The organism is Streptomyces sp. NPDC004134 (genome assembly GCF_042874195.1).
GTDB lineage: Bacteria > Actinomycetota > Actinomycetes > Streptomycetales > Streptomycetaceae > Streptomyces.
This window is the reverse complement of sequence record NZ_JBIAMS010000040.1, coordinates 1-44,729: the sequence shown is the minus strand read 5'-3', so window position 1 is coordinate 44,729 and position 44,729 is coordinate 1. Positions and strand designations below refer to the sequence as shown.

At 73.2% G+C, this 44,729-nt stretch carries 39 protein-coding genes; 26 read left to right on the top strand and 13 right to left on the bottom strand.

The features are described from left to right. Window positions 1–89: 89 nt before the first annotated feature. Window positions 90–1,841: an NAD+ synthase gene (locus ACFYVJ_RS33505; protein ID WP_388899856.1), complete on the bottom strand. Its 1,752-nt coding sequence runs from the start codon at window positions 1,839–1,841 to the stop codon at window positions 90–92. A gap of 182 nt (window positions 1,842–2,023) precedes the next feature. On the opposite strand from ACFYVJ_RS33505, the gene ACFYVJ_RS33500 reads away from it, so the two are divergent. From ACFYVJ_RS33500 to ACFYVJ_RS33490, 3 genes are all read left to right on the top strand, one after another. Further along, complete coding sequence (locus ACFYVJ_RS33500; protein ID WP_388899853.1) at window positions 2,024–3,181, top strand: alkaline phosphatase PhoX; 1,158 nt, start codon at window positions 2,024–2,026, stop codon at window positions 3,179–3,181. Window positions 3,182–3,383: 202 nt separating this feature from the next. Beyond that, a complete protein-coding gene (locus ACFYVJ_RS33495) occupies window positions 3,384–3,992 on the top strand; it encodes a hypothetical protein (RefSeq protein WP_388899850.1) in 609 nt (202 codons plus the stop codon). Window positions 3,993–4,055: 63 nt separating this feature from the next. Beyond that, window positions 4,056–5,423, top strand: coding sequence for an MFS transporter (locus ACFYVJ_RS33490; protein ID WP_388899847.1), 1,368 nt, complete (start codon window positions 4,056–4,058; stop codon window positions 5,421–5,423). 63 nt (window positions 5,424–5,486) lie between these two features. Here ACFYVJ_RS33490 and ACFYVJ_RS33485 read toward each other — a convergent pair whose 3' ends face one another. Continuing rightward, window positions 5,487–5,720, bottom strand: coding sequence for a hypothetical protein (locus ACFYVJ_RS33485; RefSeq protein WP_388899844.1), 234 nt, complete (start codon window positions 5,718–5,720; stop codon window positions 5,487–5,489). 79 nt (window positions 5,721–5,799) lie between these two features. Between ACFYVJ_RS33485 and map the strand changes: the two genes are divergently transcribed. The 3 genes from map (at window position 5,800) to ACFYVJ_RS33470 (ending at window position 8,487) form a co-directional block, all read left to right on the top strand. Next, on the top strand, window positions 5,800–6,660 hold the full coding sequence (map, locus tag ACFYVJ_RS33480; protein ID WP_388899841.1) for a type I methionyl aminopeptidase: 861 nt from the start codon (window positions 5,800–5,802) through the stop codon (window positions 6,658–6,660). A gap of 118 nt (window positions 6,661–6,778) precedes the next feature. After that, window positions 6,779–7,435, top strand: coding sequence for a heme oxygenase (biliverdin-producing) (locus tag ACFYVJ_RS33475; protein WP_388899838.1), 657 nt, complete (start codon window positions 6,779–6,781; stop codon window positions 7,433–7,435). A gap of 59 nt (window positions 7,436–7,494) precedes the next feature. Then, the gene (locus tag ACFYVJ_RS33470; RefSeq protein ID WP_388899835.1) at window positions 7,495–8,487 is read left to right on the top strand and encodes an aldo/keto reductase; all 993 of its coding nucleotides are present in this window, start codon (window positions 7,495–7,497) and stop codon (window positions 8,485–8,487) included. Window positions 8,488–8,511: 24 nt separating this feature from the next. Here ACFYVJ_RS33470 and ACFYVJ_RS33465 read toward each other — a convergent pair whose 3' ends face one another. Then, window positions 8,512–9,540, bottom strand: a complete 1,029-nt coding sequence (locus ACFYVJ_RS33465; RefSeq protein ID WP_388899832.1) for a LacI family DNA-binding transcriptional regulator — start codon at window positions 9,538–9,540, stop codon at window positions 8,512–8,514. Between the two features lie 149 nt (window positions 9,541–9,689). Here ACFYVJ_RS33465 and ACFYVJ_RS33460 point away from each other — a divergent pair, with 149 nt between their 5' ends. From ACFYVJ_RS33460 to ACFYVJ_RS33440, 5 genes are all read left to right on the top strand, one after another. Further along, window positions 9,690–11,093: an extracellular solute-binding protein gene (locus tag ACFYVJ_RS33460; protein ID WP_388899829.1), complete on the top strand. Its 1,404-nt coding sequence runs from the start codon at window positions 9,690–9,692 to the stop codon at window positions 11,091–11,093. 39 nt (window positions 11,094–11,132) lie between these two features. After that, on the top strand, window positions 11,133–12,065 hold the full coding sequence (locus tag ACFYVJ_RS33455; protein ID WP_388899826.1) for a carbohydrate ABC transporter permease: 933 nt from the start codon (window positions 11,133–11,135) through the stop codon (window positions 12,063–12,065). Window positions 12,066–12,068: 3 nt separating this feature from the next. After that, window positions 12,069–12,974 carry a carbohydrate ABC transporter permease gene (locus tag ACFYVJ_RS33450; protein ID WP_388899824.1) on the top strand — a complete coding sequence of 302 codons (906 nt, stop codon included), beginning with the start codon at window positions 12,069–12,071 and terminating at the stop codon, window positions 12,972–12,974. 51 nt (window positions 12,975–13,025) lie between these two features. After that, window positions 13,026–14,567: an alpha-N-arabinofuranosidase gene (locus ACFYVJ_RS33445; protein ID WP_388899821.1), complete on the top strand. Its 1,542-nt coding sequence runs from the start codon at window positions 13,026–13,028 to the stop codon at window positions 14,565–14,567. A gap of 275 nt (window positions 14,568–14,842) precedes the next feature. After that, complete coding sequence (locus ACFYVJ_RS33440) at window positions 14,843–16,309, top strand: sugar transferase (protein ID WP_388899865.1); 1,467 nt, start codon at window positions 14,843–14,845, stop codon at window positions 16,307–16,309. Window positions 16,310–16,533: 224 nt separating this feature from the next. On the opposite strand, the gene ACFYVJ_RS33435 is transcribed toward ACFYVJ_RS33440, so the two are convergent. Continuing rightward, on the bottom strand, window positions 16,534–17,523 hold the full coding sequence (locus ACFYVJ_RS33435) for a GDP-L-fucose synthase family protein (RefSeq protein ID WP_388899818.1): 990 nt from the start codon (window positions 17,521–17,523) through the stop codon (window positions 16,534–16,536). 45 nt (window positions 17,524–17,568) lie between these two features. Between ACFYVJ_RS33435 and gmd the strand changes: the two genes are divergently transcribed. The 4 genes from gmd (at window position 17,569) to ACFYVJ_RS33415 (ending at window position 22,080) form a co-directional block, all read left to right on the top strand. After that, a complete protein-coding gene (gmd, locus tag ACFYVJ_RS33430) occupies window positions 17,569–18,582 on the top strand; it encodes a GDP-mannose 4,6-dehydratase (RefSeq protein ID WP_388899816.1) in 1,014 nt (337 codons plus the stop codon). Window positions 18,583–18,646: 64 nt separating this feature from the next. Next, the gene (locus ACFYVJ_RS33425; RefSeq protein ID WP_388899813.1) at window positions 18,647–20,770 is read left to right on the top strand and encodes a DNRLRE domain-containing protein; all 2,124 of its coding nucleotides are present in this window, start codon (window positions 18,647–18,649) and stop codon (window positions 20,768–20,770) included. Beyond that, on the top strand, window positions 20,770–21,231 hold the full coding sequence (locus tag ACFYVJ_RS33420) for a hypothetical protein (RefSeq protein ID WP_388899810.1): 462 nt from the start codon (window positions 20,770–20,772) through the stop codon (window positions 21,229–21,231). Before ACFYVJ_RS33425 ends, ACFYVJ_RS33420 begins: the two co-directional genes overlap by 1 nt. A gap of 9 nt (window positions 21,232–21,240) precedes the next feature. Further along, on the top strand, window positions 21,241–22,080 hold the full coding sequence (locus ACFYVJ_RS33415) for a glycosyltransferase family 2 protein (protein ID WP_388899807.1): 840 nt from the start codon (window positions 21,241–21,243) through the stop codon (window positions 22,078–22,080). A 57-nt stretch (window positions 22,081–22,137) separates the two neighbouring features. Here the strand turns inward: ACFYVJ_RS33415 and ACFYVJ_RS33410 are convergent, their stop codons facing one another. After that, entirely contained in the window at window positions 22,138–23,280 is a 1,143-nt protein-coding gene (locus ACFYVJ_RS33410) for a glycosyltransferase (RefSeq protein WP_388899804.1), read from the bottom strand. A gap of 140 nt (window positions 23,281–23,420) precedes the next feature. On the opposite strand from ACFYVJ_RS33410, the gene ACFYVJ_RS33405 reads away from it, so the two are divergent. Both ACFYVJ_RS33405 and ACFYVJ_RS33400 read left to right on the top strand, forming a co-directional pair. After that, window positions 23,421–25,094, top strand: a complete 1,674-nt coding sequence (locus ACFYVJ_RS33405) for a hypothetical protein (protein ID WP_388899801.1) — start codon at window positions 23,421–23,423, stop codon at window positions 25,092–25,094. 257 nt (window positions 25,095–25,351) lie between these two features. Continuing rightward, on the top strand, window positions 25,352–26,332 hold the full coding sequence (locus ACFYVJ_RS33400) for a small ribosomal subunit Rsm22 family protein (protein WP_388899862.1): 981 nt from the start codon (window positions 25,352–25,354) through the stop codon (window positions 26,330–26,332). Between the two features lie 4 nt (window positions 26,333–26,336). On the opposite strand, the gene ddaH is transcribed toward ACFYVJ_RS33400, so the two are convergent. After that, window positions 26,337–27,152, bottom strand: a complete 816-nt coding sequence (gene ddaH / locus ACFYVJ_RS33395; protein ID WP_101424848.1) for a dimethylargininase — start codon at window positions 27,150–27,152, stop codon at window positions 26,337–26,339. Window positions 27,153–27,611: 459 nt separating this feature from the next. Between ddaH and ACFYVJ_RS33390 the strand changes: the two genes are divergently transcribed. After that, window positions 27,612–28,355: a bifunctional DNA primase/polymerase gene (locus ACFYVJ_RS33390; RefSeq protein WP_388899798.1), complete on the top strand. Its 744-nt coding sequence runs from the start codon at window positions 27,612–27,614 to the stop codon at window positions 28,353–28,355. A 132-nt stretch (window positions 28,356–28,487) separates the two neighbouring features. Here the strand turns inward: ACFYVJ_RS33390 and ACFYVJ_RS33385 are convergent, their stop codons facing one another. Further along, window positions 28,488–29,474: a hypothetical protein gene (locus ACFYVJ_RS33385; RefSeq protein ID WP_388899795.1), complete on the bottom strand. Its 987-nt coding sequence runs from the start codon at window positions 29,472–29,474 to the stop codon at window positions 28,488–28,490. A gap of 188 nt (window positions 29,475–29,662) precedes the next feature. Between ACFYVJ_RS33385 and ACFYVJ_RS33380 the strand changes: the two genes are divergently transcribed. Next, the gene (locus ACFYVJ_RS33380; protein ID WP_388899792.1) at window positions 29,663–30,379 is read left to right on the top strand and encodes a CDP-alcohol phosphatidyltransferase family protein; all 717 of its coding nucleotides are present in this window, start codon (window positions 29,663–29,665) and stop codon (window positions 30,377–30,379) included. Here the strand turns inward: ACFYVJ_RS33380 and ACFYVJ_RS33375 are convergent. Beyond that, window positions 30,339–30,821 (bottom strand): adenylyltransferase/cytidyltransferase family protein, encoded by a 483-nt coding sequence (locus tag ACFYVJ_RS33375; protein WP_388899789.1) that lies wholly within the window; start codon window positions 30,819–30,821, stop codon window positions 30,339–30,341. The genes ACFYVJ_RS33380 and ACFYVJ_RS33375 overlap by 41 nt on opposite strands. Before the next feature lie 122 nt (window positions 30,822–30,943). Between ACFYVJ_RS33375 and ACFYVJ_RS33370 the strand changes: the two genes are divergently transcribed. From ACFYVJ_RS33370 to ACFYVJ_RS33360, 3 genes are read left to right on the top strand one after another with little or no spacing between them, the layout of a single operon-like run. Then, complete coding sequence (locus ACFYVJ_RS33370) at window positions 30,944–32,320, top strand: glycosyltransferase family 4 protein (RefSeq protein ID WP_388899786.1); 1,377 nt, start codon at window positions 30,944–30,946, stop codon at window positions 32,318–32,320. 47 nt (window positions 32,321–32,367) lie between these two features. Beyond that, a complete protein-coding gene (locus ACFYVJ_RS33365; protein ID WP_388899859.1) occupies window positions 32,368–34,023 on the top strand; it encodes a lipopolysaccharide biosynthesis protein in 1,656 nt (551 codons plus the stop codon). Beyond that, a complete protein-coding gene (locus tag ACFYVJ_RS33360) occupies window positions 34,024–35,553 on the top strand; it encodes a hypothetical protein (RefSeq protein ID WP_388899783.1) in 1,530 nt (509 codons plus the stop codon). Here the strand turns inward: ACFYVJ_RS33360 and ACFYVJ_RS33355 are convergent. Beyond that, window positions 35,474–37,096 carry an alkaline phosphatase D family protein gene (locus tag ACFYVJ_RS33355; protein ID WP_388899780.1) on the bottom strand — a complete coding sequence of 541 codons (1,623 nt, stop codon included), beginning with the start codon at window positions 37,094–37,096 and terminating at the stop codon, window positions 35,474–35,476. The two genes, ACFYVJ_RS33360 and ACFYVJ_RS33355, sit on opposite strands and share 80 nt — an antisense overlap. Before the next feature lie 130 nt (window positions 37,097–37,226). On the opposite strand from ACFYVJ_RS33355, the gene ACFYVJ_RS33350 reads away from it, so the two are divergent. The 3 genes from ACFYVJ_RS33350 (at window position 37,227) to ligD (ACFYVJ_RS33340) (ending at window position 39,720) form a co-directional block, all read left to right on the top strand. After that, on the top strand, window positions 37,227–38,234 hold the full coding sequence (locus ACFYVJ_RS33350; RefSeq protein ID WP_388899777.1) for a DUF4429 domain-containing protein: 1,008 nt from the start codon (window positions 37,227–37,229) through the stop codon (window positions 38,232–38,234). A 100-nt stretch (window positions 38,235–38,334) separates the two neighbouring features. Next, window positions 38,335–38,691, top strand: coding sequence for a group 1 truncated hemoglobin (locus tag ACFYVJ_RS33345; RefSeq protein WP_101424839.1), 357 nt, complete (start codon window positions 38,335–38,337; stop codon window positions 38,689–38,691). A 27-nt stretch (window positions 38,692–38,718) separates the two neighbouring features. Next, complete coding sequence (gene ligD, locus ACFYVJ_RS33340; protein WP_388899774.1) at window positions 38,719–39,720, top strand: non-homologous end-joining DNA ligase; 1,002 nt, start codon at window positions 38,719–38,721, stop codon at window positions 39,718–39,720. Window positions 39,721–39,900: 180 nt separating this feature from the next. Here ligD (ACFYVJ_RS33340) and ACFYVJ_RS33335 read toward each other — a convergent pair whose 3' ends face one another. Together ACFYVJ_RS33335 and ligD (ACFYVJ_RS33330) are read right to left on the bottom strand one after the other, a co-directional pair. Next, window positions 39,901–40,104, bottom strand: a complete 204-nt coding sequence (locus ACFYVJ_RS33335) for a hypothetical protein (RefSeq protein WP_388899771.1) — start codon at window positions 40,102–40,104, stop codon at window positions 39,901–39,903. Window positions 40,105–40,167: 63 nt separating this feature from the next. Next, the gene (ligD, locus tag ACFYVJ_RS33330) at window positions 40,168–41,091 is read right to left on the bottom strand and encodes a non-homologous end-joining DNA ligase (RefSeq protein ID WP_388899768.1); all 924 of its coding nucleotides are present in this window, start codon (window positions 41,089–41,091) and stop codon (window positions 40,168–40,170) included. Window positions 41,092–41,122: 31 nt separating this feature from the next. Here ligD (ACFYVJ_RS33330) and ACFYVJ_RS33325 point away from each other — a divergent pair, with 31 nt between their 5' ends. After that, window positions 41,123–42,139 carry a Ku protein gene (locus ACFYVJ_RS33325; protein ID WP_388899765.1) on the top strand — a complete coding sequence of 339 codons (1,017 nt, stop codon included), beginning with the start codon at window positions 41,123–41,125 and terminating at the stop codon, window positions 42,137–42,139. A 134-nt stretch (window positions 42,140–42,273) separates the two neighbouring features. Here the strand turns inward: ACFYVJ_RS33325 and ACFYVJ_RS33320 are convergent, their stop codons facing one another. Together ACFYVJ_RS33320 and ACFYVJ_RS33315 are read right to left on the bottom strand one after the other, a co-directional pair. Then, on the bottom strand, window positions 42,274–43,002 hold the full coding sequence (locus ACFYVJ_RS33320) for a DUF2382 domain-containing protein (RefSeq protein WP_388899762.1): 729 nt from the start codon (window positions 43,000–43,002) through the stop codon (window positions 42,274–42,276). Window positions 43,003–43,140: 138 nt separating this feature from the next. Then, window positions 43,141–43,347, bottom strand: coding sequence for a hypothetical protein (locus ACFYVJ_RS33315; protein WP_388899759.1), 207 nt, complete (start codon window positions 43,345–43,347; stop codon window positions 43,141–43,143). Between the last annotated feature and the right edge of the window lie 1,382 nt (window positions 43,348–44,729).

Sequence of the window (44,729 nt, the reverse complement as noted above, 5' to 3'; positions counted from 1 at the left end):
CGCGGTGAAGACTCGACACCTCCACCACACCGGAGGTCTTCGCCATGATCAATACCCACGACCGTTAACAACGCTCGTGATCAATACACCTAGGCCCGCTCCCGCCAGCGGTTGGTGATCGGCAGTCGGCGGTCCTTGCCGAAGCCCTTCGGGGAGATCTTCGTGCCCGGCGGGTACTGCCGGCGCTTGTACTCCGCCGTGTCGACCATCCGCAGCACCCGCTCCACCAGCTCCGGGTCGTACCCGCGGGCGACGATCTGCGCGCTGCCGTGGTCGCGGTCGACGTACAGCTCCAGGATCGCGTCGAGCACGTCGTAGTCGGGCAGGGAGTCGGTGTCGAGCTGGTCGGGGCGGAGTTCGGCGCTGGGCGGCTTGGAGATGGAGTTCTCCGGGATCGGCGGGATCTCGTTGCGGTCGGCGGCGGCCGCGTTGCGCCACTTCGCGAGCCGGAAGACGACCGACTTGTAGACGTCCTTGATCGGGCCGTACGCGCCGACCGAGTCGCCGTAGAGCGTCGAGTAGCCCACGGCCAGCTCGCTCTTGTTGCCCGGGGCCAGGACGAGCGGGCCCTCCTGGTTGGAGACGGCCATCAGCAGCGTGCCGCGCAGCCGGGACTGCAGGTTCTCCTCGGCCAGCCCGCTCAGCCCCAGGGACTCCATGTAGGCGTCGAACATCGGGCCGATGGGGACGCTGCGCAGGTGCAGCCCGGTGCGGCGGGCGAGTTCGGCGGCGTCGTCGCGGGAGTGCTGGGAGGAGTAGCGCGACGGCATGGAGATCCCGTACACCTGGTCCGGCCCGAGCGCGTCGCAGGCGACGGCGGCGACGAGGGAGGAGTCGATGCCGCCGGAGAGGCCGACGAGGACGGAGCCGAACCCGTTCTTCTCGACGTACGCGCGCAGCCCGGTGACCAGCGCCGTGTACATCTCCTCCTCGTCGGTGAGGCGGTCCGCGACGACCCCCGCGTACCGGTGGGGGTACGGCGCGACGGGCTCCGCCGACAGCGTCGCGTGCTCGATGCGCAGCCCGTCGTCGGCGATCCCGGCCGGCGGCTGCGCCGCGGCGGCGGGCAGGTCGAGGTCGACCAGCAGGCACTCCTCGGTGAACTGGGCGGCGCGCGCGACGACCTCGCCGCGCGCGTCGACGACGATCGAGTCGCCGTCGTAGACGAGCTCGTCCTGGCCGCCGGTCATCGCGACGTACGCCGTCGTGCAGCCCGCCTCCTGGGCCCGCTTGCGGACCAGGTCCAGACGGGTGTCGACCTTGTTCAGCTCGTACGGCGAGGCGTTGACGGTGACGAGGAGGCCGGCGCCGGCGATCCGGGCGGAGGGCACCCGGCCGCCGTCCTGCCACAGGTCCTCGCAGATGGCCAGCGCGACGTCCACGCCGGCGACGCGCACGACGGGCATGGTGTCACCGGGGACGAAGTAGCGGAACTCGTCGAAGACGCCGTAGTTGGGCAGGTGGTGCTTGGCGAAGGTGAGGACGACCTCGCCCCGGTGCAGCACGGCGGCCGCGTCCTTGGGCGAGCCCGCCGGCTGCCCGTAGCGGTGGCGCTCGTCGCTGCGGTCGAGGTAGCCGACGAGCACGGGCGTCTCGCCCAGGCCCTCGGCGGCCAGCCGCCCGGCGAGCGCGCGCAGCGCGGCGCAGGACGCCTCCACGAAGGAGGAGCGCAGGGCCAGGTCCTCGACCGGATAGCCGGTGAGCACCATCTCGGGGAAGGCCACGAAGTGCGCGCCGCGGTCGGCCGCGTGCCGGGTCCAGCGGACGACGGCGTCGGAGTTGCCGGCGAGGTCGCCGACGGTGGCGTCGATCTGATTCAGCGCGAGGCGAAGTTGAGGCACGGACCCATTTTATCGTCTGTCTGACGCGATGCCGCGCCGGGAACCGGGCGGCCTGCGTCACAGAATGTTCGCCCAGATTTGTGACCCGGACCAGTTCACCGCTCCCGGCGGGGTGGGCATCGTGACGCGGGCACCCCTTCGCCCGTACGCAGCCACCGACCCCCGGACCGGGAGGACCCCCCATGGAGCGCCGCTCGTTTCTCCGCGCAGTGACCGCAGGTACCGGCGCCGTCGCCGTCACCGGCGGACTCTGGCACGCCGCCGCGACCCCGGCGGCGGCCGCCGCGGCGGACAGCCCGTACGGCCCGCTGCTGGCCCCCGACGCCAACGGGCTGGCGCTGCCGCAGGGCTTCACGGGCCGCGTCGTCGCCCGCTCCACCCGCGCGGTCGGCGGCATCACGTGGCACGGCGCGCCGGACGGCGGCGCGTGCTTCGCCGACGGCGACGGCTGGATCTACGTCTCCAACTCCGAACTCCCGCTGATCGGCGGCGTCTCCGCGCTCCGCTTCGGCCCGGACGGCACGGTGACGGCGGCGCGCCGCATCCTGGACGGCACGAACCTCAACTGCGCGGGCGGGGCGACGCCGTGGAACACGTGGCTGTCGTGCGAGGAGACGTACCGCGGCAAGGTGTACGAGACGGACCCGTACGGCAACCGCTCCGCGTCCTCGTACGGCGCGATGGGCCGCTTCAAGCACGAGGCGGCGGCGTGCGACACGGACCGCCGGGTCGTCTACCTCACGGAGGACGAGGACGACGGCTGCTTCTACCGCTTCACGCCGGCGTCCTGGGGAGCGTGGGGCGCGCTGTCGTCGGGCCGTCTCGACGTGCTGTGCGACGCGGGCGGCGGGGCGGTGGCGTGGCGCGAGGTCCCGGACCCGGACGCGCCGTGGCCCTGGGAGCAGACCCGGGCACAGGTCGACGAGGCGCTGCACTTCGACGGCGGCGAGGGCTGCTACTACTCGCCGCAGGCGGGCGTCTGCTACTTCACCACGAAGGGCGACAACCGCGTCTGGGCATACGACGCGGGCGCGAACGCCCTCGCGGTGGTCTACGACGCGGACGAGCCGCTGGGCACCGTCGACAACATCACGGGCCGCGCGGGCGGCGACCTGTACGTCGCGGAGGACGGCGGCAACATGGAGATCAACATCATCACCCCCGTGGGCACGGTGGCCCCGGTGGTCCGCATCGACGGCCACCCGGAGTCGGAGATCACGGGCCCGGCGTTCTCGCCGGACGGGTCACGGCTGTACTTCTCGTCCCAGCGGGGCGAAAGCGGCTTCGTAGCCGGCACGGACGGCGTGACGTACGAGGTCAGGGGCCCCTTCCGGGCGTAACCGCTGCGGGGTGCGAAACCGGAGGGTCGCCGCGCGGGCGGCGCGGGCTCGGTGGGTGCGGGCCCCGTGAAGGGGCTGGGGCGCAGCCGCCGGCACCCCTTCTCCCCCGCCCGCCGCGCCGGGGCGGGGCGGGGCCGACCCGAAACGGTGACGGGCCGGGGTTTCGCTGCGGCGGCGGGGTGGCTGGGGCAGCATCCCCGGCATGGATGCCGTGCGTGTGGCGCTCTTGCGGGAAGTGCTGGCCGGGACCGAGTGGCCCGGGGCCGCGCGGCGGTTCGCCGGGGTGCTGCGGGGCGCCGTCGAGGCGCAGGGCGGCGGGCTGCTGCTCGTAGGGACCGCCGCGTACGAGCCGTGGCACCTCGCCGCCCACCTCGACGACGAAGCCGCCTGGTCCGGACTTCCCGCCCTCTCCCCCACCCTCGTACGCCACCGGGTGCCCGCCGCCGGCCCCGCGCACCTCGGCGTCGGGCTCGGCCGGCTGGAGGCCGCCGGCCGCGGCGAGACCCTGCTCGTCGTCGCCCCCGACGAGCCCGGCGACGCGCTGCTGGAGCGCGTCGGCGACGCCCGCCGCGCCGGCGCGGCCGTCCTCGCGCTCGACGGCGGCTCCACCGAACTGCCCGGCCTCGCCCACGAACTGCTCACCGTCCCCGGCGACAGCGGCGACATCGACCTCGAAACCGTCCAGCACCTCGTCAGCGCCGCCGCCGGCGAGAACGGCGCCCCGCCCGCCGCCTCCGCCCGCTCCGGCTTCCGCGACCGCCTCGCCCGGCTCGCCGAAGTGCTCTCCTCCCCGCCCCCGCCGCGCTGGTAGTCCGGCCGGCCCCGCCGTAATTCCCTTGCGGCCCACCCTCCGCCCACTCGACCATGGCCCCTCGTGGCCGACGAATCCCGCGCCTACCGCGACCTCCTCCCCGACCTCGCCCCCTGGCACGCCTCCCGCGACTTCCGCCTCATGTGGGTCGCGGGCCTCATCACCGCCTTCGGCAGCTTCCTCACCTTCGTGGCCCTCCCGGTGCAGGTGAAGGAGCTGACCGGCTCCGCCCTCGCGGTCGGCGCCATCGGCACGGTCGAGTTGGTCCCGCTCATCGTCTTCGGCCTCTACGGCGGCGCCCTCGCCGACGCCATGGACAAACGGAAGCTGATCATCTACAGCGAGGCGGGGCTCGGCCTCGTCTCCGCCGTCCTGCTCGTCAACAGCCTGCTGCCCGAGCCGATGCTCTGGCCCCTGTACGTCGTCGCCGCGCTCACCAGCGCGCTGACCGGCATCCAGCGCCCCGCGCTGGACTCGATCGTCCCGCGCATCGTGCCGCACGAGCACCTGCCCGCCGCCGCCGCGCTCAACTCCCTGCGCTGGCAGCTCGGCGGCATCGCGGGCCCCGCGCTCGCCGGGTTCATCGTCGCGTACGCCGGGCTGCCCTGGGCGTACGCGCTCGACGCCGGGACGTTCGCCGTCTCCGTCGGGCTCGCGCTGATGCTCGCCCCCTCCCCGGCCGCCCGCGAGGCGGTGGCGCCGAGCCTGCACGCCATCGCGGAGGGCGCGCGCTACGCCTGGAACCGCAAGGAGCTGCTCGGCACCTACGCCATCGACCTGGCGGCGATGTTCTTCGCCTTCCCGCTCGCGCTGTTCCCGTTCCTCGCCGACGACCTGGACGCGCCGTGGGCGCTGGGGCTGATGTACGCGGCGCTGCCCGCGGGTTCGCTGCTGGTGAGCCTCACCAGCGGGTGGACCCGGCGGGTGCACAGGCACGGCCGCGCGGTGATGCTGTCCGCGGCCGGCTGGGGGCTGGCGATCACGGCGGCGGGGATGATGCCCAGCGCCTGGGCGGTGCTGTTGCTGCTCACCGTGGCGGGTGCGTTCGACATGGTCAGCGGCGTGTTCCGGGCGGCGATGTGGAACCAGACGATCCCCGACGAGCTACGCGGCCGGCTCGCCGGCATCGAGCTGCTGTCGTACTCGGTCGGCCCGGTGGCCGGGCAGTTCCGCTCCGGCGGGGTGGCGGCGCTGACGAGCGTACGGACGTCGATCTGGTCGGGCGGGGTGGTGTGCGCCGGGGCGGTGGTGCTGCTGGCGGCGTGCCTGCCGAAGCTGATGACGTACGACGCCCGCACCAACGAGCACGCGGTACGGGAACGGGACCGCCGCGCCGCCGCGGCGGCGGAGAGGGAGAAGACGGAGAAGACGGAGAAGGCGGGGAAGGGCGGCGGCCCGGACGGCGTACCGGCCCCCGGCCCGGCGACGTGACGCGGCGGACCGGGGAGGACCGCGGCGACGGGCGACCGCCGCGCAGCCGCCGCCCCTACGCCCTCAGCGGCCCGACCCGCCCTCGCGGTTCCCCTCGTCGCTCCAGCGGCTGTCCTCGTCCCACTCCTCGTTGCGCGCCTCCGCCGTCTCGATCGCCCGCGCCGCCTCCTCGGGCGTCGCGTACGGCCCGAGCCGGTTCAGGGCCCGGCACTGCGGGCCCTCCTCGACCTTCTTGTGCTCCAGGCAGTAGTACCACTCGCCCGGTTTGCCCGCCGTCTTCTTCTTGAACAGCGCCATCTCGCTCCTCACCTGGGCCGTGCCTGCGCGGTCTGCCGCCGCCCATCGTGCCCGATCCCCCGCCGATAGACTCGGATCCATGTCTGGCCAGTCGTCGCTGCTCGCGCCCGGTACGCTCTCCCCGCCCCGCGCCGTTCCCGCCGCCATCCCCCGCCCCGAGTACGTCGGGAGGAAGGGGCCCGCGCCCTACACGGGCCCCGAGGTCCAGGACGCGGAGACCGTCGAGCGGATGCGCACCGCCGGGCGGATCGCCGCGCGGGCGATGGCCGCCGCCGCGGAGCACATCGCGCCCGGGGTGACGACGGACGAGCTGGACCGGGTGGCGCACGACTACCTGTGCGACCACGGCGCGTACCCCTCCACCCTCGGCTACCGGGGCTTTCCCAAGTCGCTGTGCACCTCGGTCAACGAGGTGATCTGCCACGGCATTCCGGACTCCACGGTGCTGCACGGCGGCGACATCGTGAACCTCGACGTCACCGCGTTCATCGGCGGCGTGCACGGCGACAACAACGCCACGTACCTCGTCGGCGACGTCGACGAGACCTCCCGGCTGCTGGTCGAGCGCACCCGCGAGTCGCTGAACCGGGCCATCAAGGCGGTCCGCCCGGGCCGGCAGGTCAACGTCATCGGCCGGGTCATCGAGTCGTACGCCAAGCGCTTCGGCTACGGCGTCGTGCGCGACTTCACCGGCCACGGCGTCAACACCGCCTTCCACTCCGGCCTGATCATCCCGCACTTCGACGACCCGCGCGCCACCACCGTCATGCGGCCCGGGATGACGTTCACGATCGAGCCGATGCTGACCCTCGGGACGCACGAGTACGACATGTGGGACGACGGCTGGACCGTGGTGACCAAGGACCGCAGGCGCACGGCGCAGTTCGAGCACACGCTGGTGGTGACGGAGTCGGGCGCGGAGGTGCTGACGTTGCCGTGAGCATGCCCGGAGGGCTCCCGGGTGATACCGACACGGCGTCGGGAACCTATTGACTTAGGTAAGCCTAACCAAAGAGAATCGTCACGCCCACCGCCCCGCCGTGCCCCGGAGGCCCGCCTTGGCCGCGACGCCGTTCTCCACCCTGCTGCGCACCGAATCCCACGACCAGCACACCGAGGCCGAGCAGTCGGCCTTCATGAGCGAACTGCTGGGTGGCGCGCTGGGCATCGGGGCCTATCGCCGGTACACCGAGCAGCTCTGGTTCGTCTACCGCGCGCTGGAGCGCCACTGGGGCGCACTCGCCGCCGACCCGGTCGCCGGCCCCTTCGTCCAGCCGGAACTGGCCCGGGTGCCCGAGCTGGAGCGCGACCTCGACTTCCTCCACGGCGGCCCCGGCTGGCGCCCCGCCGCCGCGCCGCTGGCGGCGACGGAGGCGTACGCGGCCCGGATCGAGGAGTGCGCCCGCGACTGGCCGGCGGGCTACGTCGCCCACCACTACACCCGCTATCTCGGCGACCTCTCCGGCGGCCAGATCATCCGCGGCACGGCGGAGAAGACATGGGGCTTCGAGCGCAAGGGCGACGGCGTCCGCTTCTACGTCTTCGAGGGCGTGTCCAACCCGGCCGCGTACAAGCGCGGTTACCGCCGCCTGCTGGACGAGCTGCCGGTGGACGACCTGGAGAAGCAGCGGGTGGTCGAGGAGTGCCGCCGCGCGTTCACCCTCAACACGGACCTCTTCCGCGCCCTGGAGCCGGCGGACCCGCTGACCGCCTGACCCGGCCGGGGGCAATCGGCCGCGGCCGGCCCCTTGCGCTGGAGTGCACTTAAGGGTGCATGGTCGTGACCATGGACAAGCGCACCCTGGGACGTACGGGCATCGAGGTCAGCGCGCTCGGCTTCGGCTGCTGGGCGATCGGCGGCGAGTGGTGGGACGCCGGGGGCGATCCCCTGGGCTGGGGCAAGGTGGACGACGACGAGTCGGTACGGGCCGTGCACCGCGCGCTCGACGGCGGCGTCACCTTCTTCGACACCGCCGACGTCTACGGCACGGGACACAGCGAAACCGTGCTCGGCCGCGCGCTCGCGGGCCGCCGCGACGAGGTCGTCATCGCCACGAAGTGGGGCAACGTCTTCGACGCCGACCGCCGGACGCTGCTCTCCCGCGACCTGTCCCCCGGCTACGCGCGCCGGGCGCTGACCGACTCGCTGCGCCGGCTGGGCACCGACCGCGTCGACCTGTACCAACTGCACATCGGCGACGCCGGCTTCGAGGCGGCGGCGGAGCTGCGCGAGGCGTGCGAGGACTTCGTCCGCGAGGGGCTGATCCGGGCGTACGCCTGGAGCACCGACGACCCCGCGCGGGCCGCGGCCTTCGCCGAGGGCCCGCACTGCGCGGCCGTGCAGCACCGGCTCAACGTGCTGGAGGACGCCCCGGAGATGCTGGCGCTGTGCGCGGAGCACGACCTGGCCAGCGTCAACCGCAGCCCGCTGGCGATGGGGCTGCTCTCCGGCGCGTACGACGCGGGCTCGCGGGTCGGCGCCGGCGACATCCGGGCGACGCCGCCGGCGTGGCTGACGTACTTCGGCGCGGACGGGCGGGTGGCGCCGGGCTGGCTGCCGCGGATCGAGGCGATCCGCGAGATCCTCACCTCGGGCGGGCGCACCGTCGCGCAGGGCGCGCTGGCCTGGATCTGGGCCCGCAGCCCGCACACGGTCCCGATCCCCGGGTTCCGCACCGAGGCGCAGGCGGCGCAGAACGCGGGCGCCCTGGCCGCGGGCCCGCTGACGGCGGGGCAACTGGCGGAGATCGGCGGGCTGCTGACGTAGCGGACCGGAGGCGCGGCGGCGGCGCTACGGGCCGTCCTGCGGCAGGGCGCTGGACTCGCGCAGCGCCAGCTCGTAGGGCGCCAGCAGCGTCGTCGGCGGGGCCTCCGCCGGGCCCTCGATCCGCCCCAGCAGCGCCTTCACCGCCAGCCTGGCCAGCTCCTGCTTGTCGGGCGCGACGCTGGTCAGCGACGGCACCATGTACCGCGCCTCCTGGATGTCGTCGAAGCCGACCACCGCGAGGTCGGCCGGGATCGCCAGGCCCTCGTCGTGCGCGACGCGCATCGCGCCCGACGCCATCATGTCGGTGAAGCAGAACACCGCGTCCGGCGGCTGCCGCAGCGCCAGCAACTCCCGCATCGCCGCCGCCCCGGCCGCGCGGGTGTACGACCCCACGGCGGGCGCCAGCGCCTGGTCGTAGGCGAGGTCCACCTCGGCCAGCGCCTCGCGGTGGCCCTGCATGCGCTGCAGGGCGGTGGCCGTCGTGCGCTCGCCGTGCTGCCAGCCGATGACGCCGATGCGGCGGCGGCCGAGGCCGACGAGGTGCCGGGTGGCGTCGCGGGCGGCGGCGACGTTGTCGATGAGCACGTGGTCGGCGGGGACTTCGTAGTCGCGCTCGCCGAGCAGCACGAGCGGGACGCGGCGCTCGCGGGCGGCCAGCGCCGCCTGGTCCAGGCCGAGGGGGCTGAGGAGCACGCCGTCGATGAGCGGGTCGCCGAGGCCGCAGGCCAGCCGCAGCTCCTCCGCCGGGTCGCCGCCGGTGACCTCGATGAGGACGGTCTGCCCGCTCTCCTTGGCGGCGGCGATCACGCAGGTGGCCAGCTCCGCGAAGTAGGGCGCGACGAGTTCGGGTACGGCCAGCGCGATGACGCCGCTGCGGCCGGTGCGCAGGTGGCGGGCGGAGGCGTGCGGGCGGTAGCCGAGTTCGTCGATGGCGCGCAGGACGCGCTCGCGGGTCGGCTCGGCGACGCGCGCGGCGCCGCGGACCACGTTCGAGACGGTCTTGATCGAGACACCGGCGCGCTCTGCGACGTCCTTGAGGCGGGCCCCGGGCACGGCTTCCTCCCGATTCCTCCGAGGTTCTGGTGCGCACACCTTACGCCTTCTGCGCGGGCTGTTGACGTGGTGCGCACGGCGATATACAACGTTCCACCAAGAGCGCATTACAACGTTGTACAAGTTCGCCGCGGAAAGGGACATCCGCCATGCTCCGACGCCTCGACTCCCCCGGCCGCCCGGCCCCCGGCCCCGCCCGCGGCACACCGGCAGCCCCGTACGCACCCTCCCGCCGCGCCCTGCTGCGCGGCGGCGCGGGACTCGCCGCCGGCGCCGCCGCCACCGCGGCACTCACCGGCTGCGGCACGACCATCGCCCAGGGCTTCACCGGCGGCGAACCCCCCGCGGACCGGCTGAACTTCTGGAACCCCTTCACCGGCGGTGACGGCGAACGCATGGTCGCCATGCAGGAGCTGTACGAGAAGGACCATCCCGAAAGCACCCTGCGGGCCACCACCTTCGTGTGGGGCAACCCGTACTACACCAAGCTCAGCCTCGCCACCATCGGCAAGCGCCCCCCGCACGTCGCCATCGCGCACCTGTCGAAGCTGCCGGTGCTCGCCCAGGCCGGGCTGCTCAGCGAGCTGCCCGCCGACGCGCTCGCCAAGCAGGGCATGACGCCGGAGAAGTTCGACGCCAAGCCCTGGCGGAAGTCCCACGTCGACGACCGCCTCTACGGCATCCCGATCGACACCCACCCCTTCGCGCTGTACTTCCGCACCGACATCGCCGAGAAGGCCGGCCTGCTCGACGGCGGCGAACTGGCCGACATCGACGGCCCGGACAAGTTCGCCGACGCGCTGCGCGCGGCGAAGGAGGTCACCGGCGTCTGGGGCGGCTCGGTCGCCTCGATCAAGGACACCGCCACCCAGTTCCGCATGTTCCTCTCCTTCTACAGCCAGCTCGGCGGCCGGCCCCTGGTCGGCGACGGCGGCGCGACCGTGACGGCCGACCTCGACGCCGCCGAGGAGGCGCTCGCGTACATCCAGCGCCTCGGCAAGGAGAAGCTGATCCCCACCGGCGCCAACGGGCAGGCCGCGATCACCCTGCTCACCAACGGCGAGGCCGGGTTCCTGATGGACGGCGTGTGGCAGATCGTCGCCGTCCTCGGGTCGGGGGTGAAGTTCGACATGCGGCCGCTGCCGCGGATCTTCGACGACGCCCCGTACGCCTGCTTCGCCGACAGCCACGCCCTGGTGCTGCCCCGGCAGCCGAAGCAGGACGACGACCGCCTCGACCTGTCGCTGGAGTTCACCGCCTCGCTGCTGGAGAACAGCGAGCTGTGGGCCGAGGGCGGGCACGTCCCCGCCTGGCTTCCGACGCAGCGCTCGGCCGCGTACCGGAAGCTGACGCCCCAGTCCCACTACACCGCCGCCGCCGAGGGTGCCGTCTACGACCCCGTCGCCTGGTACGGCGGCGCCGGCAGCAACCTGCAGAACCGGGTGGGCGACGCGGTCAGCGCCGCGCTCGCCGGCCGGTCGACCCCGCGTGCCGCCGCGGACCGGGTCCGCGCCGTGCTGCACAAGCTCGCGGACGTCGAATCCCCGATCTGACCCCCGCCGCCCCCAGCCCCTCGAACGAAAGGCATCCCCGTGGCGAGCACAGTCGGCACCGGCGCCCTCACCCCCGACAGGTCACGCACCCGCGAGGCCCGCGGCCGGCTCGCGGGCCCGGCCCTGGTCGCGCCGTTCGCGCTCTTTTACATCGTTTTCCTCCTCGGCCCGCTCATCTACACCTTCGTGGCGGGCTTCTTCAACGGCAGCCTGCTGCGCGACGGCTTCGGCAGTTGGGTCGGCTTCTCCAACTACGCGGACGTCCTCAACGACTCCGAGTTCTGGCGCACGCTGAAGCACACCCTGTGGTTCACCGTGCTCACCACCATCCCGCTGGTGCTGCTGGCGCTGGGTCTCGCGATCCTCGCCGACCGGTTCGTACGCGGCCGGTGGTTCATCCGCTTCGCGTTCTTCGCGCCGTACGTCATCCCGTCCGCGTCGGTCTCGCTGATCTTCATGTGGGGCGTGCTCGCCGACCAGACCGGCCTGGCCCAGGACTGGCTGAAGGCCCTCGGCGTCAGCTCGCCGCCGTCCTGGCTCGGTGATCCGAACTGGGCGATGTGGTCGATGGCCGGCGTCACCGTCTGGTGGACCATCGGCTTCAACTTCGTGCTCTACCTCGCCGGTCTGCAGGAGATCCCCCGCGACGTGCACGAGGCCGCCGCCATGGACGGCGCCGGGCCCTGGCAGCGGATCCGGCACGTGGTCATCCCCATGCTGGGGCGGACGACGACGCTCGTCACCGTGCTCCAGATCGTCGCCTCGCTGAAGGTCTTCGACCAGATCTACATGATGACCGCCGGCGGCCCCGACGGCTCCACCCGGCCCACGCTGCAGTACATCGTCGACACCGGCTTCACCGACGGCCGCACCGGCTACGCCTCGGTCGTCTCCCTCTTCCTCTTCCTCGTCATCCTGCTGATCTCCCTGGTCTGGTTCTTCCTCGTCCGCCGGGCAGAGAAGGAGAGCTGAGCCATGGCCCACACCAAAGAAGGCCCCGCCGCCACCGCCGCCGCGCCCGCCCGCGCGGAAGCAGCCGACCCCGCGCCCAGCCGCGGCTACGACGCCGAGAAGCTCTTCAACCGCGTCGCGCTCGGCGTCCTCGTCGCCTTCGCGCTGCTGTGGCTGGTGCCGCTGCTGTTCGCCACGGCGATATCCATCCGGCCCGCGGACGAGATAGCCACGGACCCGGCGTCCTGGTTCACCTCGAACCCCACCCTCGCCGCGTACACGGACCTCTTCGACAAGGGCAAGCTGCCCTACTGGTACGCCAACAGCTTCATCGTCTCGCTGCTGACCACGGTGCTCACCGTCGTCACCGCCTCCCTCGCCGCCTTCGGCCTCTCCCAGGTGCGCTTCCGCTTCCGCCGCGGGGTGTTCCTGCTGCTGCTCGCCGGGATCATGATCCCGATGCAGGTGCTGATGATCCCGCAGTTCCTGGCGCTCCAGGAGGTGGGCCTGCTCAACACGTACTGGGGCGTGGTCCTGCCGCAGGTGCCGAACGTCGTCGCCGTCTTCGTCTTCAAGCAGTTCTTCGACGGCATCCCCAGAGAGCTGATCGAGGCCGCGCGCGCCGACGGCGCCGGCTGGCTGCGCACGTACTGGCAGATCGTGATGCCCGTCTCGCGGCCCGCCGTGTCGGCCGTGACGATCTTCGTCTTCGTGGCCGTGTGGAACAACTTCCTGTGGCCGCTGCTGGTCGTCACCGACCCGGAGATGATGACGCTGCCGGTCGGGCTCAACTCCGTACAGGACGCCTTCGGCATCCCGTACGCGCAGCTCATGGCCTCCGCCGTGCTGGGCGCCATCCCGCTGCTCGTCGTCTTCGCGCTCTTCCAGCGCCGCATCGTCGAGGGCATCGCCGGTACGGGCCTGAAGTAGGCCCGTACGCCCCCGAGAACCACCGTCAACGCCCCCGGAGAAAGGCACCGCATGCCGCACACCGCCAGGTTCACCGTCGACCCCGAGTTCGTCATCGGCGAGGTGGACCCGCGCCTGTACGGAACGTTCGTCGAGCACATGGGCCGCTGCGTCTACACCGGGATCTACGAGCCCGGCCACCCCACCGCCGACGCCGCCGGCTTCCGCGGCGACGTCGCCGCGCTGGTCCGCGAGCTGGGCACCGGCCTGGTCCGCTATCCCGGCGGCAACTTCGTCTCCGGCTACCACTGGGAGGACGGCGTGGGACCGGTCGCCGAGCGGCCGCGCCGGCTCGACCTCGCCTGGCGGTCGGTGGAGACCAACGAGGTCGGCACGAACGAGTTCCTGACCTGGGCCAAGGGGCTCGGTCTCGAGCCGATGATGGCCGTCAACCTGGGCACCCGCGGCATCGACGCCGCCCGCGCCCTCGTCGAGTACTGCAACCACCCCGGCGGCACCGCCTGGTCGGACCTGCGGATCAAGCACGGCGCCACCGAGCCGCACGGGGTGCGGCTGTGGTGCCTGGGCAACGAGATGGACGGCCCGTGGCAGACGGGCCACAAGTCGGCGCGCGAGTACGGCCGGCTGGCTGCCGAGGCCGGCAAGGCCATGCACCAGGTCGACCCGTCGATCGAGCTGGTCGCCTGCGGCAGCTCCAACGCGCAGATGGCGACCTTCGGCACCTGGGAGCGCGAGGTGCTGGAGGAGACCTACGACGAGGTCGACTATCTGTCGCTGCACGCGTACTACGAGGAGCTGGACGGCGACCGCGCGAGCTTCCTCGCCTCCGGCGCGCACATGGACCAGTACATCTCCGACGTCGTGTCCACCGCCGACCACGTCCGTGCCGTACGCCGGGCGGACAAGCGGATCCGGCTCTCCTTCGACGAGTGGAACGTCTGGTACGCGGCCCGCTTCCCCGGCGAGCGGAACCTGGCCACCGCCGAGACGCCGCGGCTCATCGAGGACACGTACTCGGTGACCGACGCGGCCGTCGTGGGCTCCCTGCTCATCACCCTGCTCCGGCACGCCGACCGGGTCGCCGTGGCCTGCCTGGCGCAGCTCGTCAACGTCATCGCGCCGATCCGCAGCGAGCCCGGCGGGCCCGCCTGGCGGCAGACCGTCTTCCATCCGTTCGCGCAGGCCGCGCGGTTCGCGCGGGGCAGGGTGCTGCGCACCGAGGCGGACCGTACGGGCTCGCGGATCGAGACCCCGCGGCACGGCGACGTCCCCGCGCTCGACCACGTGGTCACGTACGACGAGGAGAGCGGCGACCTGACGATCCTGGCCGTCAACCGGGCCCAGGACGAGCCGCTGCGGCTGTCCGTCGCACTGCGCGGGTTCGGCGCGGCAGGCGGCGCGGACGGGTACACGGTCCTCGAACACCTGGTCCTGGCCGACGACGACCCGGACGCGGCGAACACCGAGACGGATCCGGGGCGGGTCCTCCCGCGGTCCGTCGGCACCGCTCGGATCAGCGCAGACGGCGAGCTTGAGGCCGAACTGCCGTGCGTATCCTGGAACGTGCTCCGGCTGCGGAAGCGGGGCGGGTGACCGGATGCCGTAGGCAATCGAAACTGCCGTAAAACTCCGTACATCCCTCGGCCCCTCTCGGGAGTCGTACGTCGTGAGCCGCACGGAGCAAGCCGCGGCACGGCGCCGACCTGGTGTGAAGCTCGCTACACCTAGGCCGTTTTTGCACGAACCATGGGCGTTCTTCGCAAATCTGGCTTAAAGTTCCGTGAGCGAAAGGTGCGCGTCGACCAGGGGAGGATCGCGTGCGCCTCATCAGTCGCGATGTGCCAGGGGGGAACATGCGGCGTATCGGAGTGGCCGATACCGAGATCATGACGGCGGAGCCGAGACGCGGGACCCGCGTCCGCTCCGCCGCAGCAAAGCCGGCGTGGTATTTGCCGGCTGCCCTCGTCACCGACGCGGCGGGGATCGCGATCCCCGTCGTGCTCGTCTTCCTCACCACCCGGCAGCCCTATCCGGCGCTCTGCGCCGCGCTGGCCGCCGGGGGCTGGCTCGCCGTCCGGGCCGCGCGGCACCGCTACTCCGCGCGGCAGCTCGGCGAGTCGGGCGCGGTGGTGCCGCTGCTGCAGGACTGGCTCCTGCTGTTCGGCGTGCTCGCCGTCGTCCGCGCGTTCACCGCCGACAGCGCCGCGGAACCGCAGCCGGCGCTGCTCGCGCTGCTGCCGGCGCTGGTGCTGACCGTCGTCACCGCCAAGCTGCTGCACCACCATCTCGTCGCGTCCCGGCGGGAGGGCCAGGCGGTGCGGCGCGTGCTGGTGGTCGCCGAGCCGGCCACCGCCGACCACGTCGTCGGCCAGTTGGCGGCGCGTACCGACCACGAGTACGTGGTCGTCGGCGTCGTCCCGGTCGGCGAGGCGCCGCTGTCCTGCGGCGCCCCGGAGGCCGCCCGGCTGGGCCGGGTCCCCTCGGACCGGGCGGGCTGGGACGCCCAGGCGGTGCTGGCCGCCGCCCGGGAGCACGGCGCCGACGTGGTCCTCGCCGCCCCGGGACCGCTGCTGCCGGCGGCCCGGCTGCGGCAGTTGGCCTGGGCGCTGCACGACGCGGGGCTGCCGCTGGCCGTGCTGCCGGGCATAGCGGAGGTCGCCGAGCGGCGGCTGCGGCTGTCGGTGGTCGCGGGCCTGACGCTGCTGCACATCGCGCCGCCGCTGCGGCGGGGTGCGCAGTCGACGCTGAAGGCGGCGAGCGACCGGGCGGCCGCGGCGCTCGGCATCGCGCTGCTGTCGCCGGTGTTCGCGGTGATCGCGGCGGCGGTGAAGTTCACCTCGTCGGGGCCGGTGTTCCACAAGCAGACCCGCCTCGGGCGGGGCGGGGCGCCGTTCACGATGTGGAAGTTCCGCAGCATGGTCGAGGACGCGGAACAGCAGAAGGCCGCGCTGTCGGTGGTCAACGACCACGACGGCAGCCCGATCTTCAAGATCCGCCGCGACCCGCGGGTCACGAGGGTCGGCGAGGTGCTGCGCCGCAGCTCGCTGGACGAACTGCCGCAGTTGTTCAACGTGCTGCGCGGGGAGATGTCCCTGGTGGGCCCGCGCCCGCCGCTGCCGGAGGAGGTCGCCCGCTACAGCGACACCGAGCTGCGCCGGCTGGCGGTGAAGCCGGGGATGACGGGCCTGTGGCAGGTCAGCGGCCGCTCGGACCTCACCTGGGACGAGACGGTCGCGCTCGACCTGCACTACGTGGAGAACTGGTCCTTCGCCCACGACATGGACGTGATGGCCCGCACGTTGCGCGCGGTCGTCGACGGCCGGGGGGCGTATTGAGCCGCGGGACACCACTCTGTGTGCGTCGCACGGCCGTTGAGGCGGCGCGGCCGGCCGTCCGGGTCGCGGTGGCACCGCGACCCGGACGGCCGCCGCGGGCCGCCCGGTTCATGCAGGCGTCCGCGCCGCCGCCCGCGCGCGGCGAAGCCGCGGCGGCGGGCGGGGTGCCCGAGGGGCGCAGCCCCTCGGAGCACCGTCGCGGGGTCGCTGAGGGGTACAGCCCCTCAGGGCTTGCGCCAGTCCTCGTACACCGCCGCGATGCCCTCCCGCAGGCCGATCTCCGGGCGCCAGCCCAGCTCCGTGATGCGGGAGACGTCCAGCAGCTTGCGCGGGGTGCCGTCCGGGCGGCTCGTGTCGAAGGTGATGCGGCCCCGGTAGCCCACGACGTCCCGTACGGTCTCGGCCAGTTCGCGGATCGTCAGGTCCTCGCCGCAGCCGACGTTCACGGGACCGTCCGCGTCGTAGCCGCGCAGCAGCGTGAGGCACGCCGCCGCCAGATCGTCCACGTGCAGGAACTCCCTCCGGGGCGTTCCCGTGCCCCAGAGCACGACCTCCTCCGCGCCCGTCTCCCGCGCCTCGTGGAAGCGGCGGATGAGCGCCGGCAGGACGTGGCTCGTCTCCAGGTCGAAGTTGTCGCCCGGGCCGTACAGGTTCGTCGGCATCGCCGAGATGTACGCCGCGCCGTACTGCGCGCGGTACGCCTGCACCTGCTCGATCCCGGCGATCTTCGCCAGCGCGTACGCCTGGTTCGTCGGCTCCAGCGGCCCGGTCAGCAGCGAGTCCTCGCGGATCGGCTGGTCGGCCAGCTTGGGGTAGATGCACGACGAGCCGAGGAACAGCAGCCGCCGTACGGACGCCGCGTGGCTGCCGGCGATGACGCTCAACTGGATGCGCAGGTTGTCCTCCAGGAACTGCACCGGGAAGCGGCTGTTGGCCATGATCCCGCCGACCTTGGCCGCCGCCAGCACCACCGCGTCCGGCCGGACGGCCGCCAGCCAGGCCGCCGTCCGCTCCGCGTCGCGCAGGTCCAGCTCGGCGCGGGTACGGGTGACCACGTCGTAGCCGTCGGCGGTCAGCCGGCGGGCGACGGCCGAGCCGACCAGACCGCGGTGGCCCGCGACGAAGACGCGCGCGCCGGGCGGGAGGAAGCTCCGGGCGGCGGGCGGGACTCCGTCAGCGCCGGCGGGCGGGGACAGTTCGTTCGATGGCGTCATAAGTAGGGATTCTGCCATCCGGCGGAATGATCAGAGGATGGAACCATGGGCAAGACGGCCCTCATCACCGGCGTCACCGGCCAGGACGGCTCGTACCTCGCCGAACTGCTGCTCGCCAAGGGCTACACGGTGCACGGCCTCGTGCGGCGCTCGTCGTCGTTCAACACCGAGCGCATCGACCACATCTACGAGGAGCCGCAGGAGCCGGGACGCCGCCTGGTGCTGCACCACGCGGACCTCTCGGACGGCGTCGCGCTGGTGAACCTGCTGCGCGACCTCGCGCCCGACGAGGTCTACAACCTCGGCGCCCAGTCGCACGTCCGGGTCTCCTTCGACGCCCCGCTCTACACCGCGGACGTCACCGGCCTCGGCTCCATGCGGCTGCTGGAGGCGGTGCGCGCCGCGGGCATCGACACCCGGCTCTACCAGGCGTCGTCCTCGGAGATGTTCGGCTCCGCCCCGCCGCCGCAGAACGAGCGGACCCCCTTCCACCCGCGCAGCCCGTACGGCTGCGCCAAGGTCTTCGGCTACTGGTCGACGGTGAACTACCGGGAGGCGTACGACCTCTTCGCGGTCAACGGCATCCTCTTCAACCACGAGTCGCCGCGCCGCGGTGAGACCTTCGTCACCCGGAAGATCACCCGCGCCGTGGCGCGGATCAGGGCGGGCCTCCAGCACCGCCTCTACATGGGCAACCTCGACGCGATACGCGACTGGGGCTACGCCCCGGAGTACGTCGAGGCGATGTGGCTGATGCTCCAGCGCGACGTGCCGGACGACTACGTGGTCGCCACCGGCGAGGCCGGCAGCGTCCGCCAGTTCCTGGAGGCCGCGTTCCGTACCGCGGACCTCGACTGGACGGAGTACGTGCGCTTCGACCCCAAGTACGAGCGCCCCAGCGAGGTCGACGCGCTCATTGGAGACGCCTCGAAGGCAGGCGACCTGCTCGGCTGGAAGCCGCAGGTCAAGTGGCCGGAGCTGGCACGGATCATGGTGGAGGCGGACATCGAGGCGCTCGACGCCGAACTCACCGGCGCCACCGTCAGGATCGACAGGTAAAACGGATATTCTCTCCCCGGACTCGCGACGCGCGGCCGCAGGGGACGACGGCCCAGGGGGGCACATGCACAAGCACAGAAGGACGCGGAAGTGGGGGGCGCTCGGCGTCGCCCTCGCGGTGGTGACCGGCACGCTCGTGACGGTCGGCGTCACGTACTCCTCGCCGGAGGCCGAGGCGGTGACGCCGCCGGTGGCGATGACCGCGGACGACCTGTCGACCTGGCAGACCAACGGCGTGGTGTGGTCCATGGCCGAGTCGAACGGCGTGGTCTTCGCCGGCGGTACGTTCTCCGCCATCCGCCCGCCCGGCGCGGCGGCCGGCACCAGCGAGACGAAGGTCGCGAACTTCGCCGCCTTCAACGCGGCCACCGGTGAGCCGACGAACTGCAAGCTGAACTTCACCATCGGCTCCGGCACCGCCACCGTGCGCGCGCTGACCGTCTCCCCCGACGGCAAGACGCTCTACGCGGGCGGCGAGTTCGGCACCGTCAACGGCGTCTCGCGCAGCCGCGTCGCGGCCATCGACATCGCCTCGTGCACCGTGAAGACCGGCTTCAACGCCGGCGCCGTCTCCGCCCGGGTCTACGGTCTCGACGCCGCGGCGAGCGGCCGGCTGTACATGGCGGGCGACTTCAAGACCGTCCGCGGCGAGAGCCGGGTGAAGTTCGCCGCCGTCAACGCCACCACCGGCGCGCTGAACTCCTGGAAGGCCAACGCGGGCCCGGACCGGGCGGGACGCGTCATCGAGGAGACCCCGAACGGCCAGCACGTGGTGGTCGGCGGCGACTTCAACGGGCTCAACGGGGACGCCGGCGTGCACGGCCTGGCCGTCGTCCGCGCCGACACCGGCGCGACCGTACGGGCCTTCAAGGGCGTCAGCAACAACCAGAACAACCCCTACGAGCTGCACTGGAACTCCCTCGTCAAGGGCATCTACATCGACGAGTCCGGCATCTACACGGCGCACGAGGGCCACGGCGGCGGCGTCTTCGACGGCCGGCTCGCGATGAACCTCAACAGCAGCTTCACCCAGCGCTGGCGCGACACCTGCCTGGGCGCCACCCAGGACGTCACCGTCTACAAGGACGTGCTGTACAGCGTCTCGCACGCGCACAACTGCAGCAGCATGGGCCAGTTCCCGGAGCTGAACGAGCGGCAGCACCTGCTCGCCGAGTCCGTGGACAACCCCAAGCCGCTGCTGTCCTGGTTCCCCGACACCGACGACGGCCCGTCCGGCACCGAGCAGATCGGTCCGCGCGTGATGGTCACCTCGTCCAGCGGCGGCAAGGACTACATGTGGGTCGGCGGCGAGTTCACCCGGATCCAGTCCAACGGCAACAAGCTCCAGCAGGGCCTGGTCCGCTTCGCCAACACCCCTGACTCGCGCAAGCCCGTCGCCGGCGCCACCGGCGTGACGGCGGCGAACGTCTCGGGCGGCGTGCGGGTGCGCTGGACCGCCGGCTGGGACCGGGACGACAGCAAGCTGACCTACACGATCTACCGCAACGGCGAGGCGCTGGCGACCAAGCCGACCCTGGACTCCAACTTCTGGACCCTGCCGCAGGGCACCTTCACCGACAGCACGGTCAAGCCCGGCACGACGTACAGCTACCAGATCACCGCGAGCGACGCCGCCGGCAACACCACCGCGAAGTCGGCGGCGGTGAACGTGACCACGCCGGGCACGCCGTCGGAGACCACGGTGGAGCGCACCGCGACCGCCGACGCCTACGTCAACGGCTCGGCCACGAGCACCAACTACGGCGCGCACAACCAGCTCCTGGTCAGGAAGACCTCACCGTACCTCAGCTACCTGCGGTTCTCGCTGCCCCAGGCGCCGAGCGGGATGACGCTGAAGTCCGCGAAGCTGACGCTGCGTACCACCACCGACGCCAGCGCCGGCACCCCGGACACCGTCAGCGTCCAGCCGGTCACCGGCGCCTGGTCGGAGTCGGAGGTGACGTACGCGAGCCGGCCGGAGATGTCGTCCACGGTGCTGGGCACGTTCACCGGCGCGACGGAGCTGGACACCGACTACACCGCGTCGCTCTCCGCCGCCCAGCTCAGCGGCTCGCTGGGCGACACCCTGGACGTGGCGCTGACCAGCGACGGCACCGACGCCTGGTGGGTGCGGGCGCGCGAGACCTCGTACGCGCCGAAGCTGACGCTGACGTTCGGAGCGGGCTGATGTCCGCCCGTACGGCACGGAGGTCCCGGGCGGCGCTCGCGACGGTGGCCGCCGCGGCGGCCGCCGTCCTGGCCCTGGCCGGCTGCAGCGGGGGCGGCGACGAGGACGACGGCGCCGCTGCCAGCCCCGCGGCGTCCCAGCAGGAGGGCGACCGCGCCCCGGAGGACCCGGGCCCCGCGGAGGAGGAGAAGGCCGACGACACCGAGAAGGTGCCGGAGGCCGAGCTGGAGCCCGCCGAGGGCGAGTTCTCCGAGAAGGAGAAGACGTATCTGAAGGACCGGGTGCCCAAGGGAGTGGACCCGGCGGCGATCCTGGAGGCGGGCGAGGAAGCCTGCGCCAAGATCGAGAGCGCGGCGGCGACGGACGACGAGCTGGCCCGGGAGGCCATCCGCTCCGGCGACATCGCCAACGCGGAGGACGCGATCCGCACCCTCTGCCCCCAGTACGAAGACCTGCTGTAGGAGTTCGGCTTGAAGAGACTGCCCATCGTCGTCGCGATACCGACCAAGAACGAGGCCGAGAACATCGCGACGACGGTGCGGTCCGTCATCGACCACTTCGAGGCCGTGGTGGTGGTCGACTCGGACAGCACGGACGACACCCGCGCCCTCGCGGCGGACCAGGGCGCCGAGATCGTCCCGTACACCTGGGACGGCAAGTACCCCAAGAAGAAGCAGTGGTGCCTGGACCACATCCATCCCGAGCTGGACTGGATGCTGTTCGTCGACGGCGACGAGACCCCGAGCCCGGAGCTGATCGCCGAACTCCACCGCATCTTCGACCCGGCGGCCGACGGCTCGCTCAAGGTCGCCCCGGCGGCGTTCGACATCCCGCTGGGCTACTGGTTCGCGGGCAAGCGCCTGCGCCACGGCTACACCATCGTCAAACGCGCCCTGATGGACCGCACCCGCGTCCGCTTCCCGGAACTGGGCGACCTGGAAGCCCCGGGCATGGGCGAACAGGAGGGCCACTACCAGCCCCTCGCCGACGGCCCGGTGGTCCGCTTGAGTGCCACGATCGAGCACGAGGACCTGGATCCGGTCCGCACGTGGTTCGAGCGGCACAACCGCTACTCGGACTGGGAGGCGTGGCTGGAGCTCCACCCGGAGGTCCGCGAGGAGATCCGCCAGGCCAAGACCCGCCAGGGTCAGCTCTTCCACAAGGCCCCGCTGAAGCCCCTGGTGTCGTTCGCCTATGCCTACGTCTACAAACGCGGCTTCCTCGACGGCCGCGCGGGCCTGGACTACGCCCTGGCGATGAGCTTCTACCGCTGGCAGATCGGCCTGAAGACCCGCGAGGAGAGCCCGTAACCGCGGGCTCCGCGCCAGGAAGGGGCGGCCGGCTCCGGCCGCCCCTTCGCGTGCGTCTCAGCGGCGGACCTCGTCGTAGACGTCGAGGAGGGGGTCGACCACGCCGTCGATGGCGAAGCGGTCGTTGATGAGCTGCCAGGCGGCCTGGGAGGCTTCCTCGTTGGCCGCCGGGTCCAGGAGTTCCAGGATCGCCTGGCCCACCAACGGGCCGTTGTCCGTGTCGGCGCGGCTGTCGAGGACGCGGCCCGCGCCCGCCTCCGCCACGTCGGGGCCGAGGCCGCACGTGCGGGTGATCACGACCGGGACGCCGACCGACATGGCTTCCAGGACCGAGACCGGGAACGGCTCGACCACCGACGGCAGGACGTAGACGTCGGACGTGCGGTGCTGGGCCAGGACCTCGTCCGGGGTGAGGGAGCCCACGTACGACACCGAGTCCGCCACGCCCAGTTCCGCCGCCAGCCGCATCATCGGCTCGGCGAGCGCGCCGGTGTCGGGGCCCGCGAGGACGAAGCGGGCGTCCGGGTGCTTCGCCAGCACCACCGGGATCGCCCGGATGAAGTCCTCGGGGCGCTTGCGCTCCTGCACCCGCGCGACGTACGTCACCGTCGGCGGCCCCGACGTGCGCGCGAGCCTGCGCTCCTGCGGGAGTACGCCGTTGACGAGGCGGCGCGGCCGGTTCAGGGGCGTGTCCGGGACGACCGCCTGGATCTCGCCGTGCTCGAACTCCGTGAGGTACAGCGTCGCGTCCGCCTTGCGCAGCGCCCGGCGCAGCCCGAGCACGTCGACGGCACGGGCCACCGGCTTCTCGGTGGGGTCGATCATGCCGTGCGTCTGCAGCACCACCGGCACGCCCGCCTGCTGCGCGATGAGCGCGAACGGCAGCGTGATGAGGTCCCGCATGAGGTGGACGTGCACGACGTCCGCGGAGCGGACCAGGCGGCGGGCGCGGGCCAGCAGCGCCGGCGACGTGATGCCGCTCACCTCGAACCGCGGCAGCACGTGCTTGGCCTGGTACATGAACGTGGGCACGCCGTCGATGTCGCCCGGCAGCGGGCCGTCGAAGCCGTCGCCGAGGGTCGCGATGCGCGAGTCGACGCCCCGGGCCCGCAGCCCCTTGGACAGGTTGAGCGCGACGCGCGTGGGCCCGCCGAAGTCGTTCGTGGGCGTATGCAGCGTGACGACATGCAGAACTCTCAAGACGGTCCCCTCCCCGGCACCCCCCGGCACCGTACGTATGTTCCCGGAGCCTACCCGCCGCACAACCCCGAGCCTATTTAGACTGTCTTCGGTTGCGGGACGGCTATACGGGGCGATACGGGGCGGGGGCAGTTCGGGCGATGGCAGACCAAACGGGCGGGCCGCGGTCCGGCGGCGGTGAGGGCGGTGACGGCGAGGGCCGGGTGCCGCTCGACGAGACCGTGCAGATCCGGATGGCGCCGCTCGCCGCGAAGGCCGCCCGCCGCTCCCGCGCCGCGACCCAGGACCCGGCCCAGGACCCGGCCCAGGACCCGACCCGGGCCGCCGCGGGACCCGGCACCGCCACCGCCACCCGCGTCCGGCACCCGTTCACCCCCTTCGTCATCCCCAAGAGTCCCGCCCCCCGCGCCGTCCTCTCCCGCGCGCTCGCCGTCCCGCTCGTCGTCGCCCTCGTCTTCGTCCTGCCCCTGGCCGTCGCCGGCCGCTCCCAGCCCGACGTACGCGACGCGGTGTTCTGGCTCCAGCTCGCCACCACCTGCTACGCGGGCGCCCGACTCTCCGCGATGGTCCTCACCACCCGGCGGCGGCTCATCCAGGGCACCGTCTGGCTCTTCTGCTACGTCGCCATGGGGGTCGCGCCGCTGGCGCAGATCGTGCTGGCGCAGACCCCGACCCCCGTCGTCGGCACCCGCGGCGACTTCACGATGGCCGTCGCGCTGGTCCTCGCCGGCTTCGTCGCCTTCGACGTCGGCGCGCTGCTCTCGCGGCACGCCTCCGAGGCCCGGCTGAGCCGCCCGCGCCCGGTGGCCTCGGTCAACAAGCGCCGCCTGTACCTGCTGGTGATCTTCGCGTACGCAGGCAGCGCCCTGCTCATCGCCTCCTTCGGCGGCCCCGCGCCGTTCTTCGGCAGCCGCCAGGCGATCAGCGACGAGCTGACCGCGGGCGGCACGTCCGACTCCCAGGTCGGCTCGGCGTTCCTGCGCGGCTTCGGTACGGTGCCGGCGCTGCTGGCGCTGCTGATGATGACGCGCTGGCTGGTGGTCTCCCGGCGGGCCCGGCGGCAGCCGGCCGTGGTGCTGCCGTGGGCGGGGCTCGTCCTGATCAACGCGATCGTCAACAACCCGATCTCCAACCCGCGGTACTGGTTCCTCACCGTCGCCTTCGCGCTGCTCTTCACCGCCTTCCCACGCAGCCCCGTCGTGTACCGGGCGGCGCTCGCGGGGGGCGTGGCGATGGCGGTGCTGCTGTTCCCGTTCGCGGACAAGTTCCGCTACGACGAGGCCGGTCGGAAGCAGACGCAGTCGGGCTCGGTGCTGGAGCCGCTGGTGATGAAGGACTACGACCAGACGGTGATGTTCGCGAACACCATCTCGTACGTGGACTCCGGCACGGGCCACACGTACGGCAAGCAACTGGCGTCGTCGGCCTTCTTCTTCGTCCCCCGGTCGGTGTGGGAGGACAAGCAGCTCGACTCCGGCGTCAAGGTCGGCACCTGGATGGGGATGACGAACGTCAACCTGTCCTCGCCGCTGTGGACGGAACTGTGGCTCGACTTCGGGCCGCTGGGGATGGCGGGCGGGCTGCTGCTGGTGGGGTACGCGGCGGCGCGTACGGACCGGAGGTTCGCCGAGTCGGGGCACATGTCGCGGGACCCGGGGAACGTGATGGCGACGGTGATCCCGCTGATCGCGGGGTACTCGTTCATCCTGCTGCGGGGGCCGCTGCTCCAGGCCACGGGGCGGATCGGGATCGCGGTGCTGTGTCTGGCGCTGGTGACGACGTTCCGGCCGGAGGAGCACAAGCGGCTGCGCTGAGCCGCGGCGAGCGCGCCGCGTTCCGGCGCCCGCGTGCACAGTGCCCGTGCGCAGGGCGCCCGCGTGCAGGGCGCCCGCGTGCAGGGCGCCCGCGTGCAGGGCGCCCGCGTGCAGGGCGCCCGCGTGCAGGGCGCCCGCGTGCACGGCCGGGTGCACGACGGCCGGGTGCGGCGGCCCGTGCGCGCCGGCCGCCGTCCGGGCCGTAGGCTCGGGGCGTGGATGTCGAGGATGATCTTCGGGGCGCGCTCGGACGGCAGTTGGCGGGCGTCGGCACCCGGCGGGCGGCGGCGGCCGTGGAGCGGCTCATCGCCGGCTACCGGGGCGGCGGCCCGGCCCCGGCGCTGCGCGACCGGGACGACGTGGCGGCGTACGCCGCGTACCGGATGCCCGCCACCTTCCAGGCCGTAAGGGCCGCGCTCGGCGCGCTGGCCGGGGCCGCGCCCGGCTGGGCGCCGGACAGCCACCTCGACGTCGGCGGCGGTACCGGCGCCGCCGTCTGGGCAGCCGCGGCGGTCTGGCCGGCCGGGCCGGCCGGCCCGCGTACGACCGTCGTCCTCGACCAGGCGGAGCCGGCGCTGACGCTCGGCGGCGAACTGGCCGCGGGCGCCGCCGACCCCGCGGTGCGCGCCGCCGAGTGGCACCGCCGGGCGCTCGGCGCCGCCCCGGCGGGCTCCGCGTGGGCTCCTGCCGGGCTCGTCACCGTGTCCTACGTCCTCGGCGAACTGCCGGAGAAGGTACGGCGCGAGGTCGTCGCCGCCGCCGCACAGGCGGCGGAGGGCGCCGTCGTCGTCGTGGAGCCGGGGACCCCGGAGGGCTACCTGCGGGTGCTCGCGGCCCGGCAGCAGCTCGTCGACGCCGGTTACGAGGTGCTGGCGCCGTGCCCGCACAGCGCGCGGTGCCCCATGGAGGGGACCGCCGACTGGTGCCACTTCGCCGCCCGCGTGCAGCGCTCCGCGCTGCACCGCCGGGTCAAGGGCGGCGAGCTGGGGCACGAGGACGAGAAGTTCTCGTACGTGGCGGCGGTACGGGTCCCCGCCGGGGCACCGGCACCGGCGCGCGTCGTGCGGCATCCGCAGCTCCGCAAGGGCCTGGTGCTGCTGGAGCTGTGCACGGCGGGCGAGGGGCTGGCCCGTACCACCGTGTCCAAGCGGCAGGGCCCCCGCTACCGCGCCGCCCGGGACGTGCGGTGGGGCGATGCGTGGCCGCCGCCGGAGGACGACGGCCACGGCGGGACGTAGCGGCTCAGTCGCGCAGCTCCAGCGTGCAGCACTTCACGCTGCCGCCGCCCTTGAGCAGCTCCGTCAGATCCATCGGGATCGGCTCGAAGCCGCGCGCCCGCAGCGGCGCGACCAGCCCGGCCGCCGCCTGCGGCAGCAGCACGTGGCGGCCGTCGCTGACCGCGTTGAGGCCGAGCGCGAGCGCGTCCTCCTCCCCCGCCAGCACGGCGTCGGGGAAGAGCCGGGCGAGGACGTCGCGGCTGCCCGGGGAGAACGCGGCCGGGTAGTACATGACGTCGGTGTCGGTGGAGTCGTCCAGGACGCACAGCGCGGTGTCGAGGTGGTAGAAGCGCGGGTCGACCAGGTCGAGGCCGACGACCGGGCGGCCCAGGTACTCCTGCGCCTCGGCGTGCGACTCCGGGCTGCTGCGGAAGCCGCGGCCCGCCAGGATCCAGGAGCGGGTGACGGCGAAGTCGCCCTCGCCCTCGTTGACGTGCTCAGGCAGGTGGTAGTCGGCGAAGCCGTGCGCGCGGAACCAGCGGCGCTGGGCGGCGGCCTCGCCGCTGCGCTGCGGGTACGCGAAGCGCGCGCCCAGCACGCGGCCGTCGACGACGAGCGCACCGTTGGCCGCGAAGACCATGTCCGGCAGGGCGGGGTCGGGCTCCAGCAGTTCCACGGTGTGGCCGAGGGAGCGCTGACGGGCGACCAGGTCCTCCCACTGCGCGAGCGCGAGCTGGAGGTCGACGGGTTTGGCGGGGTCCATCCACGGGTTGATGGAGTACGTGACGGCGAAGTGTGCCGGTGGGCACATCAGGTACCGGCGCGCCGAGGCTGTGCGCAACAACGAGGGCTCCTCACTGCTGACGTCCAAGCGCCGGCCCGCGGATCGCGCGCGCCGACGCACGTAACCGAATGGTGCCTGGTGAACGGCCGCGCGCGCAGTAGTGCGGCACGGGTGGCCGGGGTCGCGCCGCGGGGCGCGGAAGCGCGGACGAGGCGTGCGGCCCGCCAAAGGCGCATTTAGCGCGATACGCACAGGTGACCGGTGGTCACGTTTTCATCGCGTACGGCGCCGGGCGGGCGGCGGCCCCGTAGCCCGGGATCGGCCGCATCCGCGCAGGTCCGGGCGTACGGGCCGGGCCGCGGCGGGCCGCCGGGGCGGCACCCGGGCCCTCGGTACCGGAGGGCGGCACGCGGGCGGGATGGCATACCGTGGCACAGTATCGGCCTACGGGCACCCGCTGCGGTGGCAGCATGAGGATCGGGTCCCTAGGGACGACGGGCCGAGGTGAGGGGACGTATGGCACGGGTACGCAGGCTTCCGCAGTGGCTTCCCGGCACCCGCCGCGGCCGGACGCGCGGCAGTGCCGCCGCGGCGGAGCGCCTGCAGGCGGCCGCCGCGGAGCGCAGGGAACTGCTGCTCGCCGCCGCCGACGCGGGCCTGCCGCTGGCGCCCGCCGCGTACCCGGAGGGCTACGGCTGCTCCTGCGACCGCATCGGCTGTCCCTCCCCCGGCCGCCATCCCGTCTCCTTCGCCTGGCAGACGCAGGCCAGCGCCGACGCGCAGCGCGTCGAGCGGTGGCTCGCCGCCCAGCCCGAGGCCAACTTCATCACCGCCACGGGCCGCAGTCACGACGTGCTCGACGTGCCGCAGGAGGCGGGCACGCGGGCGCTGGCGCAGTTGGAGGGTGCGGGCATCGCGGTCGGTCCGGTGGCGGTCAGCCCGGAGCCGCCGGGGCCGGGGCGGATGCTGTTCTTCACCTCCACCCGCGGTACGCCGGAGGACGAGGACGAGTGGTGGCCCTGCGAGCTGGACTGCCGCCCGGAGACGATGGACGAGCACCCGGGGCTGCGCTGGCACTGCCGCGGCAGCTACGTGCTGGTGCCGCCGGCGCGGCTGCCGGGCGACGACGGCGTGACGTGGCTGCGCGGTCCCGAGCACCCGCTGCCGGACCCGCTGACGCTGCTGGAGGCGCTGACGGATGCGTGCGCGGCGTACGCGGGCGCGGAGCGTGAGCGCGAGGCGGCCTGGCCGCTGAGCTGAGGGGTACGCGCCGCGCCGGCCGACGGCAGGCGCGCGCACCGGGCCGGTATCCGCGCGCCGGGCCGACGGGTCGTACGCCGGGGCCGACGGCCCGTACCGCGTACGCGGCATTCCCCCGCGGTTCCGCCCCGCTCAGCTCCCCGCGGCGCCCACCAGCCCTTCCAGGCGGTTGTAGAAAACGATTCCGTCGCCCTTGTCCGCGCGCGGCGGCACCACCGCCGCCTGCTGCGAGACCCGCTCCATCGTCAGCGACTTCTCCGGCGTCCCCTGCCCCTTCATCAGCGGCTCGGCCGCCGCCGGCACCTCGACCTCGCGGCCCTCGGCCACCGTCTGCTTGACGAAGTGCCGGGTGCTGAACAGCACCAGCGCACCGCCGTCGGCGAGCCGCAGCGCGACCGGCGGGTACTCGGGGGTGGCCTCGTCGACGTACTGCGTGACGTACTCCGGCGTGCGCCGGTACTGATCGCGCGCGCCCACGCGCTCGGAGGTGTGCTGCCCCGGCGCGAAGTCGTCGCCCGCGCCGTCCTTCAGATATGCCGCGTACGTCTTGCCCAACTGCCCCGGCGCGACGGTCAGCCCGGCGGAGGCGCCCAGCGGCGCCCGGCGCACGTGGCCGTCCTCGTCCTCGGCGAACTCGCCGATCGCGGCCTGCTCGGTCTCGTCCAGGAGCGACAGGTGCGTGGCGTGCCAGCGCGCCTCGGGCCCCTCCTTGACGAAGACCAGGAGCCAGCGCAGCTCGTTGCGGTTGGTGAGGGTGTCGGCGACGAACCACCGCGGCCAGCCGCGCTGCTGGGGTATCAGATACCGGGTGTCGCTCAGCTCCAGCGGCTCGTAGTCGGGGTTGCCCTCCGGGTAGTCCGCCTTGCGCACCGTCAGGCCCGCCTGGTCGATCTCGCGGAGCCCGCCGGCCTCGATACGGGAGTTGACCTGGAGGTCGTAGTCCTCGTTGGCCTTGTTGTTCAGCTTCCCGAACCGGTCGAGGACGCGGCCCGCCTCGTCCTCGGTCACGGCGGGCTGGAGCACCTCCTCGCCGTGGACCGTGACGCAGCCCGTGAGGGTCAGCAGCGCGGCCAGCAACGGCACCGCGGCGACGGCCACCCGGAAGCGGCGTATCGGCATGATCTTTTTCTCCGACTCCTGCGCGGGGCCTGGGAACGGCGTCACCCTATCGGTTCCGCGGCCGGTCATCGGATCGGGACCGGATCTGCCGGGGCGGGCGTCCCGGCGGGCAGTGATTCGGCTCTCATTCGCCTCCGGAGGGCCAAAACCCTTCCCTGGGACGGGTTCGAGCGATCATCATGCTGCGCATGACATTCGGGGCAGCACTGAGCGAGTTGCGCAAAGCTCAGAAAACGGCGAAGGGCGTCTCGCTCTACTCGCGCTACGTCAACCGGCCGCTGGGGCGGGTGTTCGCGGCGGGCGCGTACGCCCTCGGGCTGCGGCCGAACCAGGTGACGCTGCTCAGCGCGGCGTTCACCGGCGCCGGGATCGCCGCCGTCGCGCTGGTGCGCCCCGGCTGGGGCCTGTCCTTCGCGGTGTACGCGCTGCTCGTCGTCGGCTTCGCCCTCGACTCGGCCGACGGCCAGTTGGCGCGGCTGCGCCGGGAGTCGAGCGCGGCCGGCGAGTGGCTCGACCACGTCGTCGACTGCGCGAAGGTCACCGCCGTGCACGCCGCCGTCCTCGTCTCGTTCTACCGGTTCTTCGACCTCTCGTCGGACGCCTGGCTGCTGCTGCCGCTCGGCTTCCAGCTCACGGCCGTGCTGATCTTCTGCGGCGGGCTGCTGGCCGACAAGCTCAAGCCGAAGCCCGCCCCGGGCACCGGCGCCGCGGCCGCCCCGCCGCCCTCGCGGCTGCGCGCGGTGGCGCTGCTGCCGGTGGACTACGGCGTTTTCTGCGTGGTGTTCCTGCTACTGGGCAGCGAAAGCGCCTTTCTCGCCGGTTATACGGCGCTGGCCGTGGCGGCGGCGCTGTTCCTGATCGCGTTTATGGCGAAATGGTTCCGGGAGCTGTCTGCGACGAGCTGACCGGGGCCTCGCGCGACCCGCGGTCCGAGAGCGCGTCGAGAGCGCGGCGCAGTTGGGTGCTCGACGTGTGCACGGTGTACGGGAAATAGACCACTTCCACGCCCACCGTCCTGAAGTCGGCCTCCAGCTTGTCCCCCTTGGGCGTGCCCCGCCAGTCGTCGCCCTTGAAGATCACGTCGAACCGGACCTGCTGCCAGGTCTCCAGCTTGTCGGGCACGGTCTCGACGAACGCGGCGTCCACGTGCCGGATGCTGCGTACGATCTCCAGCCGCTCGACCAGCGGCACGACCGGGGCGCGGCCCTTCGCCAACTGCGCCATCTCATCGGAGACCACGCCCGCGACGAGATAGTCGCAGCGGCTGCGTGCGTGCCTGAGGATGTTCAGGTGTCCGACGTGAAAGAGGTCGTAGACCCCAGGTGCATAGCCGACCGTGTGCGCCACGGCACCCCCCAAGTATTCCCCCTGATATGTGCGCAACCCCCAGCGCGCCAGGAGTGTCAACCATAACGGGCAGGTGCGGATAAGGTGCAACCCGGGCTTCGGGAAGGCAAACGAGGGGTGGCATGGTGACGCGGGTACTGCTGGTTTCGACCAACTATGCGCCGGAACAGGCAGGAATCGGGCCATATGCGACACAGATCGCGGAGCACTGGGCCGAGACCGGTCACGCCGAGGTGCATGTGCTGGCCGGCATGCCGCACTACCCGAACTGGCGCGTCGCCGAGGACTACCGCGGGGTCTGGCGCAAGGAGGAGGAGCGGGCCGGCGTCCGCCTGCACCGCCGCCGGCACTCCGTACCCGCGCGGCAGACCGCCGTACGGCGCGCGCTCTACGAGGCGTCGATCCTCGCCCACGGCATCGTCGCGCCGCCCCGCATGCCCGCACCGGACGCGGTCGTCGCGCAGTTGCCGAGCCTGGCCGGTGGCGCGCTCGGCGCCCGCCTCGCCCGCCGCCACGGGGTGCCGTACATACCGGTCGTCCAGGACCTGATGGGCGCCGCGGCGGCGCAGAGCGGCATCCGCGGCGGGGGTCGCGCGGCCGCGGCGGCGCGCGCGGTGGAGTCCCGGGTGCTGCGGCGGGCGTCGCTGGTCGGGGTGATCCACGAAACGTTCGTCCCGCGGGTGGCGGCGATGGGCGTGGACGAGAAGCGGATCCGGATCGTCCCCAACTGGTCCCACGTGACCGGGCCCACCAGGCCGCGCGCCGAGATGCGCGCCCTGCTGGGCTGGCGCGAGGGCCAGACCGTGCTGCTGCACTCCGGGAACATGGGGCTGAAGCAGGGCCTGGAAGTGCTCGTCGAGGCGGCCCGTACGGACCCGTCGCTGCGGGTCGTGCTGATGGGCGACGGCAACCAGCGCGCGCACCTGGCCGCGCTGGGCGCGGGACTGCCGAACCTGGACTTCCTGCCGCCCGCGGACTCCGCGGAGTTCACCGACGTGCTGGCCGCGGCGGACGTGCTGGCGGTCACGCAGCGCTCGTCGGTGCTGGACATGAGTGTGCCCTCGAAGCTCACCTCGTACTTCGCCGCGGGACGGCCCGTGGTCGCCTCGGTCGCCGACGGCGGGGGCACGGCGGAGGAGATGCGGCGCGCGGGCGCCGGGGTCGTGGTGCCGCCGGAGGACCCGGCGGCACTGCTGGAGGCGGTGCGCACGCTGGCCGGGGACCCGGAGGCGGCCGACGCGCTGGGGGCCGAGGGGCCGGTGTACGTACGGGAGCACCTGAGCAGCGAGGCGGGCCTGGGCCGGATCACGGCGCTGCTGGACGAGGCTCTGGACCTGGCGGCGAACGGGGCCGGGACCGGGTCGGCGGACGAGGCCGGGACCGGGGCGGCGGACGGGGCCGGAGAGCCGGTTGTCCACAACCGGCCGGTTATCCACAGGCGGAAGGCGGCCGGGGAGCCGGCCGGGGGGTCCGTCACGCATACTGACAAGACCGGTTGAGGGGGGCCGAGACCATGTCACAGCACGTTCCCGGCGAGAGCCACGCCATGCAGCCGCAGGACGAGCCCGACCTGCTGCGCGACCAGTTCCGGCAACTGCTGCGCTACCGCGGGATGATCGTCCTGGGCGTCGTCCTCGGGCTGCTCGGCGGCGGGTGGATCGCCCTCGCCTCCGGCGACGAGTACATCGCGTCCAGCGAGGTCACGCTCCGCCAGGTCAGCCTCGACCCCTTCTCCTCCGGCAGCGACGCGACTGCCATCAAGGAGAACATCGGCACGGAGCGGCAGACCGCCGCGAGCAACGCGGTCGCCAAGATCGTCGCCGACGATGTGGGCCACCCCGAGGACGGCGAGAAGCTCCAGCACGGCCTCCAGGTCACCAACCCGCCGAACACGCTGGTGCTCCGCTTCGACTACAGCGCCGACGACCCCGAGACCGCCGCCGAGCGCTCCAACGCCTTCGCCGCCGCCTATCTCGCGTACCGCGAGGACAAGAGCAAGCGGACGATCGACAACATGGTCGAGGCGTACGACGACCAGGTCAAACCGCTGATCTCGGAGCGGGACACGCTCGACGACGAGATCGAGTCGCTCGGCGAGGGCCGGGCGCTGGAATCGGCGCTGTCCGCGCGCTCCTCGCTCAGCCAGAGCATCGGCCAGATCACCGCCGACCGCGCCAAGCTCCAGGCCCTGGACACCACCCCGGGGCACGTCGTGCGGGACGCCACGCCGCCCGCCGAGCCGGCGGGGCCCGGCATCTTCATGCTGCTGGGGCTCGGCGCCGCGTTCGGCGTGGGCCTCGGGCTGCTCGTCGCCTGGGTACGGCTGGTCTTCGACCCCACGGCGCGCTCGGAGAGCGATGTCGTACGGGCGCTGCACGCCCCGGTGCTGGGCACCCTGCCGCGCACCCGCAGACCCGGCGGGCTGCTGGCCACCGGCAGGGTCGCCGAGGAGTACCGCTCGATGGCCTTCCGGCTGGCGTACGACCAGCGCTTCGCCGACCGGCGGCGGCTGCTGGTGGTGGCGCCGCGCGGCAGCATAGACATCCCCGCCGCGGTCTCGGTCAACCTGGCCGCGTCGTTCGTGGAGATGGGGCACGAGGTGCTGCTCGTCGAGGCGGACCTGCGCACGCCGAGCCTGTCGGCCCGGCTCAGCGCCGCCGACGGGGTGCGGCCCGGCTGGGCCCGTACGCCGGCGCGCGGTGACGGCGGCTGGCCGACGGGCCTGCAGATACCGATCGACGCGGGCGAGTCCGGGGCCTTCGACCTCATCCCCGGCACCCGGGTGCGCAACGCCGCGCGGGCCCTGACGTCCGCCCCTGCCACGCAGTTGATCTCGGAGGCGGACGCCCCGGGCTCGGTCGTGGTGGTGCTGGCGCCTGCCGTGCTGTCGTACGCGGACGCGCTGGCGCTCGCCGACCGGGTCGACGGCGTGCTCGTCGTCTGCGACCCGCGGCAGGTGCACCGCGAGGACCTGGCGCGCATCCGCGAGCTGATATCGGGCGCGGGCGGCACGGTGCTCGGCGCGGTGCTGCACTCGCACGGCAGCGGCGAGCCCGACGCGGGCGGGCGCGGCCGGTCCGGCAGAGGCGGGGGCCGTGGCGGCGAGGCCGGCGCGGGCACGGGGGTGCCGGCGCCGCCGGCCGAGGCCACGGGGGCGGACTACCCGGCCGACAGCCGGGCCGTGCGCTCCTCGCGGCGGTAGATGCGCGCCCGCTGGGCGATCGCCTCCTCCGTCGCCGACCAGGGTGTGGCGGCGCTGACGAACATCGCCGTGCTGGTGGTCGCGGCGCGGGAGTCGTCGGCGGAGGGGTTCGCGGTCTTCTCCCTCGTCTACATGACGTTCACCGTCGTGCTCGGCGTGCAGAGCAGCTTCGTGGGCCAGGCGCTGGTGCTGGAGCGCGAGGGCGGCACGAACGGCAAGGCGGGCGCGGGCGGTTCGGGTGTGGGGCCCGACGGGGCCGACGCCACCGCAGAGGGGCCGGTCATCCCGTCCTGGGCGGAGCCCGACCCCGATGCGCCGCGCCCGCCGCCCACCGGAGTCGCGTCCGCGTGCCGGTCCGCGGTGACGTTCTCGGCGCTTTCGTCCACCGTGGTCGGCAGCACCGCGGCGCTGCTGCTCGCGCTGGTGCCGGGCGAGCTGGCGCACGGTCTCGCCATGCTCGGCCTGGTGCTGCCCGTCGTGCTTCTGCACGACGTGCTGCGCTACTGCTTCGCCGCGCTCCGGCTGCCGCACCACGCGCTCCTCGCCGACCTGCTGCGGCTCGTCGTCGCCGTCCCGGCGCTGGTGCTGCAGCCGGACGGCTCGTCCCCGGCCCGGCTCATCGCCGTGTGGGGCGCGTCCGCGCTGCCCGCGCTGCTGCTCTGCCTGGCGCTGGCCGCGTACCGGCTCCGCGGCGCCCGTGGCGACTGGCGCCGCTATCTGCGCCGGGGGCACCTGGGCCGCCGGTTCGTGGTGGAGTTCGCGGTGGGCAACGGCGCGACGCAGTTGTCGGTCATCGGCCTCGGGCTCGTCGCCAGCCAGCTCGCGGTCGGCGCGCTGCGCGGCGCGACGACCCTGTACGGGCCGATGAACGTCCTCTACAACTCGGCGACTTCCTTCGGCCCGCCGGTGATGAACCGGATCCCGAACCTGCGCAGCAAGCTCCGCTCCGCCACCGCCCTCGCCGTCCTGCTCGCCGGCACCGCCGCCGCCTGGACGACGGTGCTCGTCCTGCTGCCCGACTCCGCAGGACGCGAACTCCTCGGCGACACCTGGGCGTCGACGTCCTCGCTGCTGCCCGCGACCGGCAGTCAGTACGCGGGCATAGCGCTGGGCACCAGCGCGCTGCTCACGCTGCGCGTGCTGCGCCCGGAGAGCACGCTGCCGATCCAGGTCGTCTTCTCCCTGCTCTCGGTCGGCTGCATGCTCACCGGCTACGCCGTGGGGGGCGTGCTCGGGGCCGCCTGGGGCCTGTGCGCCGGTTCCGCGCTGAAGGCCGCGGCCCTGTGGCTCAGGGTCGCGGCCGTCAGCCGCTCGCTCGCCGCGGCCGGCCCGGGCGGCCCGGGCGGTCCAGGCGGTTCGGACAGCCTGGGCGGCCCGGATGGCACCGCCGGGTCGGGCGGCGGTGCCGGGTCCGCGCCCGCGGCCGGCCCCGCGCCCGCCGGCGGGACCGTCACACCCGGTGCAGTCCCGGCCGCCCGGCCTCGATCGCATAGGAAGCCGCGGTCGCGACCGGGGCGCCTTCGGTGGTGATGTACGGCACGACGCGGAAGTCCGCGCGGCACTGCTCGCGGTCCAGCGCGACGGTCACGTAGCCGCGGCGGCCGTCGTAGAACCGCAGGTGCGGGTTGGCCTGCGTGAGCCGGTCGTAACTCGCGGGCCGCTCGGCGCCGTTGCCGCCGCTGCTGATCGAGGTGGCGACGATCTCGCTGGCGACGACGGGCGCGTCCGGTGCCGCGTAGTCGCGCTTGACGTCCATCGCGTAGTGCACGTGCACGTCGCCCGTAAGGACGACGAGGTTCTCCACCCCCGCCGCCTCGGCCGCGTCCAGGAACCGGGTGCGGGCGGCGGTGTAGCCGTCCCAGGCGTCCATGCTCACGGTGTACGTGTCGATCGGCTCGCTGCGCCGCTCGGCCAGCACGACCTGCTGCGGCACGATGTTCCACCGCGCCCGCGAGTCGCGCCAGCCGTCCGCGAGCCAGTGCTCCTGCCGCTCGCCGAGCATCGTGCGCGCCGGGTCGTCCGCGTCGCCCCCCGGCCGCGCCCAGGCGCCGCCGAACGCCTGGTCGCTGCGGTACTGCCGGCCGTCGAGGACGTCGAACTGCGCCAGCGTGCCGTAGTGCAGCCGCCGGTACAGCCGCAGGTCGGCGCCGCGCGGGCGCTGCGGCCTGCGGAGCGGCTGGTTCTCCCAGTACGCCCGGTAGGCGGCGGCCCGGCGGACGAGGAACTCGTCGGGCGGCAGGTTGTCCTGGGAGATGGCGCCCGCGTAGTTGTTCTCGACCTCGTGGTCGTCCCAGGTGAGGATCCAGGGGTGGGCGGCCTGGGCGGCGCGCAGGTCGGCGTCGCTGCGGTAGAGCGCGTAGCGCAGCCGGTAGTCCTCCAGCGTGACCGTCTCGTGGTTGAAGACGGCGGGGAGGGTGCCGGCGGGGTAGGCGCGGCTGCCGCCGGTGGAGGAGACGGCGCCCTCGTAGATCCAGTCGCCGAGGTGGAAGACGGCGTCGAGGTCCTCGTTCGCGAGGTGCTTGAAGGCGGTGTAGTAGCCGCCGGGGTAGTTCTGGCAGGCGACCACGCCGAAGCGCATGGCCGAGTTGCGCGCGTGCTGCGGGGGCGCGGTGCTCGTACGGCCGACGGGGCTGATCCAGGGGCCGAGCCGGAAGCGGTAGTAGTACGGGCGTCCCGGCGCAAGCCCCTCCACCTCGACGTGCACGGTGTGGTGGAACTCGGGGTGGGCCAGCTCCCGGCCGCGCCGGACGACCCGGCGGAAGCCCTCGTCGTGGGCGATCTCCCAGTCGACGAGGAACGGAACCGGCGGCATCCCGCCGTCGGGCTCGAACGCCGCGGGCGCGAGCCGGGTCCACAGCACCACGCCGTCGGGGGCCGGGTCGCCGGAGGCGACGCCGAGGGTGAAGGGCTCCTGGCGTACCGTCCCCGGGTCCGCCGGCTCGTCCGCGTGGGCCTGCGGCAGGCCCACGGAGAAGGCGAGCGCGGCGGCGGCACCGGTGACGGTGAAGAAGCGGCGGCGGCTCACGTGTGCCGCGGCGGCACGCAGGGCGTCCTGCGGGTTGGGAGGCGTCATGCGCGGTATTGCAATTGCTGGGGGCAACCGCTGTCCATACCCGGCGCGTCGGTCAGGTGACAGAGCGTTGACGTCTAGGGCGGATTCCAGGCGAACTGACGTTCATGTGATCGCGCCATACACTCACGGCATGGCCGAGGTGATCGCGAAGGACGGTAGCTGGGAGTTCGACGGCGACAGCATACGGATCGTCCCGGGCCGCGATCGGGGGGTGCACAAGCTGCGGCAGTTGCTCGGCGAGGTCACCGTGCCGCTGCCGGCGGTGGCGGGGATCGCGTACGAACCGGGGCGCAAGGGCGGGGTGTTGCGGCTGCGGCTGCGCGACGGCGCCTGCCCGCTGCTCCGGGCCGCGGGCGGCCGGCTGCCGGAGGCGGCGAACCCGTACCTGCTGCGTCCCGAGCGCGACCGGGGCGGGGTGGCGGAGTACTTCGCGGAAGAGGTGCGCAGAGCACTGTTGTTGGACCAGGTGCCGGACGGCCCCGCCGACCGCTACCTGCTGCCGGGCCCCGCGGTGCCGCTGACCGTGTCCGGCATGGACGGCAACGCGACGTTCGACGGCGAGCAGATCCGGGTGGAGTGGAAGGGCCTGGTCGAGGAGGTCAAGAAGGCCACGGGGAACAGGACGATCCGGCTCGCCGACCTGGCGGCCGCGGAGTGGATGCCGGCCGCGGGCATGGGCATGGGCGGCCTGCGGTTCCGGCCGCGGGGGACGGTGGTCTTCCTCGCCGTGGACAAGGACCCGCACACGCTGGCGCTGTGGGGGACGAAGCGGGAGGTGGGCGAGGCGGTGCTGCTGGCGGCGGCGGTGACCGTACGGCTGCCGCACCCCCAAGCGCCGGAGGACGCGGCGGTCGGCGGGCCGCGGCAGGCCCCCGCGGAGCTGACCGCGGCCGGTGAGGAACCGGCGGACGCGGTGCCGCCGGAGTTCCGCAAGGAGCCGCCCGCGGCGGCCGCGGCGCCGCCGGAGGCGTCCGCGGCTTCGGAGGCGGCGGTCGCCGCGGTTCCGGGCGACGACCACGACGCGGTGCTGCGCCGGCTGCGCGAGCTGGGCGAGTTGCACGCCGCCGGGGTGCTGACGGACGAGGAGTTCGCAGCCGCGAAGCGGGCAATCCTGCAGCGCATGGGCGGTAACGGCTGACAACGCACGCCACCCGGTCCGCAGTTGGCGAAAACTTGGGCCGGAATTAAACGTTCTACGCTCTTCACTCCAGCCCCACAGGCCCCAATAATCAAGCCCCATGACTATTTACGACTCGATCGGCGGGGAGACGGCGGTCTCGACCGCCGTGGACAACTTCTACGACCGAGTGCTCGACGACCCGGAGCTGAAGCCGTTCTTCGACGGCATCGACGTCCAGCGCCTCAAGCGCCACCAGCGCGCCTTCATCGGCGCCGCCCTCGGGGGCCCCGGCGGCTACAACGGCCGCGGCATGCGGAAGGCCCACGAGGGGCTCGGCATCACGCCGGCCCACTTCGAGCGGGTCGTCGACCATCTGACGGCCACGCTCGTCGGCCTCGGCGTGCCGGACGAGACCGTGAAGACCATCGGCGCCACTCTGGAGCCGCTGCGCGCGGACATCGCCCAGGAGGCGTAGCGCAGGCGCGGAACTTACTCTGCCCGCATGACCGACCTCGGCGGGCTGCCGCACGTCCCGCCCATGCTGGCGGTCTCCGGCAGCCTGCCGACGGCCGCCGCGGACCCCTCGTGGGCGTACGAGCTGAAGTGGGACGGCATCCGCGCCGTCGCCTACGCCCCCGGCGACGGCTCGCTGACGCTGCTCACCCGCAACGACAACGACGTCACCGCCCGCTACCCCGAGCTGGCCCCGCTCGGCGAGGCCCTCGCCGCCGCCGGGCACGCCTGCGTGCTCGACGGCGAGATCGTCGCGCTGGGCGCCGACGGCCGCCCGTCCTTCGGCGCGCTCCAGCGCCGCATGAACCTCACCCGCGGCGCCGTGATCGCCCGCCTCGCCACCGAGGTGCCGGTCGACTACATGGTGTTCGACGTGCCATACCTCGACGGCGAGTCCACCCTGCGCCTCCCGTACCGCGAACGCCGCGCGCTCCTCACCGACCTGCGCCTCGAAGGACCGCACTGGCGCACGCCCCCGCACTGGGAGGGCCACGGCGCCGAGGCGTGGGAGATGACCAGGCGGTACGGGCTGGAGGGGCTGCTCGCGAAGCGGCTGGCGTCGCCGTATCTGCCGGGGCGGCGCAGCGACCTCTGGCTGAAGATCAAGAACGTCCGCACCCAGGAGGTCGTCGTCGGCGGCTGGACGGAGGGCGCGGGCAGCAGGTCGGACGCGGTGGGCGGGCTGCTGATGGGCGTGTGGACGGAGGACGGCGAGCTGGCCTACGCGGGCACGGTGGGCAGCGGCTTCTCCCGGCACGCGCTGGAGGTGCTGCGGGAGCGGCTGGCGGGCCTGGCCCGAGACACGAGCCCGTTCGCGGGCCCGGTGGCGGACCGGCACGTGCGGGCGGGCGGCGCGGTGCACTGGGTGGAGCCGGAGCTGGTGGGGGAGGTCGCGTACGGGGAGTGGACGGCGACGGGCGTACTGCGGCACCCGGTGTGGCGGGGGCTGCGGCCGGACAAGGGCCCGGAGGAGGCGCGGCGGGAGGCATAGCGGGGCTCCTGTGAGGGACGGCCCGCGTACGGCCCGGGTAGCCGCACGCCCCCCCGCACCCCGGCCCGCCGCGTGCCCGGCGCCCCGAGCACGCCGGGCACGCGGGCCGGGGCGCGTCCGCCGGCCGCCGAGGGTACGGCGGTACGGTACGCGCCCGCGACCGGCGGCAGGGATCGTTCGCTATCCGCGGTGACGACGCGCACCGCGCCGCTCGACCTGCGGAGTCATCCTGCTCCGCTGGGACTTGGCGTCGTTGTGCGCCGCCGCCGAGGACTGCCGCCGGGCTTCCTCGACGCGCTCGTTCCGGGCGTTCATCGCCTCCTGGAACGCGGCGTTCCCACCATGCCGGTGCCTGGTGGAGTCGTGCTTGTGGTGCTTGGCCATGACCGACGCCTCCTCATGAGCCTGTCGAACGTGTCGGTCAATCTCCACTGTCCCACGAATGGACTAATCAGTCATATCCGGCAGGTCGTAGTGATCGCCGAGCAGCGGCGCCAGCAGGTCACCGTGCGCGGCGATGCGCTCCGTCACGTCGCCGGGGAGGAAGACCAGCTCGTCGGGATCCGCGCACGCCTCCACTTCGTCCCAGGTCAGCGGGGTGGACACGGTCGGCCGGGCCTTGGCGCGCAGCGCGTACGGGGCGACGGTGGTCTTCGCCCGCGAGTTCTGACTCCAGTCGACGAAGACCTTCCGCGGGCGCAGCTTTCGCGCCATCCGGTGCAGGATCAGCTCCGGGTGCTCCTGCTCCAGCCGCCGGGCCAGGGACTTCGCGTACGCGCTGGTGGCCTCGGCGGAGGCGGGGGCGAGGGGCACGTACAGGTGCAGGCCCTTGGAGCCGGAAGTCTTCGGCCAGGCGTCGAGCCCGTCGGCGCGCAGCGCCTCGCGCACGAGCAGCGCGGCGCGGCAGCACTCGACGACGGTGGCGGGCGCGCCCGGGTCGAGGTCGAAGACGATCCGGTCGGCGAGCCGTTCGTCCACCCTGACCGGCCCCGCCGGCTCCGCGCCGGGGTCCACCGCCTTCCACTGCGGCACGTGCAGCTCAAGCGCGGCGAGGTTCGCGGCCCAGAGCAGGGTCGGCAGGTCCTGGACGAGCACGTGGTGCACGGTGCTCCGGGTCAGCTCCACATCCGCGACGCTCACCCATTCAGGCGTGCCCGCGGGGGCGTTCTTGGCGAAGAAGCGCTGCCCGTCCACGCCGTCCGGGAAGCGCAGGAAGGAGGCGGCCCGGTCGCGCACGTGCGGCAGGAGGACGTCGGCGACTTGGGCGTAGTAGTGCAGCGCCTCGCCCTTGGTGAAGCCGTACTCGGGCCACAGCACCTTGTCGAGGTTGCTGAGCTTCAGGCGGCGTCCTTCGACCTCGGTGACCGGCATATGCTGAACCTCCGGGAGAGAGGACATATGGATGAAATCTATATGGAAGGGTGCGATCTCCTTCGGGTTGGTCAGCATTCCGGTCCAGCTCTACTCCGCCACCGAGGAGCGCGGCGTCTCCTTCCGGCAGGTGCACGCGGCGGACGGCGGCCGGATCCGCTACCGGCGGTTCTGCGAGCTGGAGGACCGCGAGGTGCAGTACGCGGAGATCACCAGGGCGTACGAGACGGAGGACGGCGAACTCGTCGTGCTCACCCCCGAGGACCTCGCCGAGCTGCCGCTGCCCAGCAAGAAGATCATCGACGTGGTCGGCTTCGAGGAGGTCGGCTTCTTCGACCCCATCCAGTTCTCCCGCGCGTACTACGTCAAGGCCGCGGACACCGCGGCGGCCAAGCCGTACGTCCTGCTCCGCGAGGCGCTGAAGCGCTCGGGGCGGGTGGCGGTGGTCAAGGTCGCGCTCCGCAACCGGGAGGCGCCCGCTCTCGTACGGGTGCTGGAGGAAGAGGACGTACTCGTCCTGCACACGATGCTCTGGCCGGACGAGGTGCGCTCGGCGCAGGCGGTGGCGCCGGACGAGAAGGTGACCGTGCGCCGGCAGGAGCTGGACATGGTCGACTCGCTGATGGACGCGCTCGGCGGCTACGACCCGGAGGAGTTCACGGACGAGTACCGCGAGGCGGTCGAGGCGCTGGTGGCGAGCAAGGAGGGGATCGCACCGCTGCCGAAGGAGGCGGCGGCCGGCGAGGAGCGGGGGCAGGTGATCGACCTGATGTCGGCGCTGGAGGCGAGCGTCCAGGCGGCGAGGGACAAGCGCGGGGGGACGGCGGCGCCGCGGAAGAAGGCGGCGGCGAAGAAGACGGCCGCGAAGAAGACCGCGGAGACGAAGACGGCGGGGACGAAGAAGACGGCGGGGACGAAGAAGACGGCGGCGAAGAAGACCGGTGCGGCGGGGACGAAGACCGGGACGGCGGGGAAGAAGACAGCGGCGAAGACGGCGGGGAAGAAGACGGCCAAGAAGACGGCGAAGAAGCCGGGCAAGGCAGCCTGAGGAAGACGGGGCCCGCGGAGGCGCCCCCGAGCCGCCGAAGCCCACGGGGGGGGAACGCCCCGCAGAGCCGGAGTACGGGGGCCCGCACATGGGCGGGCCCCCGTACTGGAGGCATGGCGCGAACGCGGCCGTGGTCAGAACCAGCGACCGCGCCCCTTGCCCTCACCGATGTCCTCGGCGGCGCCGGGGGTGTCGGCGGTCTCGGGCGCGGCGGCGTGCCCGGAGGTGCCGCTGCTCTCCTCCTGCTGCTGGCGGCGGGCGCCTTCGCGCAGGTCGTAGCCTTCCTGCACCTCGCGGACGCTCATCGACGAGCCCGAGCCTGCCGGCACGTTCTCGACGATCTCCTCGGTCTTGAGGACGGTCTCGAAGGTCTGGGTGTCCTCGATCCGCCGGGTGCCGACGTCGGCGACGGCGTAGGGCTCGGACACCTTGTGGACGACGACCTCGGCGTCTTCGCCGTAGAGCGGGACCTTCACGCTGCGCTCCACGAACTCGTGGTGGTCGCCGGCGATCAGATTGCCGTCCTTGCCGTCGACGTCGCTGCGCCGTACGACGCACTCGTCGTGGCCGCGCGTGACCTCGAACCGCTGCGGGGTCTCCCGGACGCGGATCGTGACCTCGGCCTCGCCCATGGGCTGCCGCCGGTCGACGGGCTCGACCTGGAGCCGCTCGCGGTACGCGACGACGCGCTGGTCCTCCGCCGCGCCGCCACGCCGCGCGTTCTCGGGCTGCTGACCGCGTCGGCTCTGCTCGCCCTGGCCGCCGCCGCCCGCCGCAGCGGCGGCGTCGGTCTCACGCCCTACCCCCGCGGCTTCCGCGGCCTTGCCACTGCCGCCACTGGCTGTGTTCCTGTCGGTCTGCACAGTTCCTCCCGCTGGTGGTGCGTGCAGGGATAGAAGCGGTCCGCCGACTTGATTTCGACGAAACCGGCATATCACCCATGTAACGCCTCCGCCGTTCAGGTGTCGACCGGAGGGAGTAATCCGCAGCTCGCACGCGACTCAGCGCCGCGCGCCACCGCCGCGCTCACCCCGGGACGCCCGATCGGCCCGCTTCCGCAACCGGGCCCGCCCGATCTCACGGAGTTGCGGATCGGCGTCGATGGCCTGATCCCGCTCGTCGTCGTACGCGTCACGCGCCGGCTGCTCCTCACCCCGGCCGCCGTCTTCACGACCGGAACCACTGGTCGGACGCTTGTCGGTATGCATGGGTGGCCTCCCGCCGGAGGTAGGGGTAATCGCGGCTTCCCCGGGGGTGACGAACCGGGGGAAGCCCGGCGATTCCATGAAAACGCGAGGGGATGGGCGTGTCGAACGGAGGGGGTGGGGGCGTGGGGCGGGGGCTGTGGGGGCTGGCTGTGGGGGCTGTGGACTGTACGGGGGCGTGGGGGATGCGGAGGCTGTGGACCGTACGGGGGCGTGGGGGATGCGGGGGCGGGAGTGGCGTCGGGCAGCCGGGCGGGGGCTGTGTCGGGGGAGCCGGGGATGGCGGGGAGCCGGGGGGTGTCGGGGCAGCCGCGGGGAGGACGCTCCGGCCGCCCGGGGGGGGCGGTGCCGGGGCAGCCTGGGGGACGTCCCGGGCGTCGGGCGGGGCGTCGGCGCCGGAGGGTCCCGAACCGTACGGCCGCTCGCCGGTCGGGGTGCAGCTCGGCGACGGGCTGGCCCGGGGAGCAGGTGCACCCCGCACCACCGGGGGCGTCGGGCCCAGGCGCCTCGCGGGCGAACCGGCCTACGTGGGGTTTGGAGCATCGGGCCCCCTCGCCTGCGGCGACGTGCGTAGCCACCCGGCCTCCGCCGCCGGCGACCGACCGCACGACGAAACTCCCCGCACCGCCCCCGGCCGCCGAAGGCGAACCCGAAGGGCGACTCCCCGAACGCGAAGCACACTCCCAGCCAACGGCGCACCGCCGCCCGGCCCGTGGCATCCCGAGCGGAGAAATCCGGCCGTAACTCGCGGTAACACCCCCCGATCCACCCCGAATCGGCCCCCGAGCACCGACTTTCGCCCCCTCAGACGCACGCGGCCCGGCAACACCGCCGAGGGCTCGCCGGAATGCACGCCACCGGCACGAACTCAGGAAGACCGACCGGCCAAACCGGGCCAATTCGCTCATATGGCCCGAGTTTCGCCCCAAAAGGCGCACGCCCACCCCCGAGGAGCATGAAGGCGCATGGCAAGCGAGACAAGCGCACGCAGCGGACACAAACTCTCGACGCCGCCCCACCTAAACCTACTCAAATCGCCCACAGGAGCCGACTTTTGCGCAACGGGGCGTGCTGGGCTCGGCCCCGGACGCCCGGGGCGGCGCCCAACTCCGCCCCCGGGTCCGTGCGCCAGATCGTCCTCAGGGCCCCGGCCCCCGGGGCGCCGGATGCGGACGGCGGACCGGCTCGGTCCTCGTCCGGAACCGGGGCCTTCCGCGTGCAGTTGAGCCCCTGCTCCGGTGGGTCGGCCCTCGTCACGGGATGACGATCCGTACGCCGCTTCAAGGAACGCCGCTCCCTCCGGGCCACCCATAGCCGCCCGTCTTTCGGGCCGGAGTCCGGTGTCAAGGGTGGGGCGAAGCCCCATCGCGAAGCGACGCTCCACG

What these genes read in the sequence shown, in the direction of transcription:
- ACFYVJ_RS33500 (WP_388899853.1), top strand. Translation starts at nt 2,024, where the DNA reads ATGGAGCGCCGCTCGTTTCTCCGCGCAGTGACCGCAGGTACCGGCGCC.
- ACFYVJ_RS33495 (WP_388899850.1), top strand. Translation starts at nt 3,384, where the DNA reads ATGGATGCCGTGCGTGTGGCGCTCTTGCGGGAAGTGCTGGCCGGGACC.
- ACFYVJ_RS33485 (WP_388899844.1), bottom strand. Translation starts at nt 5,720, where the DNA reads ATGGCGCTGTTCAAGAAGAAGACGGCGGGCAAACCGGGCGAGTGGTAC.
- map (WP_388899841.1), top strand. Translation starts at nt 5,800, where the DNA reads ATGTCTGGCCAGTCGTCGCTGCTCGCGCCCGGTACGCTCTCCCCGCCC.
- ACFYVJ_RS33470 (WP_388899835.1), top strand. Translation starts at nt 7,495, where the DNA reads ATGGTCGTGACCATGGACAAGCGCACCCTGGGACGTACGGGCATCGAG.
- ACFYVJ_RS33460 (WP_388899829.1), top strand. Translation starts at nt 9,690, where the DNA reads ATGCTCCGACGCCTCGACTCCCCCGGCCGCCCGGCCCCCGGCCCCGCC.
- ACFYVJ_RS33450 (WP_388899824.1), top strand. Translation starts at nt 12,069, where the DNA reads ATGGCCCACACCAAAGAAGGCCCCGCCGCCACCGCCGCCGCGCCCGCC.
- ACFYVJ_RS33445 (WP_388899821.1), top strand. Translation starts at nt 13,026, where the DNA reads ATGCCGCACACCGCCAGGTTCACCGTCGACCCCGAGTTCGTCATCGGC.
- ACFYVJ_RS33435 (WP_388899818.1), bottom strand. Translation starts at nt 17,523, where the DNA reads ATGACGCCATCGAACGAACTGTCCCCGCCCGCCGGCGCTGACGGAGTC.
- gmd (WP_388899816.1), top strand. Translation starts at nt 17,569, where the DNA reads ATGGGCAAGACGGCCCTCATCACCGGCGTCACCGGCCAGGACGGCTCG.
- ACFYVJ_RS33425 (WP_388899813.1), top strand. Translation starts at nt 18,647, where the DNA reads ATGCACAAGCACAGAAGGACGCGGAAGTGGGGGGCGCTCGGCGTCGCC.
- ACFYVJ_RS33420 (WP_388899810.1), top strand. Translation starts at nt 20,770, where the DNA reads ATGTCCGCCCGTACGGCACGGAGGTCCCGGGCGGCGCTCGCGACGGTG.
- ACFYVJ_RS33405 (WP_388899801.1), top strand. Translation starts at nt 23,421, where the DNA reads ATGGCAGACCAAACGGGCGGGCCGCGGTCCGGCGGCGGTGAGGGCGGT.
- ACFYVJ_RS33390 (WP_388899798.1), top strand. Translation starts at nt 27,612, where the DNA reads ATGGCACGGGTACGCAGGCTTCCGCAGTGGCTTCCCGGCACCCGCCGC.
- ACFYVJ_RS33385 (WP_388899795.1), bottom strand. Translation starts at nt 29,474, where the DNA reads ATGCCGATACGCCGCTTCCGGGTGGCCGTCGCCGCGGTGCCGTTGCTG.
- ACFYVJ_RS33380 (WP_388899792.1), top strand. Translation starts at nt 29,663, where the DNA reads ATGACATTCGGGGCAGCACTGAGCGAGTTGCGCAAAGCTCAGAAAACG.
- ACFYVJ_RS33370 (WP_388899786.1), top strand. Translation starts at nt 30,944, where the DNA reads ATGGTGACGCGGGTACTGCTGGTTTCGACCAACTATGCGCCGGAACAG.
- ACFYVJ_RS33365 (WP_388899859.1), top strand. Translation starts at nt 32,368, where the DNA reads ATGCAGCCGCAGGACGAGCCCGACCTGCTGCGCGACCAGTTCCGGCAA.
- ACFYVJ_RS33360 (WP_388899783.1), top strand. Translation starts at nt 34,024, where the DNA reads ATGCGCGCCCGCTGGGCGATCGCCTCCTCCGTCGCCGACCAGGGTGTG.
- ACFYVJ_RS33355 (WP_388899780.1), bottom strand. Translation starts at nt 37,096, where the DNA reads ATGACGCCTCCCAACCCGCAGGACGCCCTGCGTGCCGCCGCGGCACAC.
- ACFYVJ_RS33350 (WP_388899777.1), top strand. Translation starts at nt 37,227, where the DNA reads ATGGCCGAGGTGATCGCGAAGGACGGTAGCTGGGAGTTCGACGGCGAC.
- ACFYVJ_RS33345 (WP_101424839.1), top strand. Translation starts at nt 38,335, where the DNA reads ATGACTATTTACGACTCGATCGGCGGGGAGACGGCGGTCTCGACCGCC.
- ligD (WP_388899774.1), top strand. Translation starts at nt 38,719, where the DNA reads ATGACCGACCTCGGCGGGCTGCCGCACGTCCCGCCCATGCTGGCGGTC.
- ACFYVJ_RS33335 (WP_388899771.1), bottom strand. Translation starts at nt 40,104, where the DNA reads ATGGCCAAGCACCACAAGCACGACTCCACCAGGCACCGGCATGGTGGG.
- ligD (WP_388899768.1), bottom strand. Translation starts at nt 41,091, where the DNA reads ATGCCGGTCACCGAGGTCGAAGGACGCCGCCTGAAGCTCAGCAACCTC.
- ACFYVJ_RS33325 (WP_388899765.1), top strand. Translation starts at nt 41,123, where the DNA reads ATGAAATCTATATGGAAGGGTGCGATCTCCTTCGGGTTGGTCAGCATT.
- ACFYVJ_RS33315 (WP_388899759.1), bottom strand. Translation starts at nt 43,347, where the DNA reads ATGCATACCGACAAGCGTCCGACCAGTGGTTCCGGTCGTGAAGACGGC.